The following is a 44,481-nucleotide window of genomic DNA, read 5'->3' as shown; positions in this document are numbered from 1 at the left end:
TTAGTCCTCCCCCATCAAGGGGGAGGTAATAAGGGGCACTGTGACTTCATTTTTTCTGAATTGATTATTTTTATGATCTGCCGCACGGTCCGGTTCAGATCGCGGTTCACGACCGTATAATCATAATCCTTTTTATAACGCAGTTCCTGCCGAGCTCTTCTCAAGCGGCTCTTGATGATGTGGAGGTGATCGGTTCTTCGGTTGATCAGGCGTTTTCTGAGTTCGGCATAGTTCGGCGGCAATATGAATATCATTATCCCATCGGGGAATTCCTTCATCAAGGATTTCCCGCCCTGAACGTCAACGTCCATCAGCACATCGCGGCCCTTGTTCAGGCTGTCGATCAGAAATTTCCGCGGCGTGCCGTACAGGTTGCCATGCACCCGTGCGTGTTCAATGAATTTATTCTGGGCGATCCATTTTTCAAAGGTCCGCTCGGTCAGGAAAATATACTCGCGTCCGTTCCTCTCGCCTTTTCGCCGCGGCCGGGAAGTAGCTGATACCGAGTATCGCATGCGTGAATTGTTTTTCAAGATGCGCTCGCATAACGACGTTTTACCCACTCCGGAGGGCCCGGAAAGAACGATGAGTTTGCCCGGCACTTTCAATATTAATATCCTTCTTTATGACGACGGGCGTAAACGCCCTACTCCAGGAGACCAAAGAAACGGGCGTAAACGCCCTACTCCAGGCTGGAGCAGAACTTTCAGGCTCGTGGAAGGCAGCGTCTTTTGTTTATTCAATGTTTTGCACCTGCTCCCTTATTTTTTCGATCTCTTCCTTGACGACCACGACCGCTTCGCTGATCTTGAGATAGTTTGCTTTCACGCTCAGGGTGTTTGCTTCGCGCTGCATCTCCTGCAGTATAAAATTCATTCTTCGACCAGGATGAGGATCTTTGACAAGCGATTCATTGAACATCGCAAGGTGCCCCTGGAGCCGCTCGCTTTCTTCGGTAACGTCAGTCCGGTCCGAAACGTACAGCAGTTCCTGGTAGAAACGGTCCTTGTCGAGATTCGTTTTGAAATCTTTTTGAATCTCGCTCAGCCTGTTTTTATAAAATTCGTTGCGGACCGGTATCATTTCTTTGATATCGGTGATCAGCTTTTCGATGATTTTGAGCGACTTCTTTATATCCTTGACAGTACTGCCGCCTTCTTTTTCTTTCATGAGCATCAGTTCATCGAGAGCTTTTTTCAAGATCGGCTTGAGATTTTCGAAAATCTTATAAGTATCGATCTGGCTTTGACTCATCTTTATCAGCCCCGGGACCGAGAGCAGTGTGTTAGCATCGATGGTTCCCTTGGCTTGCTTTCGTTTTTTCAATTCCTTGGCCAGTGAAAGATACGCGCTCAAGAGTGTGTTGTCGATCTCAAATTTTGTCCCCAATAGTTCACGGTCCATCTGGATGACAACGATGACATGCCCACGAGTTATCACGCCCTGCAGCATTTTCCTTATTTCATTCTCGTACGGTAAAAAACATGTTGGTACTTTCAATGAAATATCCAAAAAACGGTGGTTATAAGATTTTATTTCGACATCAAATTTGATTGAAGGTTTACTTACCTCACCACTTGCCCTTCCGATACCGGTCATGCTGAATGCCATTTACACCTCCAAAATGAGTGTTACGGGGCCATTGTTATCGAGCGAAACCAGCATCCGGGCGCCAAATACGCCGCCTTTTGCCGGGATCCCTAGTTCCCGCAGATAAGTAATGAAGGATTCATAGAGTTTTTTCGCATGTTCGGGTTCTTCGGCGTCAGAAAATGACGGCCTCCTGCCTTTTGCTACATCGGCCAGAAGCGTGAATTGGGAAACAACCAGCGCTTCGCCTTTAGTATCAATTAGCGAAAGGTTGAACTTGCCTTTGTCATCCTCGAAGATCCTTAAGTTCGCGCAGCGGTCTGCCAGTTCCTTTGTTTTTTCGTCGGTGTCGCCTTTCCTGACACCCAAAAGCACAAGCAGACCTTTTTGTATTTCAGCGATACGTGAGCCATCAACCGTCACGCTCGCTTTATTAACCCGCTGGATAACCGCTTTCATGTTTTATTTTTTTAGTTTTTATCAATTATAAATTTTTTATTCACACGTAGGGCAAACCTTCAGGTTTGCAATTATTTCTTCGCAAGGCTAAAGCCTTGCCCTACAAACACCATTTGCGCTCAGTATTTTTGTTTACTATAAACCATCAGCCATACGCTATCTGCTGTCTCGCCGCAGGCGAGACACAGCGGGAGACGGGATTCGAACCCGCAACAAACAGCTTGGAAGGCTGTGACTCTACCATTGAGCTACTCCCGCGTTTCCATAGTATATAATATGCACACGCAATGTCAATATGTTTTTATGATATATTTAATACTATGAAGTGGCTTTTCATTTGTCATTCCGTGCTTGACACGGAATCCAGATTTCTTGAATACTGGACTCCTGCATACGCAGGAGTGACAGAAACCGCGAAGCAATTTTTCTTTTCTTCTGTCATTCTGAGTTTCGCGAAGCGAAATGAAGAATCTGAGATCCTTCGTGCGCGATACCGCTTGGCGGACTCAGGATGACAATAACTGAGATTGCTTCGTACAAAGATCACTCGCAATGACAGCTTAGAACTTCAGCATCATCTGCAGGTAGGTATGGTTGTGCAGATATTTTTCCGTGGGAAAATCCCCCTCCATGGCTTCGACAAGGTAGAACCAAAAATTGTTATAGCGGTATTCAAGCCCTACATTTATCCGTCTTTCTTTGAATTCACGGTGATTTGTTTCGCCTATGCTTAAATCCGTACAATTACTTTCATAGAACTGGCGTTGGGTGCCCAGATGCCAGATAAACCTTCCACCCGGTGAGAACTCTAGGTCAACAAGGTAGGCAAAAATGTTTCTTTCATAAGACTGGTCTACACTAAGTGATTCTTCTTCAACTGTTTTGAAATCGTAAGTGAAGTATACCACGGGTTTCCATTTCGCGTTTATTTGCCAGGCGATCATGGGTTCGTTGATCATCTCAAAGGATCTTAATTCGTAGACGGACGTAGTCTCAGCATAGTCATTTACATGTTTCTCAATATCGGATAATTGAAGGTTCGAGATTATGCCAAATTGCCATTGTTTTATGTCATGCCACACGCGCAGGTTTGCTTTTCTGTTCCAGCCTTCTTCTGTCAAGATTGTTGAATGCATCTTGTACTTTGTGCTCAGATCACAGTCTAAATTCAGCCGGCCATGGGTCCATGTTTTGTTTATCGTGGTGATGAGTTTTATCGGGTATGCAAGGCCCGAGTAGGTGAATTTATCCGGTCCTTCAGGGGAGGCCTTCAATGAAAAATTCCGATCGAAATTTTCAACACTGATGAACGTTTCCATGAAATTCATGTAATCCTTGCCCCATTGATATCCCACTCCTATTTCATTTTCACCCTTATAATAGTGTGTGGTAATTGACAGTATAAGTTTAAAATTTTCGTTAAGTTTCAATAAAGGATCAAAATAGTGATTGTTAATGTGATCGTTATAATCGCCGCGGTAGTGATTGCGGTATCTGAGACCAATTCTTCTTGACAGCAAAACTTCATAACGCGTCTGAAGGTCGATGTACCAATTCAGCAGGTCCAGGCATCCCTGCGAAGTCCGCATGCCGTTGTATGATGAATCAAAATAGCATTCCCATGCCGGGAAATAATGAGCGAGTTGTTTATCCAGTAAATACTGGCAGTTTGAGTCCTCGCGGGCGATATATGATAAAATTAAGAATAAAAGCATTGTAAATCCTAAATACTAATATCTAAATCCCGCTTCGTGTCGAATCCTCAGCATGAAACATAAACAAATTCTAAATTCTAAATCCCAAACACACCCCCTCCCCTTCCCTCCCCCCTCGAGGGGGAGGATTGAGGTGGGGGGGAATTAAAGATTTTGGTCATTCGATATTGTTTAGGATTTCGGATTTCGAAATCAGGATTTTGCATTATTGTACAGGTAGATATCCCCGAACGTCGTATCCTGCATGACCTTGGCGATGCCTTCTTTCACAAGCTCGAGCATTCCGAAAAAATATCCCACGGCAAGCGGAATGTCGTCTTTAGTTTTAAGGAATTCAAGGAAGTTGATCCGCTCCCGGGTACTTAGGATGTTCTTTATGTCGGTAATGATCGTCTCGATCGGAACTTCCTGTCTTTTCAAAAAAAGCTTTTCCACTTCGGGCGGCTTAAGCCGCCGGAACGCCAGCACCAGGCTTGCCAGGTCGCCTTCTTCCAGAACTGTCACCGGCTCGTCCTTTGATATTCTGGGGAATTGTTTGCTGTGCTCGGCTTCCATCACGCCGAACGCCTTGGCGATCTCCCTGTATTTCTTGAATTCCTCGATGATCTGCATCAACGTGATCGGCTTGTTAGCCTCCTCGTCTTCGGGCGTGCGGGGGAGAAGGGATTTGACCTTCAGCCGGATCAGTATCGCCGCCATTAGAAGAAAATCCGCGGCATCCTCGAGGTCATCGCGTTCGATCTTGCGTATGTAATCCAGGTATTCCTCGGCAACCTGCGCGATGGGGATATCGAAGATATCAACCTCCTTTTTCCGCACCAGGTACACGAGGAGATCGATGGGACCGTAGTAGATGCCAATGTCAATCTTCATTGACGCGGAGACCGCTGAGAACACAAAAGACCGCAAAGGCCGCAGAGAAAGAGAAGGGAACGCTGAGACCGCAGAGAATAAAAAGCATGGATTATAGTGTAATTATAAAGCAGTGCCTGTCAAGGTAGGATAAAATTGTATTATTTTGATACAGTCCTGTAATATGAGACAGGCGGCGTATGTTTTACGATGAAAATACAATATATTAATGCCTTGGAACAGGCATGGATTATGCATAATATTAATATATAAAGATTTGAAAATATGTCTTTTAGGGAGGAATTATGAAGCAATTATTTGTTTCGTTGATCTGTATTTGTTCGTTATCCCTGCTTTTTGGTGAGGGCGAATTCATCATTGACACCAATTACGTTTCATTCCCCGGCGTGGGCAACAAGTTCTGCCCGGATCCTGCATTCGACGGCACGAATTATATGATCGTCTGGACCGATTATCGAAACGGGTTCCCGGCGATCTATGGAACGAGGGTGAGTGAAAGCTGGGTTATCCTTGACACCTTCGGCATCGCGATCAAAACGGATCGCTGGGCGCAGGATCCAGCTGTCGCATTTGACGGCACAAATTATTTCGTAGTATGGAGGGAATACCTTCCATATTGCGACTATCAGGAATTTGTGGTCAACGCCGTTGCCGGCGCACGGGTAAGCACCGGCGGAACTTTGCTGGATACCACGAGCATTACGATCGATTCAGGGAGTATTGGCTGCCCTGCCTGCCCTGAAATCGCATTTGACGGCACGAATTACCTCGTGGTTTGGAATAACACTTATGGTCAATATTCAGGTGGCATCCGGGGTGCAAGGGTATCCCCATCCGGAATGGTGCTTGATGTTCCATCGATCAGGATATCGCCCATTTGGCTAGGAGGTGATTTACCAAGATTGGCATACGGCGATTCCGCATACCTGGTTGTCTGGCATTATATGGGGTTTGGTAGTGGACAAACTGGTGACATTTTTGCGGCCCGCGTTTCTCCTTCAGGAGCTGTTATTGACACGGCGGGTATTCCGGTTGCTGTAGGATCAGACGTCAGGGAGCGCAATGCGGCAGTCGCATTTGATGGAACGAATTTTTTTGTCGTTTATCAGTGCAAACCTCAAAATTGGATTCAATACATAGCCGGAAAACGCATTACGCAATCGGGTATCGTCATTGATACAACGGAAATATGTTTGTCAGACACTACGGTGCCGATGTCAGTATATTCTGCTTTTACACCGGAGGTTATGTATGATGAAACCAAATACCTGGTTACCTGGCATAGCTGGACGTCTAATTCTGTACTGTTTGCCCTTGCTGGTTCCAGGGTAACGCTAAACGGTGTTGACCTGGACACCAATGATATTATAGTAAACGCGTCTGCAGTTTTCAGCGAGTATAACAGTCATTTCGTTAAAGGAAATAGCAAATCATTACTCGTTTGGCAACGAAGGCACGGGAGTGATGCATCAGGTGAATGTAAAATCGAATCTTTTTCTATTGGAGCGGCTATTATCGATTCCACGCTGCATATTATCGGTCTACCATTTAATGCCGGAAGAGTAAAGATCCCCGGTCGACAAACGATGTCAGCCTCAGGATTCGACGGTACAAACTATTTTGTATGCTGGCAGGACAAGCATTATGACACCCTGTCTGCAAGTTATTCAAGTCTATATGGACTTCGCGTGAATTCCGCCGGCACGATAATTGATACAAATGCCATTCCAATCTGTAATTTCAGGCCCGCAGGATTGACGGATTATCGCGGCGGTGCGATTTCACCCTGCATCGCTTTCGGTGATAGTATATATCTGGTTGTCTGGCTTGAAGAAATCCGGTTGCTGAGTGGTTGGATAACGAATGCTGATGTCTACGGCGCGAGAGTGCGCACAACCGGTGAAGTTTTAGACAGTCTGGGATTTCAAATTTCTCTGGGAGGCATACCTGTAACCTGTTCCGACCCCGCAGTGACGTTTGACGGCAGAAATTTTATGGCAGTATGGCAGGATTTTCGCCAAACCGCATTCGGTCAAATATATGGGGCGCGCATCGGGTTGAACGGAACAGTCATTGATACATTGGGATTCAACATCGGTTACTACAGCGAACTACATTGTCCAAAACTCGCATTCGGTGGTGGATTGTATATGGTGGTTTGGGAAGATTGGAGATATGGATATAAAGATATTTACGGAGCACGTGTTGATACCGCAGGCAACATGCTTGATTCGATAAGCGTTCCTATATCGCAAGCAGTACGGGGTCAGTATGCACCGGTAGCTGCCTTCGACGGAGCGAACTTTCTTGTCGTATGGCAGGATGAGAGAAATGACGGTGGAGGATGGCCTCTTGATTCAAGCGTCATCTATTGCAGCCGGGTAACGCAATCCGGTATAGTGCTGGATACGCAGGGCATCATGATCTCCGCGTTGGACAAAGTTGCCACTTCACCACAGGTTTGTTTTGACGGCACTAACTATCTGGTTGTCTGGGAACAATATACGGACGACGGTACTTATGACCTGTACGGCGCCAAGGTCAATTCTGCGGGAAATGTGCTTAACACATACTTGGTCGCCTCGCACGCCTATGACCAGATCGAACCTTCTTTGTGCCGAGGCAACGGCGACCAGACCCTGGTCACATATACCAGCAAGACAACGAACCTGGGCAATCGCGGGATCCGGGTGGAACGGATCTGGGGCAAGCTGTATCCGTTCGTGGGGGTTGAAGAAGATCACAGGGCTGCTGTTGCGTACGATAAATGTCGCCTTCAGGTCACGAGCAACCCGTTCAGCGCAAGAAAGCCGGTACAGTTCACGATCATCATGGGGACAGTCCAGCAAAAATTAAAGCTCAAGATTTACGACGTCTTAGGCAGGCTTTTGAAGACGTATGCGGTTAAATTTGAACCGGGTAATGGCGAATATTCGATCTCATGGAATGGTGATGATACCTTTGGCCGTAAAGCGTCGGCGGGAGTGTATTATTGCCGGCTGGAGACAGATGCGGGCAGCCGCATCGCTACAGAAAAGATAGTATTTATATATTGATATCCTATCAAACTTCCACTTCTGTCATTGCGAGGAGCGAAGCAACGAAGCAATCGCGGAAAAGGGAAAAACACGGCTGAGATTGCCGCCCCTCGCCCCTCGGGACTCCAGTTATCCCCCCCACCCTTACCCTCCCTCCCACAGGGATACCATTCATTGCAATTCATCTATTTTTTCCACGTTGCCTCGAGGGGGGAGGAAAAAGGAGAGGGTGTAATGTTGCGCACAAGGATCGCTCGCAATGACGAAAAGGATTTACTTGGTGAACCGGAGGGCGTTGAGGACCAGGTCCTTATATTCGTTCAACCTGCGGACCGTGTAGTCGCCGATCATCTGCAGCGTATACAACGTGGGATACGCTTCTTTTTCATGGACCTGACGGAGGAAGCCAAGACTTATCGCCCTGAACAGCGTCGTGCCCAGGAACAGAACATGGAAGTTAATAAATGTTTGGCCCAGGAACTGCCACTCAAATCTCGACAAGACCTGCGCGATCAGACCGCCTAATAGTGAAGACAGGAATCCGCAGATGCCGGTGATCGTCGAGAAAACAGCGAAATAAGATTCCTTGATTTCCTTGTCCTCGGTCAGGCTCAGCAGGATATTGAACAAACTAAGGTTTATACCGCTCCAGAAACCGCCGCTGAAAAAGGCATCGATCCAGATCGGCAGTGTGAAATTTGGCCTGGCAAAAAGCCAGATTAAGGGCAGGAATATAACACCGATGAAATTGATCGTCAGTACGGGTTTGGATCTTGTTTTGTCGATCATTTTGCCCCATAATAACTGAAAGCCGAGACTGGATATACCGGCAATGATCGAATAGATGGCGATCGTGGAGTAAGACATCTTCAGGAATTTTATCATATGCACGACCCAGAAAGGCGCGGCAATACCGGCAAAAAGATACCAGAAAGAAACAAAGGTTACAAGGGAAACGAAATTTTTATCGCGCAGAGGTGTCAGAAAAACTGTTTCAAGTTTGATCACTTTTTTCTCAAAGACAGGTTCTGGTTGTGATGAAAGGATTAGCGCGGCGATCGTGGAACACATGACACTAACTGAAAATATCATCAAGAATGCTGTATTCTGAGTGAAGCGGTCAAGGAGTATCCCGCCTGTATAATTAACGATCATACCTATTCCGCTTATGATCGTGTTGCGGATACCGAAATATTTACCTCTGGCTTCTCTGGGAATAAGATCGCTCATCCATGATGTCCAAAGGTTGCCTGAAAAGGACAAAAAGAAGTTAAATAAAAATATTACCAGAAAGAATAATTGTATCGATATTCTGAAGTTAAAAGCTAGCGCGACAATAAAAGCAATGAATAAACCCCGGCCAATTCCTGACGTGTAGACGCATAGCAATTTTCGCTTGCCGAACGTATAGGCGAGATACGCGGATACAAACCCCACGCTTGCCATGATCGAAGGGATCGCGGCGAGTAAACCCATTTGAAAAGCATTGACGCCGATATATAGGGCGAATGCCGTGAGGAACATACCGCCGGTAAGAGTGATGTGAAATTGCGCGAACGCGCCTTCGATGATCGAGATTTTACCGCCATTTTTCATAATGATTGAAGTTACGAAGTTAAGAGGTTATGAAGAGCGGAAAAAGATTGAAGATGAGAAGATCGGAAGATTTGAAGAGCGGGGAGAGACAGAAGAGGGGAGGATATGAAGATTTGAAGCTTTAAAAAAGAACTGAGCGCATCAAATAAATATCTTTTATTATACACATTTGCGCTAGAAGCAAAATGTATCAGCTTTACGCTCCATTGTGTTAAGCTTCGCGATGATGACTTCATATGTAGAATCCAGTTTTTTAAAAAAGTTTTCATCGATATACTTGCAGGCATGGCAGAATTCAAGCCATGTTTGAGTTTCAGAAGCTTCTGACATAGAGTCTGTTAACTTATTTATAAAGAACGCTTTGTATTTGCGTTTACGCCAGGCTTCAGCAATATTTGAACATACCGACCTGGAAGAACGCACAATTTGGCTTGATAGTGAAAATTTTTCGCCTGTGGGGAATTTTTTAGATGCATCAAAAATTGCCATAGCTGCATCAAAAGCCAGTCTATAAACGTCAAGCTCTCTGTAATGTCTAATCTTTTTACCGGCATCCATTTTATCATAGCCTCCCATCTTCATAACCTCTTAACTTCATTCCTTATTGCAATTCATACACGGATATCTCATCAGCCTTGCCCTTCACCCGTGCTTTACCAAGGGCGCGGAAAGGAAGTTCGACCATTTCGTTCTTTTTCGCCATCGCAGAAGTAGTCTCGCTGACAATGATCTGAACGCCGAATTCCTTGGTCAGGCTTTCCAACCGGGCCGCGAGGTTGACCGCGTCGCCGATAACAGTGTATTCCATGCGCATGGGCGAGCCGAAATTGCCGCTGATGACTTCGCCGGTGTTTATGCCGGCACCGATCGAGAATCCGAGTTCTTTTGCCCGCTTGACCATTTCACGGGCTGCCTGGCACGCGTTGAAGGCTGAATTCTTTACCTGGACCGGAGACCCAAAGACCGCCATCACGCAGTCACCGATGAATTTGTCGATCCGTCCCTGGTATTTGAAAACGATTATGACCATTTCGGTCAGGAACCGGTTCAGTTTAGCGCCGACCTCTTCCGGCGACGATTTCTCGGCGTAGGGCGTGAAATTGCGGATATCCGCGAACAGTATCGTGCATTCGACCTTTTCGCCGCCCAGTTTCGGCGGTTTGGCGATGACCTTCTCGACCAGCTCCTTGGAGTAATATCGGGCGAAGATCGATTTTATCTTTTTCTTTTCTTTTTCCTCGACCTGGTACCTGTAGATCAGCGCTCCGATCACCGCAGCGACGAAAGTATAGAATAGCCTGACTACGCCTGCGTCCATTTTTGAAGTGAACAGCACCAGCGACAGGATGATCGTGAGCAGCACGATAACTACGATGGCGGAGATATAAAGATAATATTTAGCGCGGATCACGAGAAAGACAATGATCAAAACCGCGACCAGCGTGAAAAGCAGCACAAAACCATACGGCACCTCATGGATCCGGTCGCCGCTTCGCATGTTCAAAACGAGATTGGCCTGGATCGCGATACCAGGAAAGTGCCGCGCGAACGGCGTTGCGTGGTAGTCAAAAAGCCCGGGTGCGGAACCGCCGATAAGAATGGTCTTGCCAGCAAAATATTCCTGCGGCACACGTTTCAAATACACATCGACGAACGATATAAAACGAAAGGAGCCCAGACTGTGGTAAATTATGAGGAATGATCCAGCTTTGGTCTCTTTTGTGATGCCGGCAAGGACCGCCGCAAAAGTTTTTTTGCCGTTGAGCGCGAAGTAACCACGGCGAACCACGCCATCATTATCGGCGATTATCTCGCCCAGCCCGGTCGAACACAAACCGGCAAAAACGGGTTCCTGCTCGAGCGTGGAGATAAGCGTCACATTGCCGCTGCTGCGGATCGCACTGCCGGTCATGGAATCAAAATCAGGTTTCTGGTAATATTGCCGCGCGATCACGGGCAATGTGTCGGGTTCCGCGAAGAAAATATCTATGCCGACCGCTGCCGCCGGCTTAAGGTAATCAATGACCTCGGCGAAATACGCCCGGGGCCAGTTCTGATACCGGCCGAGTTTTGCCAGACTGGCTTCATCGATATCAATTATCACGATACTTTCCTGAGGTTCACTGCGCAGCATTATTTGGTATTTAAGGTCATAGATCTTTTTTTCGAACGGCTGCCAGACCGGCTTGTACAGCGCGATGACATTGACCAGCGCCAGTGCGGCGATGGCGATGACCAGCGTGCCTTTAAGTTGTTTTGCCATAAGCGTTCATGAATATCTTTACCAGCTGCGGGTCGAACTGCGAACCGGCGCACCTTTCGATCTCCAGTATCGCCGCATTGTTCTCCATGCGCTGGCGGTAAGGCCGGTCCGAGGTCATGGCGTCGAGAGTGTCGGCAATAGCTATGATCCGGGCATAGAGCGGTATGGAATCGCCCTTCAATCCGTCCGGATAACCGTTGCCGTCAAAGCGTTCATGATGATGCAGGATATTGGGGGAGAGCCGTTTGAGCTCCGCGATCGGTTCGATGATCTCAGCGCCGAACTTCGGATGGTTCTTCATGTAGGCGAATTCATCAAAGGTGAGTTTCCCCGGTTTTCCCAGGATCCGGTCAGGGATACCGATCTTGCCCACGTCGTGCAATATGGCCGAGACTTCCAGGTCTTTCATTCTCTTTTTGTTTAAGCGCGCCTGTTTGCCGATCAGCAGAGAGAATTCGACAACGCGGGCAGAATGACCGCGCGTATAAGGGTCCTTGGCATCGACCGCTTCCACGATCGCTCGGATCGAAGAAAGAAACAGCTCATCGAGCTCCTTGTACAGCGACGCGTTTTCGACCGCGATCGCGATCTGATTGCCCAGCGACATGAACATTTCCAGGTCGTCCTTGTTGAACTGGCGGTTGCCGCGTTTGTTCAATACTTCGGCGACACCGATGATCCTGCCCTTTACGAAAAGGGGAACAGCTAGAATGGAACGAGTGATGAACTTCGTTTTTTTGTCGACGACGCTGAACCAGCGCTTGTCTTTCGTGACATCGGCGACAAGAAGAGGTTTTCCGTGCTCGGCTACCCAGCCGACAATGCCTTTACCCATGGGGATCTGTATATTTTTGGCTTCTTTCCCCTTCACGCCGCGGGCCGTGAGGAAGTACAGGACATTTTTCTCGGGGTCGATCTTGAAGACCGATGACGCCTCCGCTTCCATGACATCCTCGGCTTTCTGCAGGATAAGGTTGAGCAGATCGTCGATATTGAGGGTCGAAGAAAGAGCCAATGATGCGTCAATAAGCTTTTCCAGCCTTTTGATCCTGTCCTTAAGGTTTAACTTAGATGGTTTTAATTTCATATTTTCTTTCTCCCGCGCCGAGTTTTTCGGCAAAGAGCAGCTGTTCCTGAGGATCAACGTCCGGGTGGATCTTTTCGAGCGCAGTGCGTGTCATGTCGTAGGAAGCCTGGTCAATGGCGACCGGGTCAAATCCTGCGAGAATACCGATATCGGGGCAGAGCAGTGGTTCGTTCGAGTGAAAACAGTCGCATTCCGGCGATATTTTCAACAGAAAGTTGATGTAAAAAACTTTGCGTCCCTTTATGAAATTGGCGGTGTAGCGCGCGATGCCTTTCTGGACATCAGAAGCACCTGCGCTCCAGGAAAATTTTATAGCGCGCTCGGGGCAGACCGACATGCAGCCGCAGCAGCCCGTGCATATGGCTTTGTCTATCTCAACTGTCTTGCCGGTTTTTTTGACCGCTTTGAAAGCGCAGTAGTCGTGACACTTGAGACAACCCGTGCACTTAACTGCAACCACGTACGGTTTAGACTGCGAATGCATGTCGAGTTTACCACCCTTGGAAGCGCAGCCCATCCCGATATTTTTTATCGCCCCTCCGAATCCGGTCAGCATATGACCTTTGAAATGACTGGCCGCGATAATCGAGGCGACCCGCTTGAATCCGCGTGCGATCTTAGAGCCGTTTACGTCGTCATACTCGTCGCCATAAAGACCGTCAGTTATGATAACGGGCGCGAAATCAAAACCATGTTCACGGGCTAGTGCAATATGAGTGTCAGCATGGAAACGCCGGCCTGAATACAGCGTGGTCGTTTCCGCGAGAAAAGGACTGGCTCCGGATTTGCCGATCATAGAAACCAGCCGCTTGACAAAAAGGGGATGTAGAAAGTTTATATTTCCGTCTTCGCCAAAATGGGTTTTGATGGCGCAGGGTTCATTTTTTGCCGTGATCTTCATGCCGTCGGCGGCGGTTATCAGTCTTTCAAAGAGTTTTAAATGGTTGTCTTTATGGCTCTTAGTCAGGTCGAGGAAATGGAGTACAGCCATGAAAAATTATATTCAATCGTACATAAAAATCAAGGATATAGAAAATTAATAGCCATGACCTCCTCCTCTGTCATTCCCGCCCCTGCCTTCGCAGGGGTAAACTTGTCCCCGCAAAAGCGGGGAGCGGGAATCCAGGACCAGCAATATCTGGATTCCGTCTCCCCCTGATCATGTCAGAGGACAGGCAAGCACGGAATGACAGACACAGGGATCGCCCGCAATGACGCACTGCTGTCTTGACAATGATGATACGTCTGATATGATGATGATGATAATGGTTAGTTTAGGAGGTATTATGAAAGAATGGATACGGAGCATATGCTTTTTTTCAATGTGGCCGTTACTGATGATCTGCCTTATCGCGCTTTATTGCGGCAAGGGCGGACCTGAAAATCAGAACAAGCCGAAGCCGGCGAATCAAGGTTCCCTGAAGGGTCTGATCCCTTTGGGCAAAAATACCCAAGGTCATGTGGAGTTCCGTCATGAAAAAAGCGGTATTATTTTGATCAAGATATCCTCTGATTCATTTATCATGGGCTCGGATAAAGGCGACGCGGATGAAAAGCCCATGCATAATGTTCTTGTCAACGGATTTTTCATCGGCAAGTATGAGGTTTCTAACGAACAATATAAGATTTTTTGCGATTCCACGGGACATTCCTATCCCAAATCACCCAACTTTAAGGGAATGGACGATTATTTCTTAAAATACCCGGATTACCCGGTCGCTAATGTGACATGGGAAGACGCCAGGTCGTTCTGCGATTGGGCGCAGCTTCGTCTGCCTACAGAGGCCGAGTGGGAAATGGCCGCGCGCGGCAATGACCGCCGCAAATATCCCTGGGGTAATGATGAACCTAATGCCGGAGGCACTTACCGCTGCAATCTTTTCGGGAGCAGCCCTTTTGAGGCAAAACTTGACGGGTATCAGTATACGAGCCCGGTCAACGTGTTCGACAGCGGGATCTCGCCTTTCGGTTGTTATGCGATGGCCGGCAATGTCTGGGAGTGGTGCGCCGACTGGTACCTTGCCGATTACTACGCGTGGAAACAAAATGCGGATCCCCAGGGTCCGGAAAATGGCACTGATCGGGTCATGCGGGGCGGCTCATGGACCAATGATGGCGATGGAGTACGGACCGCAAACCGCGATTCCTCGTGGCCCGTCGAGCATATGGGCTCTTTCGGGTTCCGGCCGGCTTTGTGATCTCGTTGGATCATCCTGGTCATTGCATTGACAATAATAAGTTTCTATATACAATAGGCTGAGCGTGATCATGTCAGTGATCTTGAATACCGTCATATCGGTGTTGCTGTTGCTGATCGCCTGCGGTGTGCTGATCGTTATCGCCCAGCGGCTTGATGAGTCAAAGCAGCGCAGGCTTCTCGGGATCGTGATGTTCCTTGTGGCCGTGCTGTTCCTGATATCCCAGATATCGTTTTTAATCTTCCCGGCGCTGCCGGGTAATAATTTCGGGGGCTTATTAGGCTATTACACGTCATATGCCGTTTTTTTCCTGATCGGACTTTACTTCTTCTGCATTCCCCTGATCCTTATCTATTTAAGTCATATTTATGTATTCAGAAGTGAACAGCAGGATGGTTATCACTTGTTATACGCGGTACCGGTCGGTCTCATTGTCGACAGTCTGCTGGCATTGTTTGTCATACTGGCATTCAACGGCATGCCGGTGAGCGGTCGTCTCGGAGTAGTAGTAACCGAGTTCCTGCTTCAATATTTCGGACGCGTGGGCACGTTCATGATCATCGGTTTTGGCATAATAATCATGCTCTTCATGATGATGAAAAAGATCATTATCCCGCAGCGACTCAAAGAACCGGTCATCAAAATCATGCCGCCCGTGGAAAAATTGAAGAAAGAAAGAGCAAAAGTGCCGAAAGAAGAACCACCGGCTGAACCCGGGGAGAAAAAAGGAGATGCAAACGGTGATACGCCAGGGAAAAAGAAGACGTTACCCAGGATCGATTTTAAGGCTGAATTCCTGAAGATCCTGGTTGAAACGCAAGCCAAACGCGGCGTCAACGAGGATACGTTGAAAAAGGAAGCAGAAATCCTGACACGCCGTCTTGAGGAATTTGATGTCCAGGGAAAAGTCACCGGTATCGAGTCGGGACCGGTCATATCGCGCTTTGAATTTGAGCCCGCGCCGGGCATAAAGGTCAACCGCATCGCCAATCTCGACAATGATCTGGCACTGGCGCTGAAGGCGACACGCATCCGCATCGTCGCGCCGATCCCCGGTAAATCAGCGGTCGGAATTGAAGTACCGAACCGGGAACGCAGCCTTGTCTTTATGAAAGGCTGTATCATGGACCCCGATTTCGAGAACAATCCGTCGCCGCTCGCTATCGCGCTGGGCGAGGACATCACCGGTAAGCCGGTAAGCGATGACATCTCGGCGATGCCGCACATGCTAATCGCGGGTACCACGGGATCCGGTAAAAGCGTGTGCATCAACGCGATAATTGCCAGCCTGTTGTATCACGCTTCTTATAAGGACCTCAGGTTCCTTATGATTGATCCGAAACGCCTGGAACTCCCAATGTACAACGCCATTCCTCATCTTTTAAGGCGGGCGGTGATCGAACCCAAAGACGCAGTAGAGGAGCTGGAGCAGTGTGTGGCTATCATGGAATCGCGGTACCGGGATTTCGCGCGCGAAAATGTCCGCGACATCGACGGGTATAATGAGAAAATGCGCAAAAAGGATGGGAGGGTCAAACCCTACATCGTGATAATCGTTGACGAACTTGCCGACCTTATGCTGACGGCGCCCAGCGAAATAGAAGAGAATATCACACGCTTAGCCCAGATGTCCCGGGCCGTTGGTATTCACCTCGTGCTCGCGACGCAGCGGCCGTCGGTCGACGTCATTACCGGTCTGATAAAAGCAAATTTCCCATGCCGCATCGCATTCCAGGTGGCTTCCAAGACCGATTCCCGGACCATCCTGGATATGAACGGTGCTGAATCACTATTGGGCCGCGGCGACATGCTCTTTCTACCTCCGGGTAAGGGCACGCCCATCCGTCTTCACGGCGCTTATATTTCCACCGAAGAGGTTTGCGCGATCAGCCGCCTGATTGCCCAGCAGCACCTGGCCGAGCTTATGAAGGATGTCGAAGCCGACCAGGAAGAGATAATAAACGCGATCCTCGATGAAGAACTGTGGACTGTTTTCGTGGACCAGGACGACCCGGCGTTCGGCGAAAAAAGAAAAGCGCTATCCAACGTAATACCGAACGAAAAGATCGATGAGATAATACTGACCGGATACTATCCGCAGCTAGGCGAAGTCGTGACCGAGGAAGAATCCACGACCTCGGTCGAAGAGGGCGAGGTGGATCCGATGTTCAAGGACGCGGCCCGGCTTGTTTTTCGGCACCAGATCGCGTCCGTTTCACTGCTGCAGCGCCGGCTTAACCTCGGATATGCGCGGGCCGGGAGGATCGTCGACCAGCTTGAGGCCGCCGGGATCGTGGAGCCTTTCCAGGGCAGCAAATCACGCAAAGTGCTGGTCGAACGGCAGGAAGTTTTGGACGATATCCTGAACCGTTACCCGGATTAGAAAACCGCCACTCTTACTAAGATAATATCATTGGCAGACCAGTGTATGTTCAATTGATTTCGATATAATGATCAGACAAACATAGATTCTTCAGGTTTCTGCGAAACCTTCAGAATGACACATCTTCCTGTCATTCTGAGCGAAGCGAAGAATCTAGATTTGGTTTTATGGTAAACGAAACAATGCTGAAAAAGGAAGAATTTTACAGTGATTCTACCCGGTTCTTGCCGAGTGATTTCGAGCGGTAAAGCGCCTTATCGGCGTTACTGATCAGATCGACCGCGTCCCGCGCGTTGAGAGGGAATGCCGCTAATCCGATAGAGATGGTTATGTTCCCCTTGCCAACGTTTTTGAATGAGATTTTTGTTCTCTCGACCGCGCTCCTGACCCTTTCCGATACTTTTAATGCCGCGCTCAGGGATGTTTCCGGGAAAATTATTACGAATTCTTCTCCGCCGTACCGCGCCACAAAATCGGTGTCACGCACGTTGTCCTTAAGTGTTCTGGCAAGGGCAACCAGCGTCAAGTCTCCTGCTTGGTGTCCATTTCGGTCATTGAACGATTTGAAATTATCAAGGTCGACCATTGCCAGACTCAGTGGTCTTGAATAACCGCGGGCTTTCCTCATTTCAGAATCAAGCATCAGATCAAAATGACGGCGGTTGGCGATATGGGTGAGCGAGTCGGTTAAAGACAGCTTCTTGGTTTCGTCATACAAACGGGCGTTCTCGATCGCGATCGCGGCTTGGGAGGCAAAGATGGAAAATACCCGCAGGTCTTTTTCGGAAAACGCGTCCAGGCGGTCACTCTCCAGGTCGAGGACACCGATGATCTCGCCTTTTATCATGAGCGGCAGGGCGGCTTCCGATTTAATGGTTTTTTTACCCTGGACATAGAAAGGCACTTTGGAAACATCCGGCGCGTAGAACATTTTACTGTTGGCTGCGACATAACCGGTAATGCCCTCATGCCGACCGATCTTGAGACGGGAATGTTTAATCACGTATTCGGAATATCCGTGAGCCGCCCTGATATAGAGCTCTTTTTTATCCTTATCGATCAGCAGGATCGCGCAGTTCGTGTAACCGAAAGTTTGCCTGATGACACCGAGTATCTTTATCAGCACGTCATCAAGGTCCAGCGTGGAGATCACGGACTGGGCGATGGTGAAGGATACGGCGAGTTCCTTGGCATGGTTCGTGGCATCTTCGTAAAGCCGTGCGTTGTGGATCGCCACGCTGAGCCGGTCGGCGATCAGTTCCAGAGTTCTGACCGAGTTTTGGTTGAAGGCATTCACCTCGTTGCATTGAATGTCCAGGACACCCACCAGTTTTCTTGATATTTTTAAAGGCAGAGCGATCTCGGATTTTGTGCAGGTTTGACCGTACGCGACATAGTGCCGGTTCCGGGTGATATCGTTCGAGACGATCGTTCTCGACGTGTGCAGGATTGTACCGACAATGCCGTGACCAGGTTTTATCCGCAAGTTCCGCGGTACGTCGTCGACAAAACCCCGCGACAGCTTTTGTAGTTCGAGAGCTTTGTCTTTCAACAGGAACACTGCAACGTTGAAATTCCTGAAATTTTCAATGATCGAATCCGTTACGCTTTCACAAATGGTCGCGAGATCGAGGCTCTTTGTCAAACGGTGCGCGATCTGGTTCATGAGCGCAAGCTCTTTCGCCCTTATGACCTCTTCTTCGAAAAGACGGGTATTGGCGATCACCACGGCCGCACGCGAAGCAATGCTCATGAGAAAAGATTCATCCATGTTAGAATATGCGTTTTCATGGTTATAATCCTGGATATTCATGACACCTTCGACATTGTCTTTGTATATCATCGGCACGCCCAGCCAGCTTTTAGCCAGCCGACCGATTATTTTTATGCCGTGTTTCCGGCAGAAACCCTTGAGATTACGATCAATTCTTAGTGTTTTTTTTGATTTTATGACATATTCGGTCATGCCACCTGACAATTTTCGCGTCAACATGTTAAAATGCTTACCTTTGATCGTGTAGACTTCAAAACTTATCGTGTTTTCGAGCCGATTATAGATTGCGATATAAAAATTGCGCGTATCGTAGACTTTTGAAATTTCCAGATATATCCGTCTGATGACCTTGTGAGGGTCGTATGATGAACCAAGGATATTATCGATCCTCTTCAGGAGTTCAAGACGCTTCGCGTCGATAGTTCTATCCATTCTTTACCAATTATATATGATAAGAGGATGGTGTCAAGGATTCCGTATGGGTTGACAATGAGGAAAAACCGGGTATAATTGACCATCAGATTTTGTCTTTTGAAAATAATTATTAAGGAGGTTTGAATGCACAAAAAACTGTTTATACCAGGACCGACTGAAGTCAGGCAAGACATCCTCGATGCTCAGGCTAAGCCTATGATCGGGCACCGGTCAAAGGATTTTGCCGCGATAAATGATGGAGTAATAAATAAGATTAAAAAAGCGCTGAACACGAAGAACTATACCTATGTATTTACATCATCAGGTACCGGTGTTATGGAAGGCGCTATTCGCAATTGCGTTAAAAAAGACATCCTCCACGCCGTCAACGGCGCGTTCAGCGACCGTTGGTTCAAGATCAGCAAGGCATGCGGTAAAAGCGCCGACGCGATCACCGTGCCCTGGGGTAAGGCGATAAAGCCTGAAATGATCGAAGAAAAGCTCAAGACCAAGAAATACGAGGCGATCGCGCTGGCTCAGAACGAGACATCCACGGGCGTGAGAGCGCCAGTGGAGCAGATCGCCGAAGTCATGAAAAAGTATCCGGACGTGATCTGGCTGGTTGACATGGTCAGCTCGCTTATGGGTGATATCGTGGACGTGGACAAACTCGGGATCGATGTATGCATCACCAGCAGTCAGAAGTGCTTCGCTTTGCCGCCCGGGCTTGCAGTTTGCACCGTAAGCCAGAAAGCTCTTGATAAGACGCGTACGGTCACAGATCGAGGATATTATTTTGATTTTGACGCAATGCAGAAACGCTACGAAAAAGACAAGCAAACACCAACAACACCAGCCATTTCTTTGTTCAACGCCCTGAACTTGCAGATGGATAAGATCCTGGCGGAAGGCATGGAAAATCGTTATAAAAGGCATATAGCTATGGCTGAGTATGTAAGAGCCTGGGCAAAGAAGCATTTTGCCATGTTTTCAGAGGAAGGGTACCATTCAGTAACGGTCAGCTGCATCGATAATACCCGCAAAATAACGGTCGCTGACCTGAATTCTGAACTGGGAAAGAGAGGTTTCCAGATCTCCAACGGATACGGCGATTTGAAAGAGAAAACGTTCAGGATAGCTCACATGGGTGATCTGACCCTGGATGAGATCAAGGAAGTTTTGAAGAATATTGACGAAATACTGAAGCTGTGATCGATTTTTATTGACATTACTTCAATTGTGATTATGATGGAACAAGTAGCTGTAAAAGGGGGTGACGATATAATAGACAGATCCTGACCGGTATCGCGTGAGTTACAGAAAGCAAGTTTAGGCAAAAGAAATCAATAAAAAGGAGATGAAATGAAAAAAATAATCGGGTTTGCTATATGTGCTTTAGTTGCAGTATCTTTTGCTGCTAACCAGGATGACCATGGTTCAGGTACAGTCATTCCTGACCAGGGTACGGCTCTGGCTGGCGGCAACACGGTTACTGAAGAATCCAACCCGCAGACATCCACAGTGATGACCGGGTGGACGATTGAAAAAGCGCAGTTGATATCAGAATGGGTTGAAATGGCATCGGTAGAAAGACAAAACGCCACCAAGGCTATACTTCAGGAATGGGCTGGGCTGGAGTCACGTTTACCGGCAGATAAATATTCAGCGGAAGATAGTAAATATGTGGGCTATCGTGCACGCTTAGCCGAGGCTTGCGCTGCTTTCAAATCCAACCCTAATGCGGATAATTATTCCGAATTTGCGTCGATCCTTAAAGAGGCTGACTATTATCTGTCGTATATCGAGCGCGAGCGGACTCTACCCAGAAATCCACCCGATGTGCAGCAAAACGACAACAATACCAATCTTCTGAATTACAAGGACGAAGGGCAAATCCTGCAAGGAACCGGATGGTATTTGGGTTATGTTAACGGTAACTATAGTGATGATGTAAACCCCTGCGTTGCTGCCTTAGGTGACACGGTATTTGTGTCCTGTAACGACCAGTCATATGAAACGCTGTATGTATACCGTTCGGTGGATCGCGGAGAGAGCTGGTCTTTGTGGTATACAACAACTAGTGGCTCGCCATACCAACGATACGCCTTTGATTTGACCATTGACATCGCAAATCACTACCTGTTCCTGGCCTACACCTATGTCACCGGATCAATCTCCGGGGATATATGGGTGCGCCGGTTCACTGATTTTAACAACTCGGGAACATCCACTATCCATAATATCGAACAAACAACAGATGGGTGCTGGCAGCCTCATATCACGATCGAGCATGAATACACAGACCACCGGATATGCTGTATGTATTACAATAACACGGCCACTGCCATGGTTATCGCGCAATCTACGGATAATGGGCAGACCTGGGCCACGGTTCACACGACGACATGGGATCCATATGTCTGGCCTACACCCAAAGCGGCACAGGGAGCAGCCAGTGCGTCCACCGACAGGAATTACTTTGTCGCTCGGAAAACCGCCAACACGATAACGATATTCGAAAGCGTAAGCGGTATGGCAGGTTCTTTTATTGAGACTGACTATGTACACTCATATGCTGTTGATGGGTTTGATGTTTCAGCATCACATAACTACAATGACATGAGCGCGGCTGTTAGTTTCGGTTATCAGTGGACAGGTACCGATTACAATATCAGGGTCCTGTTCCGACCCAGTCAAACCCAGCCATTCATTTCCCAGCTTATTGATGGTGATGGTCTGATGACAAAATCACCCGTAATATCGTGCGATGCCGAGTACGCCCTCAATCATGCGGGTCCTGACTTCTACCATCTCGGATATTACAAGGATCTTAATGCAGATACATACTATTATCCTTATGGATGGCGCTGCCTTAATGATTCAGCATCTCTTGACGGGTGGAGCAATAACAGCGGATATCTGGAATCGATAAACGGACTGCCAGTTGATTCAATAGCGTCCATTTATGATTTTGGTACTCCCATGGGATTTTACCAGATAGACATGACTACGCTTTATGAAACTGGCGCAGGACAGTGGTCACCAGGGATTGCCTGGATCCGTTATTATTCAGACACGGATGCTGATTGCCGTCTGTCTAAGCCCGACCCTGTGTATGGTGTTGCTGAGTATGGTTCTTCCAAGCTCAATAATCGACTTGTTTTGCAGCCGAATCCTGCACAGAGCTCAATATTGCTGAAGTACTCAATCGCCAACGCCGGTTCAGCAACGATCGTTATATATGACGCAGCCGGCCAAGTGATGGAAAAGCTCGAAACTGAAAACCGAGGGATAGGTACGTATGCCGATCGATTTGAAATCAACCTTCCGAATGGTGTGTATTTCGTGCGGGTCATAACGCCCGATGGTGTAATGGGCAAATCCCTGGTGGTTGTGAAATAATCATTTTTACAATAAAAAAGCCCCCAAATCAACGGGGGCTTTTTTATTTATCCCGTTAGAGAAAACCACCGATTTAAATCGGTGGTTATTTCCGAATAAAGCAGACGGCGGTTTAATACCGCCGTCGCGCATTCCCGTTAGAGGACGGAGTTCTCTAACGGGATTTATTCTTATCATAATAGCCGAATATTAGGGTATTTCGAAAATGCCGTTTATAATGTCATCCGTTGTCATTCCCTCGGCTTCAGCCGCGAAATTGGTGATGACTCGGTGACGTAAGACCGGATGCGCGACATAGTTCACGTCGTTCATGTTCGGCGAGTAACGGCCGTCAAGCGCGGCGTGCGCTTTGGCGCCCAGGATCAGGTACTGTGACGCCCTGGGCCCGGCACCCCACGCCACGTATTTTTTGACCGTGTCTGGGCAATCATTACTTTTTGGTCTGGTAAGACCGACCAATCTCACGGTTTGCTCGACAACGTCATCAGCGACGGGCATTTTTCTTATTATTTTCTGCAACATGATGAATTCTTTTGCATCAATCACTTTTTCAAGCGTTACTTCATACGCTGAAGTCGTTGTCTTCACGATCTCGGTTTCTTCTCCGGGTCCTGGATAATCAATATATATGCTGAACATGAACCGGTCCAGTTGAGCTTCAGGTAATGGGTAAGTCCCTTCCTGTTCGATCGGATTCTGGGTCGCCAGCACAAAAAACGGCAGGTCAAGCTCACGGGTTTCGCCGCCGTGCGTCACCTTGTATTCCTGCATTGCCTGGAGCAATGCCGATTGAGTTTTTGGCGGCGCGCGGTTGACCTCGTCAGCCAGGATCACGTTGGAAAATATCGGGCCCTTGATGAACCTGAAGTTTCTTTTACCGGTTGACTGATCCTCTTCGATTACTTCAGTGCCGGTGATATCTGATGGCATGAGATCCGGCGTGAATTGTATCCGGTTGAAGGAAAGATCGAGGATATCCGCGATCGTGTTCACGAGCAGGGTCTTTGCCAGACCAGGAACGCCCGTGATGAGAGAGTGGCCATTACAAAAAAGAGCCAGTAGCACCTGTTCAATGACAAAATCCTGCCCGATGATGATCTTATGGATCTCGTCAGTGATGCGTTGTCGATTTTCCTGCAGCCTTTTTATTTTTTCCAGATCGGTATTTTGCATTATGTCGTATTACTGCGCCGGTTGTGGATAACTGTTAATATATAATATATTCAATAGGCAAAAAGTCATGATATTACGGCAGTTCATGCATTATCCACAAGTTATCCATAATTATCCACATTTGACAGCTTTCCTTCGTATATTTCCTGACGTTTTGCTTCCAGTAATTCTTCTTTTCCACCGCGGTAACATGCGGCCGAGCAAAGCATTAAATTATCGCGGATGTCCTTAAGCTTTAAAATATAATCGCTCCAATTCATATCCCTGAGCAGGTGATGGTCAATAATGATCGTGTTTACCGATGATTTGGAAATGATCTTGCTCAGATTCTCAAGACAATTGTCGATATCGGATTTCTTATAATGAGTACCAACGAGGTAAGTAGCCGGTCCGTCAATGATGATCTTACCCGGATCGTTCTGGATAATGAATTCTGTCGCATCCGAATTCAATGGACCTTGAACATCAGAGCTGAAAATAAAACGTTCGTTGCCACAGTCCTCGATCATGACCTGGATGACATATCCCAGTTGCTGAGATGCGCCATGGAATACCGGCGGCGAAAAGACGACTTTTGTCTTGCCGAAGTTGAACGTGGCATTATCGGCGATCTGAATGCTTTTTGCGTACTTTTCGATACGGCTCAGGAAATAGGTGGCTCGGTTCCTTTGCCCATCATTGATGAATTCGCGCGGATGTTTGACAAAAACATCCTTTTTGTCGTAAATTTCGGGTTCATCCGGGTTGTGATGATCATAATGATAATGGGTAACGATGATAATATCAGAGGAGCTAACCCATTGCTTTATTTCTTCCCACATTTTATGATGCCGGTCCAGTTCGAGCTTATGGGGCGGCAGCGAGTAACGGTCAGGCGAAACCGACACACCCGGATCAATGAATATTTTTATATCGGCGGTCTCCACATAGGTCGCCATGCTCCTGACACCGAGCGAATCAAAAGCCACGGGAAGGATCTTCATATCAGATGATCATTAGTTAATGCATGTTTTCATATTTATTTATGATATCCAGTCTTTTCTGATGCCGGTTGCCTTCGAATTTCGTATTAAGAAAGCGCTGGATCGATCCGCGCCATTGTTTCGCGGTCTTAATAAACCCAGCAGGCAATACGATGATATTGGCATTGTTATGAGCGCGAGCCAAGCGGCCGATCTCCGGTTCCCAAGCGACCGCCGCTCTTATGCCCTTTACTTTGTTCGCCGCGATCGCCATGCCTTGACCGCTATAACAGACAAGAATGCCAAAACGGGCTTTTTTGTTCTTCACTTTCATCGCGACCTTTAATGCGTAGGTTGGATAATCAGACGTGTCAGTCGTAAAAGCGCCCTGATCCTGGACCCGGATCCCTTTTTCTTTTAAAAAAGTAGCAATTTTATTCTTGAGCTCAATCCCGCGATGGTCAGAACCGACAGCAATGGTCATGATGTGCTCTATCCTTTCATATCAACGATACATTACTATACAAAGTTTCTGCGTAAAGTCAATAAACGGCAGAGGTCAAGAGGCGAGAAGCTTTTCATAAAGTGCCATATACTTGCGGGCGGACGCAGTCCAGGAAAAATCGAGATTCATGCACTTTGCTGCGACGCTATTCATGGTTTCAGGGTCGCGGTATAAAAAAGAAGCTCTTTCGACCGCAGCCAGCAGGTCTTCTCCGGTGTAATGATCGAACACTATGCCATTGCCATTCTGGGTTCCGGCATCATACTCCTGGACCGTATCGACAAGGCCGCCTACCTTGTGAACAACCGGGACGGCCCCGTATTTCATGCCGATCAGCTGACCCAGGCCGCACGGTTCATAACGGCTGGGCATCAGAAAAAAATCGCTGCTCGCATAGATGCGGTGAGCCAGCGTATCGTCAAACTTCAGGTTGACCGACACGTTACCCGGAAAAATTTCTTCAAATTTTTTGAATTTATCATGGTATGGTTTCTCGCCGACGCCCAAGAGGATGAAATTGAACCCCATCAATATGATCTCGTCTAATGTCTTGGCCAGGAGATCGAATCCTTTTTGGCCGGCCACGCGAGATACCATACCGATCAACGGCCGGTTTGCATCAAGACCGTATTCATTGGCGAGTTCCTTCTTGTTCAGTTGTTTTCCGACGAGATCCTGGTATCGCGCAAAAATATACTGGTCTATTCGCGGATCCCAGGTGTTATAGTCAATGCCATTGATAATACCGTTGAGATGAGACGCGCGCATCCTCAGTACGCCGTCCAGGCCGCACCCGAATTCTGGGGTTTGGATTTCCCGGGCGTAGTTTTGGGATACGGTAGTGATCCAATCTGAATAGAGAAGGCCTGATTTCAAAAGGTTGATTTCACCATAGAATTCAATGCCATCCGGCGTGAAAAATCCGCGGTCAAGACCAAGAATATCGTATTTTGAACCAGGGAAACGGCCCTGATACCCGAGGTTGTGGATCGTAAAAACGCTTTTCGCCCGGCACTTTGCCAGGCGGGAAAATACCGGAACAAGGGCGGATTGCCAGTCATGGCAGTGGATTATATCAAAATCGCGGTCTTGTAAAACCTGGACTGCCGCACGGCAGAATAGAGTAAACCGTTCGCAATTGTCCTCATAATCGCCAACGGGTGTTCCGTACAGATTTTCCCGGTCAAAAAAAGGAGGGTAGTCGACAAAAAAAGTGCGGTCTTTCTTGCATATCCTGACATCGTAGACTGAATTTCCGGACTGCACCTGCAGTTCCCTGTCGAATTCTGCTTGGATACCCCGGTATTTGGGCATAATAATATAAGTTTCACATCCCAGTCCATCGAGATATGCGGGCAGTGCTCCAACAACATCGGCAAGACCGCCGGTTTTTGCAAAGGGGAGAGCTTCAGATGCGATGAAGGCAACCTTCATGCTCAGAATTAGTTAAATGGTGATTAGTAATTGGTTAAATATTTAACCATTTAACCATATAACCAATTTTTGGTCCTTATTTGTTTGCATGTCACACTATGTTTTTAAGGTATGTGGCTGATTCTTCCGGGGGTGTTGGGTTGATATAAAAGCCCGTGCCCCATTCAAAACCGGCTATCCTGGTAAGAACCGGTATGATCTCGATATGATAGTGATAAAACTCAATGCCCTTAAGCGTTATCGGCGCCGTGTGGATGATAAAGTTATAGGGCGGAGAATTCAACGCTTTTTTCAGCCTTAGCAGCACATCCTTAAGGATCATGGCAAGGTCTTTGATGGACGCATCGTCAGTATCCTCAAAATTGGACAGGTGAGTGCGGGGTAGGATCCAGGTTTCAAAGGGAAATCTGGGTGCGAACGGGCACATTGCTATAAAAGTGTTATTTTCATTGATAAGCCTTTTCCTCACCTTTATTTCCTGGGCAATGATGTCACAGAAGATGCACCGTTCGCGGTATTCATAGTATCGTTTGGCGCCGTCCATTTCTTCGATTACCCGTTTTGGAATAATGGGCGTGGCAATAAGCTGTGAATGACTATGCTCAAGCGAAGCGCCGGCAACCGCTCCAAAGTTTTTGAAGATCATGACATATCTGAATCTCGTATCATTTTTGAGGTCCATGATCCTTCTCTGGTATGACTGCACCACGCTGGTGAAGGCTTCGGGAGCGAGATCAGCCAGGTCAGATTGGTGGTCGTTAGTTTCTATTATTACCTCATGAGCGCCAATACCGTTTATACGGTCATAAATACCTTCGCCGCGGCGGTTCAGTTCACCTTCAATGCGTAACGCCGGGAATTTATTGGGGATAACCCTTAATGACCATCCCGGTGCATTGGGTTGGGAATTGTTATCGCGCAGTGCGAATATTTCCGGTGGTGTGGCGGCTTCGTTGCCGGGGCAGAACGGGCACTCGGCTGGCGATATCTTTTTTTCTTCAGGCTCGAATTTAAAGTCTTTCGGCCGCTTCGCCCGTTCCGTGGATATTATTACCCAGCGACCGAGAACCGGGTCTTTACGCAGCTCCGGCATTAGTCTTTCTTTTCTGTTCCCGGCACAACGGATGGATTGGGAATGTCAGATTTGTCCTCGGGTTTTTCCTCTTTCTCCGGCTCCGGCAGGAGTATCTGGATCTGGGCATCCTGCCTGATTTTTGCCAGGAATTCATCAACGATCGTCTTTTGCTTTTCGCGTTTTATTGCCATCTCAAGCGATGTCCAGACTTCTTCGGGTGTCCGGTACGCAGCCGGTGTATGTTCGGATACGGTAATTATCGTGTAGTTTGAATCATTGGGGACGAAAACCTTGCTGATCGTGCCCGGCTTTAGCTTGAATGCCACTTCGTCAAACTCTTTAGGACGCATTCCGAACCTGAGCGTGCCAATATCGCCGCCCCGTTCTTTTGACGAGGATACCGAGTAAGCCTTTGCCATCGAATCGAACTTGGCGATGTCCGTGACTTTTGCTTCTTTACTGAAAAAAGGAATAAAGCAGGATTTTCCGCCGTACAAGGACAGCAGTTCTTTGTGTATTTGATAAGCCTGGGCTCTTGAGTAGGTCACGATCTCGCGGCATTTGACGGTTTCCGGGATCTTCATATCTTCCCGGCGTTCCTTGAACATGTTAATAACCTCGCTAGAGTCGACGGTGACCGCTTCGATCACGATCTTCGTATAAAGCCCTTGGTCGAGCGACTTCTTAACCGCTTCAAGCATTTTCGTGAAATATCCTTCGTTCAGGTAATATTTTTTCACCAGTGCGTATTCAAGTTTCAGGTTATCGTCGATCAGGATCCCCAGGAGTTTTTCGCATTCTTCTGGTTTGCTCAGGTCAACCTGTCCAAATTGCGGTTGAGTGCTATTCTTATCCTCCAGGTTCTGTCGCGTTACTTTCCGGCCGTTTATCAATGCCAGGACAGTATTAGGTTCGGTTTTTGACAAACTGTCTTTAAATATCATGATAACTGCTTTGTCCTTCAGTTTTTTCATGAATTGAAGTTCTATTTCCTTGGTTCTCTCAGCTCTGAGCGTCGCTTCGATCTGAGGTTTCATTTCATCAAAACTACGATAACGTTCGGGTTTATGGTCGGTGACAAGATATATCGCGAATTTTCCTTCAACCGGCGTTACCGCACTTACCTTATTGGGTTTTATTAAAAAAAGCACGTCTTCTGTCGCTTTGGGCCTGGTACCGCGGTTGATTATACCGAAATTTCCGCCGCTTGTTTTGTTCGGCTGGACCGAGTACGTCTTTGCGAGCGAGTCGAAGCTTGCCGGGTCCTTCAATAACGTGTCGCGAAGAAAAACCGCCAGACTCTCGGTTTCGACAACGATCTCCTTGCCTCGTACTTCCTCGTTGAGCTTATAGGTTGATTTGTTCTTCTTGTAGTATGCTCTGGTCTCTTTTCCCGACGGGGCAGCTTTGGCAACGATGTCAACGCTTGTTATCTCATCGAGCAGAGCCTGCTTCTTAGCAATAGCGATGGTTGATTTGTACGGGTCCATGTCCTTGACGTTATTTTTCACGGCGCTGACATACAGCAGCCGTTCCAGGATCATCTGGTCGAGAGTCGATTTTTCGTCTTTTTTACCAAAGGGGGAAGACTTAGCCATGCGCTCATCAAGCTCCAGACGGGTGATATTGTAGCTGTCAATGACCGCGACATAATCCTGGTAGTTCTTTTTAAAACAACGTTCGACGCCGGATAAGGCGAAGGAATCCAACGGGAATTTTCTAAAACGCGTAGCGACGATCTCGTATTCCCGCGCTGCATCAAGATAATTTTCTTTAAGTTCAAGCGCCTCAGCCAGGCGGTAATGGACAGCACCGTCCGTCTGCTTGGCCGTATTCAAAATATCGCGGTATATCGTTTCCGCTTTGCCCGGATCGTCGATCTCGTACAAGTACAGATCGCCGAGCGCGGTCTTCCATTCAACAGAATTTGTCTGTTGAATCATTTTTTCGCAATAATTCACAGCTGCTTCGTAATTGCCGTCAACGACAAGATTGATGTAGTCTTGCGGCAACAATGCCAATAGCATTAGGATTAATGCCATGATACCTCCTTCATTGAATAAAAATTATAATCAAAAAGCGTGCGATGTCAATCTATTCAAAATGGGCATCGTGGTCGTCGTCATGGTCATAACGGAGTCAGGTGTTCATACCTTGTATCAGTGGCGCTTTTATATATACTTCAAAAGGCCGGAGCCATGACCATAACCCTGAAGAACAAAACTGCTGGTGTGTTATCGATCCTCGCTGCCAGCGTCATGTGGGGGATTGAACCGATCCTGGCAAAGCTCTCGTACCAGACCACGGATTATCTCGGAACGTTCGCTACCAGGATCATATTCTGTTTCAGCGTCGTGACCGTGTATCTTTTATTAAGGGGGAAAAATCCTTTTGTGATATCCCGGCGCCAATTCCCCTGGCTGGTTTACCTGTCGCTTGCTGCCACGCTTTTTGCCGATCTTATGTACACCTATGCCTTGACCAGGGTACCGGTGATCAACGCTGTCCTGATCGGCCATATGCAACCGCTATTCATTGTCGTAATGGGGTTCATTGTCTTGCGGTCAGACCGATTGACGGTGTATGATTATGCCGGCATCGCGGCCATGATCTGTGCGGGTGTCCTAGTGACCACTAAAAGCATTCCTAACTTGCTGGCCCTAAAGTTTGGTTCGGTCGGTGATGCTTTTGTTCTCGCCGCGACCGTCGCATGGGCGACCACCGCGATCGCGACACGCAAATACCTGAGAGAATTAGATGCCGGTGTAGTGGCGTTTTATCGTTTTTTATTCGCAGGTGTTTTGTTCATATTATATATCATTTTAATGCGCGGTCTCAGGATCGTCAATCCTTACCAGGTCATGCTGGGGATCGTTATCGGCATTGGTACGGTGTTCTACTACGAAGGGCTGAAGCGCATCAAGGCGGCTCAAGTCGCCGCTCTGGAATTATCAACGCCGTTTTTCGCCACGGTCTTGGGTATTTTGGTCCTGCGGGAATACATAACACTAATGCAGGGCATCGGCCTTCTTCTGCTGGTCATCGGTATATTATTATTATCCAAAAAGGAGATCCCCGAACCGCACGGGGAGCTCTGATAATACCGTTTTTCAATATGATTCCATAATGATAAGCGGTACGCAAAAGTCAGCGCCGTTTTTCAATATGATTCCATAATGATAAGCGGTACGCAAAAGTCAGCGGTGATATATTATCATTGACACTAATTCTTATTTGACTAATATTGTAAGTAATTTATGTATACTGGATCTAGGATACCAATGACCAAATGCCCGGCTTGCCGGAAAGACATCAATCCCGAATTCAAATTTTGCCCGTATTGCGGTTCAGTAAATCCTGACGTCAAACCCGCTAAAAGCAGAGGTGTCGATATCAAGATCGGACCCGTTTTTTATGGTTTCCCCCTGATAAACATCGCTGTTGGAAGGGATGAAAAAGGCCGGCTGCGCGTCGCCAAGGGCGTGATCGCCATCGGTCAATTTGGCATAGGGATTATTACCTTTGCCCAGTTTGGGATCGGCATATTATTTGGTTTTGGCCAGATGATTATCGGATTGACTGCCATCGCACAGGTCGCGATCGGTACGGTGTTCGGCTTGGGTCAGCTGGCGACCGGTTATATCGCGATCGGACAGCTTGTCCTGGGTTGGTACGGATTAGCGCAATTCGGGCTGGCGCGCTATATATGGACGCCTGATCACCGTGATATTGAAGCCGTGATGTTTTTCCATCGGTTGCCGGGCCTGATCCGAAATATTTTTAGTTTTAAATAGTCGTCACATAATGCAATAACATAGGGAGGCGGTAATGAAGAAGTTATTTATATGCGGCATGATCTTATTATTGGTTACGGTGTCCTGCAAAAAAAGACCCAAAAGTTACCTGGATATAACAGCCCAGCAGACGCTTGCCGGTGAAAAGATCCCATTGCGAGTGACGCTAGCGTCGCCCAGCGGTTCGGTTGAAGGCGAACGGGAGACATTCAAGATCCTCGTGGGCTTTAATCAGACCATGACGCCTTTAAAGGCGATACCGCGCGACGAAACAAGAGGGCCGCTGGAATTCAACCCACCGATCAAAGGTAAATACCGGTGGATGGGCTCGCGAACCCTGGCATTTATCCCTGCGGATACACTGCAGCCGGCCACGGCATATACGGTCACGCTGAAGAAAGACAAGATCCAGTCTCTCACGGGCATGCGGCTGGACCATGACACGACCTGGAATTTTGAATCGGTCAGACCGTACCTCTTGAACTCACTGCCATACTATGGTTCGACCTTTATCGATATCAACGGCGCTATCTACCTGCAGTTCAATATGCCAATGGCGCCCGAAAACGTCAAAGGTAAGATATCCATTACCGCCAATCACGCCATGCCGTCATACGTCTATTGCGGCAACAAGGAGCCATCATTTCCCCCTTATCAGGAGGTTATCCCGTTCAGCGTCAGAACGCTCCGCGACAATGAAAAGAAAGACTGGCCTTTGAAAGACTGGATAAACGAAAACGCGCTTGTCCTTGTCCCGACCAAACCGTTCCCTGTAGAGTCGCAGATCGAAGTGATGATGCAGACCGGTTTAATGGCAAAATTCGGGAACCTGGGGACCGGCGACGAACGCACGATGTCTTTCAATACCTACAATATTTTTGCGCTCATCGGCGAATCAGAAGAGATCACGGGCGGTTATCCCCTTGAGCTCTGTTTTTCCAATCCCGTGGCGGTCAACGAACTTGTGAAGTTCATCGAATTCAACCCGCCGATCGATTCGATCCCCCAATATTACATTGACGAAACATACACGACGACCGAACCGCGCTTGTATCTTCCGTTTAAACTTAACCGTGATTACGGGGTAAGGATAAGCAAGAAACTGAAAGATCAGTTCGGGAACAATCTTGACCGCGACTACGACTTCCGCATACATATCGGCGATTATCTCCCGTTCGCCGAGATACCGACCGGAGTCAATATCGTCGAGTCGCGGAATGATCTTAAGTACCCTGCGACCTTCGTGAACGTCGATACCGTTGACCTGGCCATGGGTATTATCGATCTTGATAACGCGGTTCCGTTCCTGAATCAGCCGGATGTCTTCAACGCCTATGCTGCGTACGATGCGCCTGAAATATTCAGCGTCAACCGGTCCTGGGCGGTCAATACTTTTGAAAAAGAGCGGAACAAAAAAGTGCGATATCCGATCCTGCTCAAAGATGTGCTCAAGATAAGGCAGGCTGGTCTGGTATACATTGAGTTCGATAATCTCGGTCAATACGGCAATTATCCCGAGTACCGGTACTTAAAGGCATTCGTCGAAACGGGTGATATCGGGGTGACATGGAAATACGCGCCGGAAAACAATATCGTGTGGATCACATCATTATCCGACACACGGCCGATCAGCAGCGCCCGCGTGCAGTTCCGCGACAACCAGAACAACGTGCTGTGGCAGGGCTATAGCGACGCCAAAGGCCTCTGCGAATTCCCTGGCTGGGCTGAACTCAGGATGAAGAGCTACAGCCGCACTTACGAATATGAAAACGAGTATGAGCTTGATTCCTATACCTCTTATTACGAGCCAAAATTCTGGCTGACCGTATCCAGGGGTGATGATAACGCCGTCTATTCCAACCAGTGGTATTTCGGGATCGATCCCTGGCGTTTCAATATATCGTATAATTGGAACGTTCAGGCTGAGGAGTATGACGGTTTCATCTTCACTGAAAAAGGTCTGTACAAGAGCGGCGAGACGGTCCATATAAAGGGAATTTTCCGGAAGAAAAGAAAAGGCGAATGGATACTGCCGCCGACCAGCAAGGCAACCTGTATTATCCGTAATTCACGCGATGAAGAGATCCTCAATGAAACCATGGCGCTGGGTTCTTTCGGATCTTTCGCGCTGGATCTCGATCTAACCGATGATGCTGCTACCGGTCCATATTCGATACGGACCGAACTTGAAGGGACCGAATATTCGGCATACGGTTCGTTCCGCGTGGAAGCGTACCGGCCCGCCGAGTTCGAAGTGAAGACCTACGCGGAAAGGGACACTTTCTTCGCTGGCGAAACGTTCAATGGCAATGTCGCAGGTCGGTATCTCTTCGGCATGCCCATGCGGGACGCCCAGGTGAACTGGGACCTGTACCAGGATTACCGGTACGTAAGCTACCCCATGCACAAGGACTATTCGTTCGGAGGCTATTACGAAGAGATCAGCCGGGGTGTGTTGGGTTCTGGCCGCGGCAAGCTAAATGATAAAGGATTATGTCCGGTCAAAGTCAAACTGTCCGCCAAGGATATCGCGTCGCCGGTTACCCTGACGCTCGAAGGTACCGTCACCGCACCCAACAAGCAGTCATTGTCAGGCCGGCAAAATTGGATCGCTTTTCCGTCGAACCTTCTCGTGGGTCTCAAAACATCTTCGTTTTTGTACGTGCTGGGAGATACCGTAAAACTGAGCGCGATCGCGATCAACCAGGCCGGCATTAAACTCGCAAACAAGAAGATCGATATCAGCATCGTGAAAAGAGAATGGCAGTCGATCAAAAAGGCAAGGCTGGGCGGCCGATACGAATGGGTGTCCGAAATGGTCGACAAGGAAGTGAAGAAGGAAAAGGCTGTCAGCCGCCTGGATTCAACCTTGATCCGTTTAATACCCGACGCGCCCGGTTACTATTACGTGGACGCCCAGTCCCGTGACGATAAGGGCCGGCGTACCGCAACTAAGATATACTACTATATTGCGGGAAGCGGCTATGCCGGATGGGCGATGCGTGACGATGATATCATTGAACTCGTTCCAGACCGGGACAAATACCAGGTGGGCGATACAGCCCGGATCCTGGTAAAATCCCCGTATGATTCCGCGGAAGCTTTGGTAACGGTCGAGCGCGAACTTGTGATGCGAAAATTCACGAAGAAACTGCGCGGCAACGCCGATTATATCGAAGTTCCGATCAGATCGATCGACCTTCCCAACATCTATGTTTGCGTCACCATGTTGCGGGGCCGCGTCGAAGACCAGACCTGGGATGAGGAAAAGCAGGAAGACCTGGGCAAACCGCAGTTCAAGATGGGATATGTGAACCTCGCGGTCGACACCAAGGAGAAACACCTGTCAGTAAAAGCCTTTTCCGACCGGGTTGAATACCGACCACGCGACAGCGTCAATGTGTCCTTCGACGTCAAGGACCACGAAGGCAGGCCTGTCGCCGAATGCGAGGTCAGTTTGTTCGTAGTCGATCTGGGCGTTCTTAATCTTATTGATTATTCCACACCCGATCCGTTTGAATACTTCTACGGTCCGCGTTCTTTGTCGGTCCGGACCATAGAATCAAGAGTAAATATCCTCGGTGAAAGGAACTATGGTGAAAAAGGCGAGGAACGGGGCGGGGGAGGTCTGGAGGCCGCACCGACCGAAGGTATCCCTTACCGGCAAAAGTTCCTCGCGACAGTTTTCTACAAAGCGGATCTCAGAACCAATAAACAAGGTAAAGGGAAGATTGGTTTCACCCTGCCCGACAACCTTACAAAGTTCCGTATCATGCTAGTGGCGCAGACAAGATCAAGCGGCTTCGGATCCGCCGAATCGACGTTCACCGTGAACCTGCCGTTCATCGTGACCGGATCGATCCCACGGTTTGCCAGAGTGGGCGATGCGTTCAACGCCGGGGTTGTGCTGCATAACCGTACTAATACGGAGAACAGGGCGCGCGTTGAATGTATGGCACAGGGTATCAAACTGTCGACCGACAAATCCAGCCGAGAAGTGGTTTTAAAACCTAATGGCAGCGCCGAAGTGCTGTTCCCGTTCACTGCCGAAGAGATCGGCAATGCCGTGTTCAAGTTCAAAGCGGCAATGGGCAAGGAACAGGACGCGCTGCAATTGACGATCCCGGTAAAGCTGCCGCCGTTCGTTGAAGCGGTCGCGACCTTTTCCTCGACCCCTGATTCCGCCCTCGAAGGCATCGTTGTGCCGGATAACATTTTCGATTCGCTCGGTAGGCTTGATATCTACCTGTCTTCGTCAATCCTTGCCGGCATGAAAAGGGGCATTGATCACCTGCTCGATTATCCGTACGGCTGCCTGGAACAACGACTGTCAAGAATCCTGCCGCTTATCGTCGGTGAAGGCATCATCAACCAGTTTAAACTCGCGCCCGTAACCGGCAAGGCGCTGCGCGACACCGTCCAGAAGGTCATCGACGATGTCCCCTTATACCAGGCATATAGCGGTGGTTTCCTATACTTCAAGGAAAGCTTTTATCCCTGTCCCTACCTTTCTGCGTATACCATGTACGTGCTAAAAAGAGCCCGTGACGCCGGTTATAACGTGAACCAGACAATGATCGACCGCGGCATTGATTTTCTCGAACTCGTTCTCAGGTGGGGTGACTATGACTGGACATACCCGTATAATGAGGATGCGCGGCTGACCACGCTGTCGTTCTGCGTTTATTCCCTAAGCCTCTGGGGCAAGCAGGAAGCGTCATACGCGTCCAAACTATTCGAACGCCGTGACCAGATCCCGATCTTCGGGAAAACGCTTTTGATGAAAGCGGGTAGAAATTGCGGGATGGGTCAGCGCTTCGAGAGCGAACTGGCTCGTATTATCACGAACAAGATCAAGATGTCTCCGACCACGGCGCATTTCGAAGAGAGCGAGAACCGGGGTGGCTGGACATTCCCGTCGCCGGCAAAGGTTACCGCATTTGTCATTCAGACCTTTACTGAACTTGATATCGATTTTCCGTACAAGGACCAGGTCATCCGCTGGCTCGTTTCCGAACGGGGCAAGAAAACCAGACCGACGACCCACGAGAACGCTTTTGTTTTTGACGCGTTCCAGACATATTATATGAAATATGAAAAGGATGAACCTGATTTTGTCGCGAAAGTTCTGCTCGGCGAAAAGGAAATAATCAAGCAGAGCTTTAAAGGCAGGACCAACGAGCCGCCCAAGTATTTCAGCGTACCGCTGGATGATGTCAAAAAGAACGAACTGTTGCCGATCCGGATCTCAAAAACCGGGACCGGGCGCCTTTACTACACCCTGCGAATGTTCTACGCCTTCAAAGAGAACCCGATCGCTTTTGACGAAGGATTCTACGTATGGAAAGAGATCCTTACGCTGGAAGGACGCGAAGTCAAAAAATTCAAAAGAGGAGACGTTTATAAGGTCGTCCTGCATATCGTGGTCCCTGAAACCAGAATTTTCGCGGTCGTTGATGACCCATTACCGGCCGGGTTCGAACCGGTGCAGACTTTCTTCGCTACCGAATCGCGGGAGGTCCGGGAAAAGTACTGGGATGACCAGTACGAGGAAGCTGGTCATTGGTGGGGTTCGTTCGACCATGAGGAGCAGTACGACGACAAGATGCTTTTCTTCGCGCAGGAGCTGTTCCCGGGCGAGCATACCCAGATCTATTACGTAAGGGCGGGAACTGGGGGTATTTTCCTTGCACCCGCGACCAAGGCCGAAGAGATGTACGAGCCCGAGGTGTTCGGGTCGACGACGCAGAAGTTTGTAACGGTAGAGTAATAGTAAGCTCAACCCTCACCTTAATCCTCTCCCTTTTAAAGGGAGAGGGAAAGGGTGAGGGATTACCAAAGGTATGTAGCCGCACCCTTTAGGGTGCGCTGAAACTGTAGTGGCAGAATTTACTCTGCACATCTGGCATTAAGTCGAGCAAGCTCGACCACTACATTTGGTTGCACAGAATAAATGAAAGGAGATCTTATGAAAATAGTTCTTGGCTTTAGCATTGCATTATTATTCTGTTTAACCATATCCTGCGCCTGCCATAAACTGCCTCCGGGCGCGGTCCAGGGTACGGGCACGGTGAAATTACTGGGACTGGAAGGCGGTTTTTACGGGATCGTGGGCGATGACGGGAACAACTATGACCCCTTGAATCTTAGCGATGATTTCAAAATCGACGGGCTTAAGGTGCAATTCGTCGTTAGACCAGCGGAAAACCAGGTAAGCTTTCATATGTGGGGAAAGATAGTAGAAGTAATCAGTATAAAGAAGAAATAGATTTTTGTCTATCTGGTCTTTCTAGTCTATTTAGTCTTTCTAGTTTACACAATTTATCATGGATCATGTATCGTGTATCAATTGTTAATCTGTTTAAGTGTCGGATCACGAGTGCAGTGATTCGTATATCACCCGGGCGGTCTTAAGACCGATCCCGGGCGCTTTTGCGATCTCTTCTTCAGACGCTTTTTTTAACGCTTCAAAACTGCCGAAATATTTCAGCAGGTTCACGCGCCGTAACTTGCCGATTCCGGAAATTTTATCTAACGCCGAGGTTATAAACTCTTTTCCCCGGACCTTCCGGTGATACCCGATGGCGAACCGGTGCGCTTCATCGCGCAGTTTTTTAAGCAGAATGACGCTGCGCGACATTGACGGGATATTTAACATGCTGCCGTCCGGATAAAACAGTTCATCGGTTCTTTTGGCGAGCGCGAAGACCGGGATCCCGAGTTGGAGGATCCTTATCACCTCGATGACCGCGCTCTGTTGGCCCTTGCCGCCGTCGATGAGCAAAAGGTCGGGAAGGACCGCATCCCGGTGCCGGAAACGGCGCGACACGATCTCCTGCATCATGGCAAAATCATTCTGCCCCTGCACGCGCTTGATCCGGTAGTGACGGTACATCTGCTTGAACGGCCTGCCGTCCTTAAAGGCTACCGATGACCCGACCGCATATTTTTCTTGCAAGTTCGAGATATCAAATGCTTCGATCAGACGGGGTGGTGTATCGAGCTTTAACGCGCTTTGCAGGTCGATCAGCGATGGTGAGATGCGGCCGCGAGAAGATACCCAACCCGCGAGTTCGATCTCGGCGTTGCGTGTAGTCCATTTTATAAGTTGGAGTTCCTGTTTGCCGCGTGCGCGCTGGATCCTGGTCTCCCGATTTTTGTTCCTGAACCATTCGAGCTGGATATCTTTTTGGTCAGGGTCATCGGGCACGAGGATGATCTCTGGTAAGAATGTGATATGCGTATAAATCAGGCGGATAAACGCGCTTACGATCTCCCGGTCCGTGTCGGCAGGGTGGATGCTGAGATGGTACGTTTCTTTGGATAAAAGACGGCCTTCGCGGATCCTCATCAAGCACGCGGCGCAGCCGGTACCGGCACGTGACATACCGATGACATCGCGGCTTATCATGTCGCTGGTAACGGTCTGCTGGCGTTGGGTAATGCGCCGGATCGCCAGCAGCTGGTTGCGGAGAGCGGTGGCTGCTTCGAAATTTTCATTCTGCGCGAGGTCCCACATCTGTTTTTCCAATATCCTGGACAGCTCATCAGAATTGCCCTTCAAGAACTGGATTGTCTTATCAACTAATTTTTCATAGTCATCTTTGTTGATCTTACCGACGCACGGTCCGCTGCACCGTCCGATACTGTACTCAAGGCAAACGCGTTTTAAGGATTTAGCCAGGTCTTTTTTGCAGGTAGCGATCTTAAAGATCCGGCTAAGAGCGTCGCGGGTCTGCCTTAAAGCCCGAGCGTTCGTGTAAGGACCGAAGATGATTGATCCATTCTCGGTCAGGTCGCGTGTGAACAGCACGCGGGGGAACGCTTCCTTGACCGTGATCTTGAGATAGGGAAATTTCTTGTCATCCTTTAGTCTGATATTATATTTCGGCTTATGGAGTTTTATCAGCGATTCTTCGAGCGTGAGTGCCTCGACATCCGAGTTCGTAACAATAAAATCAATATCCTGAGCATTATTCTGAAGCGGCGAAAGCTTCAGATCGTCTTTCGCGACGTATGAAGCCAAGCGATTTTTCAGGCTGGACGCCTTGCCGATGTATATCGGCTTGTTTTCAGCGTCTTTGAAAATATAAACGCCAGGCGACGACGGCGCCTGCGTGATCTTGGTCCGTACAGTCTTTTTCATAAATCGTTGTAGCCGCAGGCTTTAGCCTGCGAAGAAAAAACGCGCACCCTGAAGGGTGCGTCTACAGGCGATTTGTTCAACCTTTCACTACTCCCACCGGCCTTACGCGGCAAACTTTCTTTGATATGCCGGCGCCGTGGACCGCCTCCACGACCATATCAATGTCCTTGTAAGCTTCGGGTACTTCCTCATGCAGCACTTCGTCACTTGCGCACATCACGAAGATCCCCTGGTTCATGAGTTCCTTTTCTATACTCCTGCCCTTGGTCTTCCGAATGGCGGCAGTGCGCGACATCAAGCGGCCGGCGCCGTGGCAGGTAGAGCCGAAAGTTTCAGCCATTGCCTTTTCCGTACCCAGTAGCAGGTACGAATGCGTCCCCATGTCGCCTGGTATCAGCACGGGCTGGCCGACGCTTTTGTACTTGTGGGGCACATCCGGATGACCGGCGACAAAAGCGCGGGTCGCACCCTTGCGGTGCACGCAGACCTTAACCTTCTTGTCGTTGACAACGTGCTCTTCGAATTTTGCGATGTTGTGCGCCACGTCGTAGATCAGGTGCAGTCCTAACGCTTCCGCACTTTTACCCAGGACCTTTTCGAACGCTTCGCGCACCCAGTGCATGATACACTGGCGGTTCGCCCACGCGTAATTCGCCGCGCAAGCCATTTGCTCGAAATAGGACCTGCCTTCTGGCGACTCAATGGGCGCGCAGGCAAGCTGCCGATCCGGGATGCTTATGCCGTATTTTTGCGTGACGCTGCCCAGGATCTTGACGGCGTCGTCGCATACCTGGTAGCCTAATCCGCGTGAACCGGTATGGATCATGACCGTCACCTGTCCTTCCTCCGTGATGCCCATGATCTTTGCTGCCTCAGCGTCATAGATATCTTCCACCACCTGTATTTCAAGAAAATGATTGCCGGCGCCCAGAGTACCGAGCTGCGGCCGGCCCCTCTCCAGCGCCCTTTTTGATAATTTGTCCGGGTTTGCGCCCTCAAGCGCACCGTGCTCTTCGATAAATTCAATATCTTCATCCCAGCCGTAACCTTTTTTTAATGCCCAGCCGGCACCTTGGATCAGCACCTGTTTAACTTCCTTGTTGTCGATCCTGATCTTGCCGGTCGAGCCCACACCCGAAGGGACATTGTTGAAGATCACCTTAATAAGTTCCTTGATCTTGGATTGGATGTCGTTATACGAAAGGTTGCTACTCAACATCCGAACCCCGCAGTTGATATCATAGCCAACGCCACCCGGTGAGATGATACCGGTCTTGATATCGAACGCTGCGACGCCGCCGATCGGGAATCCATAACCCCAGTGAATATCGGGCATAGCCAGCGAATAGCCCATGATCCCGGGCAGGGTCGCTACGTTCGCCACCTGTTCCGGCGCATCGTCACCCGTAAGTTTGTCGACCATCTTCTCTGACGCGTAGATAAGCCCGTCCGTTCTCATGCCGTCCTTGTAAGATCTCGGGATCAGGTAACGGTATCGGTCGATTTTTGTCAGCGTGCCGCGCCAGGCCGTCATTATGATCCCTTTGCGTCGCGAGCTGAAGTAGTTTCGCGAGGGGTAAAGAAGAACACGCGTATCGCTTCAACAATGAGCATAATGCTCAGAGCCAATAGAATGATACTGGTGATACCGGAAATCGTCATGTCCGGTTTTAACGCTATGCCCCCGATAATATTTTTAATGAAAGGCTGGATAAAGGTGATCAATGACCACAAGGTCATGACCAGCATGAAGATCATCGGCAGGATCGCGTAGATAGCGTTGCGCCCGGTCCTAATGAGCCATACTGACACGGCGAGCAAGGTCAGGCTCGCGAGCAACTGGTTGCTTGTCCCGAAGATCGGCCAGGCGACTAGATAACCTTTCTCTTTTGTCGCCATAAGGAAAACTACCGGCAGGATCAGGCTGATCACGGCCGCGATAAGACCTCCGGCCGTCGATCTCAGGCCGAGGATTTCCTGCATGATATACCGGGCAAGCCGGGTACATACGTCCAGCGTGTCATAGACAAAGGTGGAAAAAGCCAGCAGGGCGAACGGGAAGGCGATGTTGAAATTGAGCCCGACCAGTTTCAGATAGCGAGCGATCCCATGCGCGTAGATAAGGTTCGGATCGTTTTTAAGCAGGGGATCGCCTCGTACCAGCATCATGACCGTTGCCATCGCCAGGACCGCCACGACTCCTTCCAATAGCATCGCGCCGTAGCCGATCGGTACCGCGTCTTTTTCCTTTGCCAGCTGTTTTGACGTCGTGCCCGAGCTGACGATGCCGTGGAATCCCGAACACGCGCCGCACGCGACCGTGATGAACAGGATCGGGAAGATGAGCTTACCCGTTACCACGCTTTTCAATCCCGTGACATTGAGCGCGGGATAATTTATACGGAAACCACCAACTAGTGCGCCAATAAAACCGATCGCGATTACAAGGTATAAGAACCAGCCGCCTAAGTAGCCGCGGGGCTGCAAAAGGAGCCACATTGGTATGACCGAAGCGATAAAGCAGTAGATCAGGATTACGATGTCCCATTGTTTAACCGACAAAGAGCCGAACGCATTAAGGATAGATACAGGTAAATGGGGTCCGATCCAGACAATGAAGAGCACGATCGGCAGGAAGACCACGGTCGCGATCCACAGTTTAAGCTTGAGCCGGTAAAGCAGCACACCCATAGCCACTGCGGCGAGCAGGTATAAAATTGAAGAAGCGGCAACACCGGAGCCAAATGCCTGGCCGTCGCTGATGGTCTTGAAGGTGTTTGCGGTGATGTCAGTGAAAGCGATGATCACGTACACCAGGGCGAACCAGACAAATATCAAAAACAGGATATGGGATGTCGGCGACATATGCAATTTGACGATCTCGCCGATGGACGATGCCTTGTGCCGGATCGAGGCGACAAGGCTCGAGAAATCGTGCACGCCGCCGATGAAGATCGCGCCGACCACGATCCAGAGCAAGGTGGGCAGCCATCCGAACCATATGCAAGCGAGGATCGGGCCGACGATCGGACCAGCCGCGGCGATTGCCGAAAAATGCTGGCCCAATAAAAGCTGCGGTTTTGCTGGAACATAATCGATACCGTCGTTCATCTGGCACGCCGGGGTTGGATTATCATTAGTTAAACGCGCTTGTTTTGATAAGAATGCACCGTAAAATTTGTATCCTATAATAAATATCGCGAATACGATCAAGACGAGAATTCCTATCATATGCGTTGACTCCTTTAAAATATTTTAGTCAGTTTTACCGGTGTGTCAACCGCTCGACTTTTTTATTGTTCAAAATTTGATCGGGTACATGTAGTCGCAACCTTCAGGTTGCGCGATGTTTAGCAATCATATTAAATTTTACGCAGGCTAAAGCCTGCGGCTACAACTCCGCCGAAGAAGTTGCGATATGTTTTTAATTGCGTCTTGACGAAAAGCCATCAAACTGTAGCCGCACCTTTTAAGGTGCGCGTTTGTAATCGCAGGCTAAAGCCTGCGGCTACATGCGCGTATTGTACTTGATTTTTTACTGAAACAGAGGATAATTTACCATGTTATTTCGCAAGATGTCATATCCTCATGATAAATGACATGAAGAACACTAGCCCTATTGATTTGCCTTTTATCGGAAGAAAAAAGGCAATCGATTTACTTGGCGAAAAAACCGATTCGGCATTTTCCAATAAAGGGTGCTGCCTGTTGATCACCGGTGAACCCGGGATCGGCAAATCGCGGCTGATCAGCGAATTCCTTGCGCATTTGAAAAAGGGTATGACCGCGTTGCGGATAAATATCGAGTCGGGCATATCAAAACAACGAGATATTGCAGCAGAAGTGATAAGGGTTTACCTGCGCGGAGCCATCCATTCTTCGAGGATCATAACCAGGATCATTGATCCGGCGATGTACCGTGAATTCAAACGGTCGATCCCAGAGCTGGATATCTATTATCCGTTTGATATGGAATCGGCGGACCTTACTGCCGAACGGCCTGATATCAAAGAAATGTTTTACCAGTTCCTCAATAATCTGTCATCTCTTGCACCGGTTGTTTTGATCATAGACAATTTCGATCGTTCAGGAGAGGATGGGTGTGCCTTAATTGAATATGTGCTGCCGAACATTTCGACAATGCCGTTGCTTTTGATACTTGCCGGGCAGGAACAACCGGAAGTGCAGCAATGGCTCGATCAAGTTAGGCCAGCCCCGATAGAAAAGCGATCGCTGAACCGGTTGAACGAAGAGGAAATATCCCAGGTCAACCAGCTCTTGTTCCAGAATTCGCTTGACTACGATTTTTTCGAATGGATCGCGGATAAAACCGGCGGCCTGCCGTTGTTTCTAAAAGAATTTTTGTTTGCATTATTCGAAAAAGGCGTTATTTTTTATGATAGCGAGCACGAAAAATGGCGTGTCATAGAATCGTATCCGCGCATAAAGGTGCCGGACCGGATTGGCGACATGATCCGGGAACGACTTGAAAGACTGTCATCTGCGGAAGTGGCTTTCCTTAAGACCGCGGCGATCATGGGTGACGAATTCGATCCCCGCTTCCCGGCTTTACAGGTGGAAGAGGGGGCGATACCGTCCC

General features: G+C 48.6%; 30 protein-coding genes and 1 tRNA gene. 10 read left to right on the top strand and 21 right to left on the bottom strand.

Going from position 1 to position 44,481, the window contains the following annotated elements; all coding sequences use genetic code 11:
- Positions 1–14 precede the first annotated feature (14 nt).
- From gmk to VF399_03165, 6 genes are all read right to left on the bottom strand, one after another.
- Positions 15–602, bottom strand: coding sequence for a guanylate kinase (gmk, locus tag VF399_03190; protein ID HEX7319347.1), 588 nt, complete (start codon positions 600–602; stop codon positions 15–17).
- Between the two features lie 133 nt (positions 603–735).
- Positions 736–1,611 (bottom strand): YicC/YloC family endoribonuclease, encoded by an 876-nt coding sequence (locus VF399_03185; GenBank protein HEX7319346.1) that lies wholly within the window; start codon positions 1,609–1,611, stop codon positions 736–738.
- Positions 1,612–2,049: a D-aminoacyl-tRNA deacylase gene (dtd, locus tag VF399_03180; protein ID HEX7319345.1), complete on the bottom strand. Its 438-nt coding sequence runs from the start codon at positions 2,047–2,049 to the stop codon at positions 1,612–1,614.
- Positions 2,050–2,235: 186 nt separating this feature from the next.
- Positions 2,236–2,307: transfer RNA gene (locus VF399_03175), tRNA-Gly, on the bottom strand.
- 302 nt (positions 2,308–2,609) lie between these two features.
- Entirely contained in the window at positions 2,610–3,764 is a 1,155-nt protein-coding gene (locus VF399_03170) for a hypothetical protein (GenBank protein HEX7319344.1), read from the bottom strand.
- 192 nt (positions 3,765–3,956) lie between these two features.
- On the bottom strand, positions 3,957–4,637 hold the full coding sequence (locus tag VF399_03165) for a segregation/condensation protein A (protein ID HEX7319343.1): 681 nt from the start codon (positions 4,635–4,637) through the stop codon (positions 3,957–3,959).
- Between the two features lie 284 nt (positions 4,638–4,921).
- On the opposite strand from VF399_03165, the gene VF399_03160 reads away from it, so the two are divergent.
- Entirely contained in the window at positions 4,922–7,693 is a 2,772-nt protein-coding gene (locus tag VF399_03160) for a FlgD immunoglobulin-like domain containing protein (GenBank protein ID HEX7319342.1), read from the top strand.
- Between the two features lie 255 nt (positions 7,694–7,948).
- On the opposite strand, the gene VF399_03155 is transcribed toward VF399_03160, so the two are convergent.
- The 5 genes from VF399_03155 to VF399_03135 all read right to left on the bottom strand — a co-directional run bounded on the left by VF399_03155 (position 7,949) and on the right by VF399_03135 (position 13,612).
- Entirely contained in the window at positions 7,949–9,271 is a 1,323-nt protein-coding gene (locus VF399_03155; GenBank protein ID HEX7319341.1) for an MFS transporter, read from the bottom strand.
- Positions 9,272–9,445: 174 nt separating this feature from the next.
- Entirely contained in the window at positions 9,446–9,829 is a 384-nt protein-coding gene (locus VF399_03150) for a four helix bundle protein (protein ID HEX7319340.1), read from the bottom strand.
- Positions 9,830–9,872: 43 nt separating this feature from the next.
- Positions 9,873–11,534 carry an adenylate/guanylate cyclase domain-containing protein gene (locus VF399_03145; GenBank protein ID HEX7319339.1) on the bottom strand — a complete coding sequence of 554 codons (1,662 nt, stop codon included), beginning with the start codon at positions 11,532–11,534 and terminating at the stop codon, positions 9,873–9,875.
- A complete protein-coding gene (locus VF399_03140; GenBank protein HEX7319338.1) occupies positions 11,518–12,621 on the bottom strand; it encodes an HD domain-containing phosphohydrolase in 1,104 nt (367 codons plus the stop codon). Before VF399_03140 ends, VF399_03145 begins: the two co-directional genes overlap by 17 nt.
- Complete coding sequence (locus tag VF399_03135; GenBank protein ID HEX7319337.1) at positions 12,602–13,612, bottom strand: DUF362 domain-containing protein; 1,011 nt, start codon at positions 13,610–13,612, stop codon at positions 12,602–12,604. Before VF399_03135 ends, VF399_03140 begins: the two co-directional genes overlap by 20 nt.
- A 295-nt stretch (positions 13,613–13,907) precedes the next feature.
- Between VF399_03135 and VF399_03130 the strand changes: the two genes are divergently transcribed.
- Together VF399_03130 and VF399_03125 are read left to right on the top strand one after the other, a co-directional pair.
- Positions 13,908–14,819, top strand: a complete 912-nt coding sequence (locus tag VF399_03130; GenBank protein ID HEX7319336.1) for an SUMF1/EgtB/PvdO family nonheme iron enzyme — start codon at positions 13,908–13,910, stop codon at positions 14,817–14,819.
- A gap of 70 nt (positions 14,820–14,889) precedes the next feature.
- Positions 14,890–17,202, top strand: a complete 2,313-nt coding sequence (locus VF399_03125) for a DNA translocase FtsK 4TM domain-containing protein (protein HEX7319335.1) — start codon at positions 14,890–14,892, stop codon at positions 17,200–17,202.
- A 202-nt stretch (positions 17,203–17,404) separates the two neighbouring features.
- Here the strand turns inward: VF399_03125 and VF399_03120 are convergent, their stop codons facing one another.
- A complete protein-coding gene (locus VF399_03120) occupies positions 17,405–19,408 on the bottom strand; it encodes a sensor domain-containing diguanylate cyclase (protein ID HEX7319334.1) in 2,004 nt (667 codons plus the stop codon).
- A gap of 126 nt (positions 19,409–19,534) precedes the next feature.
- On the opposite strand from VF399_03120, the gene VF399_03115 reads away from it, so the two are divergent.
- Together VF399_03115 and VF399_03110 are read left to right on the top strand one after the other, a co-directional pair.
- Entirely contained in the window at positions 19,535–20,602 is a 1,068-nt protein-coding gene (locus VF399_03115; protein HEX7319333.1) for an alanine--glyoxylate aminotransferase family protein, read from the top strand.
- A gap of 150 nt (positions 20,603–20,752) precedes the next feature.
- Entirely contained in the window at positions 20,753–22,792 is a 2,040-nt protein-coding gene (locus tag VF399_03110) for a T9SS type A sorting domain-containing protein (protein ID HEX7319332.1), read from the top strand.
- Positions 22,793–22,981: 189 nt separating this feature from the next.
- Here the strand turns inward: VF399_03110 and VF399_03105 are convergent, their stop codons facing one another.
- The 6 genes from VF399_03105 to VF399_03080 form a co-directional block, all read right to left on the bottom strand.
- Positions 22,982–23,965, bottom strand: coding sequence for a MoxR family ATPase (locus VF399_03105; GenBank protein ID HEX7319331.1), 984 nt, complete (start codon positions 23,963–23,965; stop codon positions 22,982–22,984).
- Positions 23,966–24,066: 101 nt separating this feature from the next.
- Entirely contained in the window at positions 24,067–24,948 is an 882-nt protein-coding gene (locus tag VF399_03100) for a hypothetical protein (GenBank protein ID HEX7319330.1), read from the bottom strand.
- Positions 24,949–24,964: 16 nt separating this feature from the next.
- Complete coding sequence (rpiB, locus tag VF399_03095) at positions 24,965–25,411, bottom strand: ribose 5-phosphate isomerase B (GenBank protein ID HEX7319329.1); 447 nt, start codon at positions 25,409–25,411, stop codon at positions 24,965–24,967.
- A gap of 75 nt (positions 25,412–25,486) precedes the next feature.
- Complete coding sequence (gene glgA, locus VF399_03090; GenBank protein ID HEX7319328.1) at positions 25,487–26,866, bottom strand: glycogen synthase GlgA; 1,380 nt, start codon at positions 26,864–26,866, stop codon at positions 25,487–25,489.
- A gap of 91 nt (positions 26,867–26,957) precedes the next feature.
- A complete protein-coding gene (galT, locus tag VF399_03085) occupies positions 26,958–27,959 on the bottom strand; it encodes a galactose-1-phosphate uridylyltransferase (protein HEX7319327.1) in 1,002 nt (333 codons plus the stop codon).
- Positions 27,959–29,983, bottom strand: a complete 2,025-nt coding sequence (locus VF399_03080; GenBank protein ID HEX7319326.1) for a peptidyl-prolyl cis-trans isomerase — start codon at positions 29,981–29,983, stop codon at positions 27,959–27,961. Before VF399_03080 ends, galT begins: the two co-directional genes overlap by 1 nt.
- A gap of 156 nt (positions 29,984–30,139) precedes the next feature.
- On the opposite strand from VF399_03080, the gene VF399_03075 reads away from it, so the two are divergent.
- From VF399_03075 to VF399_03060, 4 genes are all read left to right on the top strand, one after another.
- Positions 30,140–31,039: a DMT family transporter gene (locus VF399_03075; protein HEX7319325.1), complete on the top strand. Its 900-nt coding sequence runs from the start codon at positions 30,140–30,142 to the stop codon at positions 31,037–31,039.
- A gap of 183 nt (positions 31,040–31,222) precedes the next feature.
- Entirely contained in the window at positions 31,223–31,735 is a 513-nt protein-coding gene (locus VF399_03070; protein HEX7319324.1) for a zinc ribbon domain-containing protein, read from the top strand.
- A gap of 34 nt (positions 31,736–31,769) precedes the next feature.
- Entirely contained in the window at positions 31,770–37,505 is a 5,736-nt protein-coding gene (locus VF399_03065; GenBank protein HEX7319323.1) for an MG2 domain-containing protein, read from the top strand.
- A 198-nt stretch (positions 37,506–37,703) separates the two neighbouring features.
- Positions 37,704–38,003 carry a hypothetical protein gene (locus VF399_03060; protein HEX7319322.1) on the top strand — a complete coding sequence of 100 codons (300 nt, stop codon included), beginning with the start codon at positions 37,704–37,706 and terminating at the stop codon, positions 38,001–38,003.
- A gap of 105 nt (positions 38,004–38,108) precedes the next feature.
- On the opposite strand, the gene uvrC is transcribed toward VF399_03060, so the two are convergent.
- From uvrC to VF399_03045, 3 genes are all read right to left on the bottom strand, one after another.
- Positions 38,109–39,881, bottom strand: a complete 1,773-nt coding sequence (gene uvrC / locus VF399_03055; GenBank protein ID HEX7319321.1) for an excinuclease ABC subunit UvrC — start codon at positions 39,879–39,881, stop codon at positions 38,109–38,111.
- A gap of 76 nt (positions 39,882–39,957) precedes the next feature.
- Positions 39,958–41,415, bottom strand: coding sequence for an RtcB family protein (locus tag VF399_03050; GenBank protein HEX7319320.1), 1,458 nt, complete (start codon positions 41,413–41,415; stop codon positions 39,958–39,960).
- Positions 41,415–43,112 carry a carbon starvation CstA family protein gene (locus VF399_03045; GenBank protein HEX7319319.1) on the bottom strand — a complete coding sequence of 566 codons (1,698 nt, stop codon included), beginning with the start codon at positions 43,110–43,112 and terminating at the stop codon, positions 41,415–41,417. The genes VF399_03050 and VF399_03045 overlap by 1 nt, the downstream gene beginning before the upstream one ends.
- A 369-nt stretch (positions 43,113–43,481) precedes the next feature.
- On the opposite strand from VF399_03045, the gene VF399_03040 reads away from it, so the two are divergent.
- Positions 43,482–44,481 (top strand): AAA family ATPase (locus VF399_03040; GenBank protein HEX7319318.1); only part of this gene is annotated, 1,000 nt, incomplete at its 3' end.

The sequence above is a fragment of the bacterium genome, assembly GCA_036382775.1.
In the GTDB taxonomy this organism is placed as follows: Bacteria; Hydrothermota; Tepidihabitantia; order SM23-42; family JAOAFX01; genus DASVHD01.
Note: the sequence above shows the minus strand (reverse complement) of the source record. Positions and strands in the feature narration are given on the sequence as shown.

Bases quoted from the DNA above. Each gene is read 5' to 3' on its own strand.
- VF399_03185 (HEX7319346.1), bottom strand. From the start codon at position 1,611: ATGGCATTCAGCATGACCGGTATCGGAAGGGCAAGTGGTGAGGTAAGT.
- dtd (HEX7319345.1), bottom strand. From the start codon at position 2,049: ATGAAAGCGGTTATCCAGCGGGTTAATAAAGCGAGCGTGACGGTTGAT.
- VF399_03170 (HEX7319344.1), bottom strand. From the start codon at position 3,764: ATGCTTTTATTCTTAATTTTATCATATATCGCCCGCGAGGACTCAAAC.
- VF399_03165 (HEX7319343.1), bottom strand. From the start codon at position 4,637: ATGAAGATTGACATTGGCATCTACTACGGTCCCATCGATCTCCTCGTG.
- VF399_03160 (HEX7319342.1), top strand. From the start codon at position 4,922: ATGAAGCAATTATTTGTTTCGTTGATCTGTATTTGTTCGTTATCCCTG.
- VF399_03155 (HEX7319341.1), bottom strand. From the start codon at position 9,271: ATGAAAAATGGCGGTAAAATCTCGATCATCGAAGGCGCGTTCGCGCAA.
- VF399_03150 (HEX7319340.1), bottom strand. From the start codon at position 9,829: ATGGATGCCGGTAAAAAGATTAGACATTACAGAGAGCTTGACGTTTAT.
- VF399_03145 (HEX7319339.1), bottom strand. From the start codon at position 11,534: ATGGCAAAACAACTTAAAGGCACGCTGGTCATCGCCATCGCCGCACTG.
- VF399_03140 (HEX7319338.1), bottom strand. From the start codon at position 12,621: ATGAAATTAAAACCATCTAAGTTAAACCTTAAGGACAGGATCAAAAGG.
- VF399_03135 (HEX7319337.1), bottom strand. From the start codon at position 13,612: ATGGCTGTACTCCATTTCCTCGACCTGACTAAGAGCCATAAAGACAAC.
- VF399_03130 (HEX7319336.1), top strand. From the start codon at position 13,908: ATGAAAGAATGGATACGGAGCATATGCTTTTTTTCAATGTGGCCGTTA.
- VF399_03125 (HEX7319335.1), top strand. From the start codon at position 14,890: ATGTCAGTGATCTTGAATACCGTCATATCGGTGTTGCTGTTGCTGATC.
- VF399_03120 (HEX7319334.1), bottom strand. From the start codon at position 19,408: ATGGATAGAACTATCGACGCGAAGCGTCTTGAACTCCTGAAGAGGATC.
- VF399_03115 (HEX7319333.1), top strand. From the start codon at position 19,535: ATGCACAAAAAACTGTTTATACCAGGACCGACTGAAGTCAGGCAAGAC.
- VF399_03110 (HEX7319332.1), top strand. From the start codon at position 20,753: ATGAAAAAAATAATCGGGTTTGCTATATGTGCTTTAGTTGCAGTATCT.
- VF399_03105 (HEX7319331.1), bottom strand. From the start codon at position 23,965: ATGCAAAATACCGATCTGGAAAAAATAAAAAGGCTGCAGGAAAATCGA.
- VF399_03100 (HEX7319330.1), bottom strand. From the start codon at position 24,948: ATGAAGATCCTTCCCGTGGCTTTTGATTCGCTCGGTGTCAGGAGCATG.
- rpiB (HEX7319329.1), bottom strand. From the start codon at position 25,411: ATGACCATTGCTGTCGGTTCTGACCATCGCGGGATTGAGCTCAAGAAT.
- glgA (HEX7319328.1), bottom strand. From the start codon at position 26,866: ATGAAGGTTGCCTTCATCGCATCTGAAGCTCTCCCCTTTGCAAAAACC.
- galT (HEX7319327.1), bottom strand. From the start codon at position 27,959: ATGCCGGAGCTGCGTAAAGACCCGGTTCTCGGTCGCTGGGTAATAATA.
- VF399_03080 (HEX7319326.1), bottom strand. From the start codon at position 29,983: ATGGCATTAATCCTAATGCTATTGGCATTGTTGCCGCAAGACTACATC.
- VF399_03075 (HEX7319325.1), top strand. From the start codon at position 30,140: ATGACCATAACCCTGAAGAACAAAACTGCTGGTGTGTTATCGATCCTC.
- VF399_03070 (HEX7319324.1), top strand. From the start codon at position 31,223: ATGACCAAATGCCCGGCTTGCCGGAAAGACATCAATCCCGAATTCAAA.
- VF399_03065 (HEX7319323.1), top strand. From the start codon at position 31,770: ATGAAGAAGTTATTTATATGCGGCATGATCTTATTATTGGTTACGGTG.
- VF399_03060 (HEX7319322.1), top strand. From the start codon at position 37,704: ATGAAAATAGTTCTTGGCTTTAGCATTGCATTATTATTCTGTTTAACC.
- uvrC (HEX7319321.1), bottom strand. From the start codon at position 39,881: ATGAAAAAGACTGTACGGACCAAGATCACGCAGGCGCCGTCGTCGCCT.
- VF399_03050 (HEX7319320.1), bottom strand. From the start codon at position 41,415: ATGACGGCCTGGCGCGGCACGCTGACAAAAATCGACCGATACCGTTAC.
- VF399_03045 (HEX7319319.1), bottom strand. From the start codon at position 43,112: ATGATAGGAATTCTCGTCTTGATCGTATTCGCGATATTTATTATAGGA.